Source organism: Lachnospiraceae bacterium JLR.KK008, assembly GCA_037015955.1.
In the GTDB taxonomy this organism is placed as follows: domain Bacteria; phylum Bacillota; class Clostridia; order Lachnospirales; family Lachnospiraceae; genus VSOB01.
Map to the genome: position 1 here is coordinate 463,530 of CP143548.1, position 57,671 is coordinate 521,200.

The 57,671-nt window shown below is 46.1% G+C and carries 54 protein-coding genes and 1 other annotated feature (2 of these 55 cut by a window edge); of the genes, 50 read left to right on the forward strand and 4 right to left on the reverse strand.

What is annotated here, in order from left to right; translation table 11 throughout:
• From V1224_02310 to V1224_02330, 5 genes are all read left to right on the forward strand, one after another.
• Positions 1 to 844 carry the 3' portion of a galactitol-1-phosphate 5-dehydrogenase gene (locus V1224_02310; GenBank protein ID WWR16310.1) on the forward strand. The gene continues 197 nt to the left of window position 1, outside the view, so the window shows 844 of its 1,041 coding nt (coding positions 198-1,041); the start codon falls outside the window, past its left edge; it ends in the stop codon at positions 842 to 844.
• Between the two features lie 17 nt (positions 845 to 861).
• Positions 862 to 2,061: an iron-containing alcohol dehydrogenase gene (locus V1224_02315; GenBank protein ID WWR16311.1), complete on the forward strand. Its 1,200-nt coding sequence runs from the start codon at positions 862 to 864 to the stop codon at positions 2,059 to 2,061.
• Between the two features lie 109 nt (positions 2,062 to 2,170).
• A complete protein-coding gene (locus V1224_02320; GenBank protein ID WWR16312.1) occupies positions 2,171 to 3,361 on the forward strand; it encodes an MFS transporter in 1,191 nt (396 codons plus the stop codon).
• Between the two features lie 4 nt (positions 3,362 to 3,365).
• Complete coding sequence (locus V1224_02325; GenBank protein WWR16313.1) at positions 3,366 to 4,598, forward strand: glycerate kinase; 1,233 nt, start codon at positions 3,366 to 3,368, stop codon at positions 4,596 to 4,598.
• 56 nt (positions 4,599 to 4,654) lie between these two features.
• Entirely contained in the window at positions 4,655 to 5,407 is a 753-nt protein-coding gene (locus tag V1224_02330; protein WWR16314.1) for a cyclase family protein, read from the forward strand.
• 14 nt (positions 5,408 to 5,421) lie between these two features.
• Here the strand turns inward: V1224_02330 and V1224_02335 are convergent, their stop codons facing one another.
• A complete protein-coding gene (locus V1224_02335) occupies positions 5,422 to 6,099 on the reverse strand; it encodes a DUF554 domain-containing protein (protein ID WWR16315.1) in 678 nt (225 codons plus the stop codon).
• A 193-nt stretch (positions 6,100 to 6,292) separates the two neighbouring features.
• On the opposite strand from V1224_02335, the gene V1224_02340 reads away from it, so the two are divergent.
• From V1224_02340 to V1224_02400, 13 genes are all read left to right on the forward strand, one after another.
• Entirely contained in the window at positions 6,293 to 6,625 is a 333-nt protein-coding gene (locus tag V1224_02340) for a cupin domain-containing protein (GenBank protein ID WWR16316.1), read from the forward strand.
• 130 nt (positions 6,626 to 6,755) lie between these two features.
• Positions 6,756 to 7,031, forward strand: a complete 276-nt coding sequence (locus V1224_02345) for a flagellar biosynthesis anti-sigma factor FlgM (protein WWR16317.1) — start codon at positions 6,756 to 6,758, stop codon at positions 7,029 to 7,031.
• A 5-nt stretch (positions 7,032 to 7,036) separates the two neighbouring features.
• Positions 7,037 to 7,555, forward strand: coding sequence for a flagellar protein FlgN (locus V1224_02350; GenBank protein WWR16318.1), 519 nt, complete (start codon positions 7,037 to 7,039; stop codon positions 7,553 to 7,555).
• A gap of 22 nt (positions 7,556 to 7,577) precedes the next feature.
• Complete coding sequence (flgK, locus tag V1224_02355) at positions 7,578 to 9,257, forward strand: flagellar hook-associated protein FlgK (GenBank protein WWR16319.1); 1,680 nt, start codon at positions 7,578 to 7,580, stop codon at positions 9,255 to 9,257.
• A gap of 25 nt (positions 9,258 to 9,282) precedes the next feature.
• Complete coding sequence (flgK, locus tag V1224_02360; protein ID WWR16320.1) at positions 9,283 to 11,199, forward strand: flagellar hook-associated protein FlgK; 1,917 nt, start codon at positions 9,283 to 9,285, stop codon at positions 11,197 to 11,199.
• 18 nt (positions 11,200 to 11,217) lie between these two features.
• Positions 11,218 to 12,978, forward strand: coding sequence for a hypothetical protein (locus V1224_02365; GenBank protein WWR16321.1), 1,761 nt, complete (start codon positions 11,218 to 11,220; stop codon positions 12,976 to 12,978).
• Between the two features lie 12 nt (positions 12,979 to 12,990).
• Positions 12,991 to 13,452 carry a flagellar assembly protein FliW gene (locus V1224_02370; GenBank protein ID WWR16322.1) on the forward strand — a complete coding sequence of 154 codons (462 nt, stop codon included), beginning with the start codon at positions 12,991 to 12,993 and terminating at the stop codon, positions 13,450 to 13,452.
• Between the two features lies 1 nt (position 13,453).
• Positions 13,454 to 13,672: a carbon storage regulator CsrA gene (gene csrA / locus V1224_02375; GenBank protein WWR16323.1), complete on the forward strand. Its 219-nt coding sequence runs from the start codon at positions 13,454 to 13,456 to the stop codon at positions 13,670 to 13,672.
• Positions 13,673 to 13,816: 144 nt separating this feature from the next.
• Positions 13,817 to 14,230, forward strand: coding sequence for a flagellar protein FlaG (locus V1224_02380; GenBank protein ID WWR16324.1), 414 nt, complete (start codon positions 13,817 to 13,819; stop codon positions 14,228 to 14,230).
• Positions 14,231 to 14,242: 12 nt separating this feature from the next.
• Positions 14,243 to 16,351, forward strand: a complete 2,109-nt coding sequence (gene fliD / locus V1224_02385; protein ID WWR16325.1) for a flagellar filament capping protein FliD — start codon at positions 14,243 to 14,245, stop codon at positions 16,349 to 16,351.
• Positions 16,352 to 16,387: 36 nt separating this feature from the next.
• Positions 16,388 to 16,774 (forward strand): flagellar export chaperone FliS, encoded by a 387-nt coding sequence (fliS, locus tag V1224_02390; protein ID WWR16326.1) that lies wholly within the window; start codon positions 16,388 to 16,390, stop codon positions 16,772 to 16,774.
• A gap of 13 nt (positions 16,775 to 16,787) precedes the next feature.
• The gene (locus V1224_02395) at positions 16,788 to 17,267 is read left to right on the forward strand and encodes a flagellar protein FliT (protein ID WWR16327.1); all 480 of its coding nucleotides are present in this window, start codon (positions 16,788 to 16,790) and stop codon (positions 17,265 to 17,267) included.
• Between the two features lie 170 nt (positions 17,268 to 17,437).
• Entirely contained in the window at positions 17,438 to 19,063 is a 1,626-nt protein-coding gene (locus V1224_02400; protein ID WWR16328.1) for an acyl-CoA carboxylase subunit beta, read from the forward strand.
• Positions 19,064 to 19,213: 150 nt separating this feature from the next.
• Here the strand turns inward: V1224_02400 and V1224_02405 are convergent, their stop codons facing one another.
• Entirely contained in the window at positions 19,214 to 20,524 is a 1,311-nt protein-coding gene (locus tag V1224_02405; GenBank protein WWR16329.1) for a flagellar capping protein, read from the reverse strand.
• A gap of 359 nt (positions 20,525 to 20,883) precedes the next feature.
• Here V1224_02405 and rpmG point away from each other — a divergent pair, with 359 nt between their 5' ends.
• The 17 genes from rpmG (at position 20,884) to tuf (ending at position 40,931) form a co-directional block, all read left to right on the forward strand.
• Positions 20,884 to 21,033, forward strand: coding sequence for a 50S ribosomal protein L33 (gene rpmG, locus V1224_02410; protein WWR16330.1), 150 nt, complete (start codon positions 20,884 to 20,886; stop codon positions 21,031 to 21,033).
• A gap of 28 nt (positions 21,034 to 21,061) precedes the next feature.
• Positions 21,062 to 21,259, forward strand: coding sequence for a preprotein translocase subunit SecE (secE, locus tag V1224_02415; protein ID WWR16331.1), 198 nt, complete (start codon positions 21,062 to 21,064; stop codon positions 21,257 to 21,259).
• A gap of 15 nt (positions 21,260 to 21,274) precedes the next feature.
• Positions 21,275 to 21,790 (forward strand): transcription termination/antitermination protein NusG, encoded by a 516-nt coding sequence (gene nusG, locus V1224_02420; protein ID WWR16332.1) that lies wholly within the window; start codon positions 21,275 to 21,277, stop codon positions 21,788 to 21,790.
• 167 nt (positions 21,791 to 21,957) lie between these two features.
• On the forward strand, positions 21,958 to 22,383 hold the full coding sequence (rplK, locus tag V1224_02425) for a 50S ribosomal protein L11 (protein WWR16333.1): 426 nt from the start codon (positions 21,958 to 21,960) through the stop codon (positions 22,381 to 22,383).
• 57 nt (positions 22,384 to 22,440) lie between these two features.
• Positions 22,441 to 23,130 (forward strand): 50S ribosomal protein L1, encoded by a 690-nt coding sequence (gene rplA / locus V1224_02430; protein WWR16334.1) that lies wholly within the window; start codon positions 22,441 to 22,443, stop codon positions 23,128 to 23,130.
• A 188-nt stretch (positions 23,131 to 23,318) separates the two neighbouring features.
• The gene (locus V1224_02435) at positions 23,319 to 24,671 is read left to right on the forward strand and encodes an MBOAT family O-acyltransferase (GenBank protein ID WWR16335.1); all 1,353 of its coding nucleotides are present in this window, start codon (positions 23,319 to 23,321) and stop codon (positions 24,669 to 24,671) included.
• 87 nt (positions 24,672 to 24,758) lie between these two features.
• Positions 24,759 to 25,814 (forward strand): hypothetical protein, encoded by a 1,056-nt coding sequence (locus tag V1224_02440; protein ID WWR16336.1) that lies wholly within the window; start codon positions 24,759 to 24,761, stop codon positions 25,812 to 25,814.
• Complete coding sequence (locus V1224_02445) at positions 25,795 to 27,123, forward strand: CapA family protein (GenBank protein ID WWR16337.1); 1,329 nt, start codon at positions 25,795 to 25,797, stop codon at positions 27,121 to 27,123. The genes V1224_02440 and V1224_02445 overlap by 20 nt, the downstream gene beginning before the upstream one ends.
• A 56-nt stretch (positions 27,124 to 27,179) precedes the next feature.
• A complete protein-coding gene (locus V1224_02450; GenBank protein WWR16338.1) occupies positions 27,180 to 27,320 on the forward strand; it encodes a hypothetical protein in 141 nt (46 codons plus the stop codon).
• Positions 27,188 to 27,324, forward strand: a sequence feature (ribosomal protein L10 leader region). Its footprint overlaps the gene before it by 133 nt.
• A 38-nt stretch (positions 27,325 to 27,362) precedes the next feature.
• On the forward strand, positions 27,363 to 27,902 hold the full coding sequence (gene rplJ / locus V1224_02455) for a 50S ribosomal protein L10 (protein WWR16339.1): 540 nt from the start codon (positions 27,363 to 27,365) through the stop codon (positions 27,900 to 27,902).
• A 50-nt stretch (positions 27,903 to 27,952) separates the two neighbouring features.
• Positions 27,953 to 28,330, forward strand: coding sequence for a 50S ribosomal protein L7/L12 (gene rplL / locus V1224_02460; protein WWR17408.1), 378 nt, complete (start codon positions 27,953 to 27,955; stop codon positions 28,328 to 28,330).
• Between the two features lie 243 nt (positions 28,331 to 28,573).
• The gene (locus tag V1224_02465; GenBank protein ID WWR16340.1) at positions 28,574 to 32,440 is read left to right on the forward strand and encodes a DNA-directed RNA polymerase subunit beta; all 3,867 of its coding nucleotides are present in this window, start codon (positions 28,574 to 28,576) and stop codon (positions 32,438 to 32,440) included.
• Between the two features lie 80 nt (positions 32,441 to 32,520).
• A complete protein-coding gene (rpoC, locus tag V1224_02470; GenBank protein WWR16341.1) occupies positions 32,521 to 36,306 on the forward strand; it encodes a DNA-directed RNA polymerase subunit beta' in 3,786 nt (1,261 codons plus the stop codon).
• A 170-nt stretch (positions 36,307 to 36,476) separates the two neighbouring features.
• Positions 36,477 to 36,896 (forward strand): 30S ribosomal protein S12, encoded by a 420-nt coding sequence (gene rpsL, locus V1224_02475; GenBank protein ID WWR16342.1) that lies wholly within the window; start codon positions 36,477 to 36,479, stop codon positions 36,894 to 36,896.
• A gap of 116 nt (positions 36,897 to 37,012) precedes the next feature.
• On the forward strand, positions 37,013 to 37,504 hold the full coding sequence (gene rpsG / locus V1224_02480; GenBank protein ID WWR17409.1) for a 30S ribosomal protein S7: 492 nt from the start codon (positions 37,013 to 37,015) through the stop codon (positions 37,502 to 37,504).
• A gap of 14 nt (positions 37,505 to 37,518) precedes the next feature.
• Entirely contained in the window at positions 37,519 to 39,636 is a 2,118-nt protein-coding gene (gene fusA, locus V1224_02485; protein WWR16343.1) for an elongation factor G, read from the forward strand.
• A gap of 107 nt (positions 39,637 to 39,743) precedes the next feature.
• Complete coding sequence (gene tuf, locus V1224_02490) at positions 39,744 to 40,931, forward strand: elongation factor Tu (GenBank protein ID WWR16344.1); 1,188 nt, start codon at positions 39,744 to 39,746, stop codon at positions 40,929 to 40,931.
• 127 nt (positions 40,932 to 41,058) lie between these two features.
• On the opposite strand, the gene V1224_02495 is transcribed toward tuf, so the two are convergent.
• Both V1224_02495 and V1224_02500 read right to left on the reverse strand, forming a co-directional pair.
• Positions 41,059 to 41,523: a helix-turn-helix transcriptional regulator gene (locus V1224_02495; protein ID WWR16345.1), complete on the reverse strand. Its 465-nt coding sequence runs from the start codon at positions 41,521 to 41,523 to the stop codon at positions 41,059 to 41,061.
• 148 nt (positions 41,524 to 41,671) lie between these two features.
• Positions 41,672 to 42,097, reverse strand: a complete 426-nt coding sequence (locus tag V1224_02500) for a hypothetical protein (protein ID WWR16346.1) — start codon at positions 42,095 to 42,097, stop codon at positions 41,672 to 41,674.
• A 191-nt stretch (positions 42,098 to 42,288) separates the two neighbouring features.
• On the opposite strand from V1224_02500, the gene V1224_02505 reads away from it, so the two are divergent.
• From V1224_02505 to pglX, 15 genes are all read left to right on the forward strand, one after another.
• Positions 42,289 to 42,483 (forward strand): DNA-binding protein, encoded by a 195-nt coding sequence (locus V1224_02505; GenBank protein ID WWR16347.1) that lies wholly within the window; start codon positions 42,289 to 42,291, stop codon positions 42,481 to 42,483.
• Positions 42,484 to 42,502: 19 nt separating this feature from the next.
• Positions 42,503 to 43,606 (forward strand): site-specific integrase, encoded by a 1,104-nt coding sequence (locus V1224_02510; protein WWR16348.1) that lies wholly within the window; start codon positions 42,503 to 42,505, stop codon positions 43,604 to 43,606.
• A gap of 92 nt (positions 43,607 to 43,698) precedes the next feature.
• Positions 43,699 to 44,727, forward strand: a complete 1,029-nt coding sequence (locus tag V1224_02515; protein WWR16349.1) for a DUF6017 domain-containing protein — start codon at positions 43,699 to 43,701, stop codon at positions 44,725 to 44,727.
• A 53-nt stretch (positions 44,728 to 44,780) separates the two neighbouring features.
• Positions 44,781 to 45,713 carry a ParM/StbA family protein gene (locus V1224_02520; GenBank protein WWR16350.1) on the forward strand — a complete coding sequence of 311 codons (933 nt, stop codon included), beginning with the start codon at positions 44,781 to 44,783 and terminating at the stop codon, positions 45,711 to 45,713.
• Positions 45,710 to 46,042: a hypothetical protein gene (locus V1224_02525; protein WWR16351.1), complete on the forward strand. Its 333-nt coding sequence runs from the start codon at positions 45,710 to 45,712 to the stop codon at positions 46,040 to 46,042. Before V1224_02520 ends, V1224_02525 begins: the two co-directional genes overlap by 4 nt.
• 329 nt (positions 46,043 to 46,371) lie before the next feature.
• Positions 46,372 to 46,713 (forward strand): plasmid mobilization relaxosome protein MobC, encoded by a 342-nt coding sequence (locus V1224_02530; protein ID WWR16352.1) that lies wholly within the window; start codon positions 46,372 to 46,374, stop codon positions 46,711 to 46,713.
• The gene (locus tag V1224_02535) at positions 46,662 to 48,056 is read left to right on the forward strand and encodes a relaxase/mobilization nuclease domain-containing protein (protein WWR16353.1); all 1,395 of its coding nucleotides are present in this window, start codon (positions 46,662 to 46,664) and stop codon (positions 48,054 to 48,056) included. The genes V1224_02530 and V1224_02535 overlap by 52 nt, the downstream gene beginning before the upstream one ends.
• Positions 48,057 to 48,074: 18 nt before the next feature.
• Positions 48,075 to 48,428 carry a TnpV protein gene (locus V1224_02540; protein ID WWR16354.1) on the forward strand — a complete coding sequence of 118 codons (354 nt, stop codon included), beginning with the start codon at positions 48,075 to 48,077 and terminating at the stop codon, positions 48,426 to 48,428.
• 204 nt (positions 48,429 to 48,632) lie between these two features.
• The gene (locus V1224_02545; protein WWR16355.1) at positions 48,633 to 48,857 is read left to right on the forward strand and encodes a helix-turn-helix transcriptional regulator; all 225 of its coding nucleotides are present in this window, start codon (positions 48,633 to 48,635) and stop codon (positions 48,855 to 48,857) included.
• Positions 48,858 to 48,899: 42 nt separating this feature from the next.
• Positions 48,900 to 49,520 carry a DUF1819 family protein gene (locus V1224_02550; GenBank protein WWR16356.1) on the forward strand — a complete coding sequence of 207 codons (621 nt, stop codon included), beginning with the start codon at positions 48,900 to 48,902 and terminating at the stop codon, positions 49,518 to 49,520.
• A gap of 60 nt (positions 49,521 to 49,580) precedes the next feature.
• Positions 49,581 to 50,138 (forward strand): DUF1788 domain-containing protein, encoded by a 558-nt coding sequence (locus tag V1224_02555; GenBank protein WWR16357.1) that lies wholly within the window; start codon positions 49,581 to 49,583, stop codon positions 50,136 to 50,138.
• Positions 50,139 to 50,152: 14 nt separating this feature from the next.
• Positions 50,153 to 53,680, forward strand: a complete 3,528-nt coding sequence (gene brxC / locus V1224_02560; GenBank protein WWR16358.1) for a BREX system P-loop protein BrxC — start codon at positions 50,153 to 50,155, stop codon at positions 53,678 to 53,680.
• Between the two features lie 35 nt (positions 53,681 to 53,715).
• A complete protein-coding gene (locus V1224_02565) occupies positions 53,716 to 54,225 on the forward strand; it encodes a DUF4365 domain-containing protein (GenBank protein ID WWR16359.1) in 510 nt (169 codons plus the stop codon).
• Positions 54,222 to 55,439 carry a hypothetical protein gene (locus V1224_02570; GenBank protein WWR16360.1) on the forward strand — a complete coding sequence of 406 codons (1,218 nt, stop codon included), beginning with the start codon at positions 54,222 to 54,224 and terminating at the stop codon, positions 55,437 to 55,439. Before V1224_02565 ends, V1224_02570 begins: the two co-directional genes overlap by 4 nt.
• Before the next feature lie 14 nt (positions 55,440 to 55,453).
• On the forward strand, positions 55,454 to 57,671 hold the 5' portion of the coding sequence (gene pglX, locus V1224_02575; GenBank protein WWR16361.1) for a BREX-1 system adenine-specific DNA-methyltransferase PglX. 1,370 nt of this gene lie beyond the right edge of the window; 2,218 of the gene's 3,588 nt are visible here — the first part of the coding sequence; its start codon is at positions 55,454 to 55,456; the stop codon falls past the right edge of the window.

A 57,671-nucleotide genomic window follows, 5' to 3' on the forward strand; every position in this document is an offset into this window, starting at 1 on the left:
GCTGGGGGAGGGCACAGACCCGGCTTGGCTGGGGCGAAGGACCGGACTCTTTCCATTAATTCCCTGTGGGCGTTGTAAGCCCTGTCTGCATAAGCAGTATGAGATGTGCCGCAGCTACGGTTATATCGGTTCGCGCACGGACGGAGGCTTTGCGCAGTATGTAACAGCGCCGCAGTGGAATCTGGCAGCGCTGCCGGACAATGTCTCCTATGAGCAGGGAGCGATGCTGGAGCCGATGGCGGTGGCAGTACATGCCATGCGGCGCGCCAATCCGAAACAGGGGGAGCGGGTCGTAATCTGCGGTCTGGGGACGATCGGCCTGTTCCTGCTGATGTTCCTGCGGGAGCGGGGGCTGGAAAATATCTATGCTGTCGGCAATAAGGACATACAGAGAGAAAAAGTACTGGGTCTTGGCCTTTCTGCCGATCACTGGTTTGATACGCGGTCAGGCAGTGTGGAAGCGTGGCTTTCAGAGGAAGGGCATGAGGCAGACCTGTTTTTTGACTGTGTGGGAACGAACGAAGTGCTGGCGCAGGGGATCAGACATACGGCCTGCGGCGGCAGGGTAGTGACAGTGGGCAATCCGGCCTCGGATATGACGCTCGACCGGCAGACATACTGGAAGATACTGCGCAATCAGTTGACAGTGATCGGTACATGGAATTCCTCATATACCGGAGAGGAAGAGGATGACTGGCATTATGTAATGAGCCGGCTTGCGGCCGGGACGATCCGGCCGGAGCGGATGATCACACACAGACTGGACTTTGCGCATTTGATACAGGGATTTGAGCTTATGCGGGATAAGAGGGAAGAGTATGTGAAGGTGATGGGAGTCTTTTGAGAAAGGGGCGGGTTATTATGAATGATTTTAATTTCTACACGCCGACGCAGGTCGTATTCGGAAAGGAAGCGGAATTGCGGACAGGGGCACTGGTAAGGGAACAGGGCGGCAGCAAGGTGCTGCTCCACTATGGCAGCGGCAGCGCCAGGAGGTCGGGACTGCTGGAGCGGATTGAGAAGAGTCTTGCGGAAGCGGGGCTGGCCTTTACGGAGCTTGGCGGCGTCGTTCCCAATCCGCGTCTGTCGCTTGTCTATGAGGGAATCGCACTCTGTAAGAGAGAGTGTGTGGACTTTATCGTGGCAGTGGGCGGCGGCAGTGTGATCGATTCTGCCAAGGCGATCGGTTACGGCGTGGCTAACGAGGGTGATGTGTGGGACTTTTATGACAGGAAGAGGCAGGCAGTGGCCTGTCTGCCCGTAGGCGTTGTATTGACGATCGCTGCCGCAGGCAGTGAGATGAGCAATTCCACTGTGATCACGAAGGAAGAAGGCGGTATCAAGAGGGGCTACAGGAATGATCTGAGCCGGCCGAAATTCGCGGTCATGAATCCGGAGCTGACAATGAGCCTGCCTGATTACCAGACGGCTTCAGGCTGTACGGATATTCTGATGCACACGATGGAGCGATACTTTACGAACGGCGGCCATATGGAGCTGACGGACAGTATCGCGGAAGGACTGATGCGCACCGTTTTGAAACAGGCGCTGATCCTGCGGGATGATCCGCAAAATTTTTCAGCCCGGGCGGAAGTTATGTGGGCGGGAAGCCTTTCTCACAATGGACTGACCGGCTGCGGCGGCATTGCGGGCGGAGCAGGTGATTTCGCCGCGCACGCGCTGGAACATGAGCTTGGCGGAATGTTCGATGTGGCGCACGGGGCAGGCCTTGCGGCCATATGGGGCAGCTGGGCCAGATATGTATACCGGGACTGTCTGCCGCGGTTTGAGCAGTTCGCGCGCCGTGTGATGGGCGTGGAAGACGGAAAGGACGCGGAGGATACTGCGCTGAAGGGAATCCGTGCCATGGAGGACTTTTTCCGCAATATCGGTATGCCGACTTCCTTAAAGGAACTGGGCCTTACACCGTCGGAGGAACAGCTTGTGGAACTGGCAGCAAAATGTGCGGTCTCCAGCGGCGGCAAAAAGGGTTCCGCTAAAGTGCTGCGGGAAGAAGATATGCTGGCCATTTACAGAGACAGTCTGGAATCAGAGTCCTGACGGTTTTGTACTAGTATTTGGCGGATTTTATGCTATCAGATCATCTTTATGGATGATATTATGATATATGCCGGCAGAGAACCGGTAAACATCATAAGGAGGGTCTGAGATGCTGCAGTCAATCAGAAAAAATTACACACATACAATCTACGCCGGTTATATCGGCTATATCACACAGGCGATTGTTAATAATTTCGCACCGCTGCTTTTCCTCACATTTGCCAGGGATTACGGTCTGACGCTTGATAAGATCACACTGATCACCACAGTCAACTTTTTTGTCCAGCTTTTGGTCGACCTGGTGTCGGCAAAAGTGATGGACCGGATCGGCTACCGAAGGGGAGTCGTCGGCGCGCATCTGTTTGCGGCGCTTGGTCTGATCAGTATGGCGTTCCTGCCCGATGTGACAGGCAATGCGTATCTTGGTCTGATGACAGCGGTCGTGCTCTATGCGATCGGCGGCGGAGCGGTGGAGGTGTTGATCTCCCCGATTATCGAATCGTGCCCGACAGAGAAAAAGGAGGCGGCTATGAGTCTGCTGCATTCTTTTTACTGTTGGGGGCATGTGTTTGTCGTACTGGTATCTACCGCCTTTTTCAAAGTGTTTGGCATTGGGAGCTGGAAAATACTGGCCTGTATCTGGGCAATCATACCCATCTGTAATCTGTTTTATTTTTGCCTTGTGCCGCTCTACCCGGTCACGGGAGAGCAGGAGGCGTTATCTGTTGGCGGCTTGCTGCGGCAGAAGATCTTCTGGTTGTTCCTGGTCATTATGGTATGCGCCGGAGCATCGGAACAGGCGATGAGCCAGTGGGCTTCCGCGTTTGCCGAGTCCGGGCTGCAGGTGAGCAAGACGGTGGGAGACTTGGCGGGTCCCTGTGCGTTCGCTCTGCTGATGGGCAGCTCAAGAGCAATTTATGCCAGATACAGTGAAAAACTGCCGCTGAAGAAATACATGAAAATCAGTGCGGTGCTCTGCGTTTTCTGTTATGTGACGGCGGCCTTTTCCGGACAGGCGGTACTTGGACTGATCGGATGTGCGCTCTGCGGATTTGCAGTGGGCATCTTCTGGCCGGGCACGTTCAGCATAGCCGCCGGACGTCTGCAGGGCGGCGGCACAGCGATGTATGCCTTTATGGCGCTGGCCGGGGATGTGGGCTGCTCCGGCGGACCGACACTGGTGGGAATGGTGGCAAACTTATTTGACGGGAATATCAGAGCGGGTCTGACGGCGGCAATGATCTTCCCAATACTGATTCTGGCCGGTATCAGCCTGTTGAGAGAGGGAAAAAAGGAGTAAACAGATGGGGCTGCGTGAAGATGCGGACAGGATTATAAACGCTTCCATCCGGGCAGTGCTGCCCGACGAGGCGGTGCGCAGGGCTCTGCAGGGCAGAGAGTTTGGAAATGGCAGAATATATATGGTAGCGGTGGGAAAGGCCGCATGGCAGATGGCAGACACAGCGGCGGCCGTACTGGGCCATCGCCTGGAGGCGGGAATCGTTGTCACTAAATACGGACATGGAAACGGAGAGATCCCGAAGACGGTATGTATCGAGGCAGGGCATCCGGTGCCGGATGAGAATTCATTTCGCGGGACAAAGGCGGCGCTCGATCTGGTGCAGGGATTGTCGGCGGAAGATACCGTGTTGTTTCTGCTCTCGGGCGGCGGTTCCGCACTATTTGAAATGCCGCTGATTCCGGCGGCGGAGCTGCGTGACATTACGGAGCAGCTTCTTGCCTGCGGTGCGGACATCGTGGAGATGAACACGATACGCAAACGCCTGTCGGCCGTAAAGGGAGGACGGTTTGCCCTTGCGTGCAGGCCGGCGGGAGTTTACAGTATCGTACTCAGCGATATACTGGGTGATCCGCTTGATATGATCGCCTCCGGACCGGCCTGCGCGGACACCTCCACCTGCAGGGAGGCGCTGGCGGTCGCAGACAAATACAGGCTGGGACTGAGTGCGCAGGCGATGGCTCTGTTAAGACAGGAGACGCCAAAGAAACTGGACAACGTGGAGACACAGATCACCGGTAGTGTGTCGTCTCTGTGCCGGGCGGCGGCATCAGCCTGTGAAGCACTTGGATATAAACCGATGATCCTGACAGACCGTCTCGCCTGTGAAGCGCGGGAGGCGGGTGCGTTTCTGGCCGCTGTCGCCAGGACCTGGCAGAGCACGGAAGAGAGCCTGGCTTTTCTTGCAGGGGGTGAGACTGTCGTTCACCTGACCGGAACAGGAAAGGGCGGGCGTAATCAGGAGCTGGCTCTCTCGGCGGCGGAAGGGATTGCAGGACTGCGGGAGACGGCCGTTTTCAGTGTGGGCAGTGACGGGACGGACGGCCCCACGGATGCGGCGGGCGGCTATTGTGACGGCGGGACAAAGGCGGCGCTTCTTGCGCAGGGGATTTCTGTTTATGAGACGCTGCAAAACAACGATGCCTATCACGCACTGGAGAAAACCGGAGGATTGATTCGGACCGGTCCTACCGGGACGAATGTCAACGATGTGGCGGCGCTGCTGATCAGGAGATAAACGGAAGACTATTTTGTATAGTACAGGAAGCAAACGAAAACAATTAGGAGGATGCAATGTATAAACTGTGGGAAGCGTTAAAGGAAGCAAAGAATTATCGATGGGTGGAGCTCTCTCATTCCCTGAATAACGAAAGTCCTTACTGGGCCGGTATTCCGGAAGGAGCAGTAGAGCTGGGAACGACCTGCTATGACTGGGGTAACGAAATGCTTGACTGTCTGATTCAGACATTCAAGTTTCCGGGACAGTTTGGTACGCATATCGACTTTCCGGGACATTTTATCAAAGAGCGGGAATTGTCTGAAAAATATGGAGTAAAGGATCTTGTCTTTCCTCTCTGCGTTATCGATGTGACAGAGAAAGTGAAAGAGGATGTTCATTATGCGGTGACGGCGGATGACATCAGAGCGTATGAGCAGAAATACGGCGCGATCCCGGACGGTGCGTTTGTGGCGCTCTACACCGGATGGGCAGAGAAGTGGCCCGATATGGATGCGATGTCGGGCACGGATGCAGACGGCGGAGAGCATTTCCCGGGCTGGTCTCTGGAGGCATTAAAATATATTTATGAAGAGAGAAACGCGGCTGCCAACGGGCATGAGACACTCGATACGGACGCCTCGGAGGTGGCGGCGGCAGCCGGTGATCTGGCCTGCGAGCGCTATGTACTCGATCAGGGAAAACTGCAGGTGGAAGTGCTCTGCAATCTGGATCAGGTAGCGCCTGCCGGTGCAGTGGTGATCGTGTCTTATCCCCGGATCGAAGGGGCCACAGGACTGCCGGCCAGGGTATGGGCAATTACGGAATAACGGATCTGCAACTGTCAAATAAAAGACCGAATGAGAAAAAATGCTGCCGGTACAAGAAGTGCCGGCAGCATATTCATTGTCTTGAACTCCTTGATTTTCAATATGTTAATGCCGGAGGCGGCGATCAGGAAACCACCGACGATGGACAATTCGGTCATAAACTCAGGAGAGATAAATCCCTGCAGAAAGCCGGCGCACAGGTAGATAGAGCCCTGCCACAGAAAGAGAACAACAGCGGCGGCAGCGATACCGATGCCATAGGTGGAAGCCAGCACCATGGAGGTGACAAGATCAAGGGTGCCGTTTGTATACAGATAGGTATTGTCCCCTCTGAGAGCGCTTTCGATCGGTCCGAGAATCGAGAGTGTGCCGATACAGAAGAGTAAGATAGCGGTGGAAAGCCCCTGTCCGAGTCCGGCGTCTCCCGTGCGGCTGACCAGCTTTTGGAACTTGCTGTCAAAGTCAAATGCGTTTCCGAGCAGGCTGCCGATGGCCAGACTGGCAATGAACAGTACCGGATATTTGCTGTCCGGCATATTGTTGACAATCGCATTGATGCCGATGCCGGCGGCAGCAAGTCCCATGGCATCAAACAGTACTTTCTGCTGTTTCTCGCTGATGCTCTTTCGCAGCAGACTGCCGGCAATGCTGCCGATGAGAATAGTCATAGTATTGAAGATCGTTCCTGACATAATCGTCCTCCTCTTTGTCATGATTTCGTTTCTTAATTATATTGGCTCTTTCATAAAAAGTCTATGGCTGTCGCCATGTTTGAGGGAATTTTGTCGATTTCCGTACAGAGTGTATATTTACGGCAAAGAGGCGCCGCGTTATACTGAATGGAAAGCAGGGCCGTGCGAAGCGGCGGAGAGGAGAAAATAAAGGATGGAAACAAAAACGGAAACGATTGAAAAAATGAGAGGCGGATTGGGGCATACTGTTATCAGACATATTCTGGGGAAAGAGAATTTGAATGATAAATGCCGGATGTATGCCGAGGTGACGCTCCGGCCCGGATGCAGCATCGGTTATCACGAACATCATGGGGAGAGTGAGACCTATTATATTCTTTCCGGAACCGGAGTCTATGATGATAACGGTGACAGGCAGGTGGTAAGGCCGGGTGACGTGACCTTTACATCGGACGGAAAGGGTCACAGTATGACCAATGAAGGCGGCGAAGACCTCGTATTTATGGCGTTGATTCTGCTGGACTGATCCCTGCGTCTGCCTTGCGTGCGCAGCGAAAGCAAATTTAATTTCCCTGAAAACCTAAAGTATAAGGCAAATTATCCGATACACATTGTAAGAAAACACTTACGCAAAGTCCATGGAAGGAGGAGTTCACATGCGTATTGAAGCATATACACAGGTACAGCAGATCTATCAGACCAAGAAGGCTGTAAAAGCAGGGAACACAGCAAAGAGCAACGCTTCTGATCAGTTGCAGATCTCCGGAATCGGGAAGGATATACAGACGGCGAAACAGGCGATCACAAATGCGTCCGACATCAGGGAAGATATGACAGCACCGCTGAAGAGTTCGATTCAGAGCGGCAATTATCAGGTAAGCGAGGAGAGCTTTGCAGCAAAGCTTTTAGAAAAATATAATGAAATGAGGTAATTCCAGTGGCAAGTCTGATTGAGAATTTAATTTCGGTTTTGGAACAGGAAAATTCAGAATACGAGATCTTGCTGGAGTTATCAAGAAAAAAAACACCTGTGATCGTGAGAGGAGATATTCCACGGCTGCAGGAAATCACGGACGAGGAACAGAACGTTATCGACAGGATTCATCATCTCGAAGTCAAACGGGAAGAGCATATCCGGGATATCGCCAATGTTATCAACAGGGATGTTGGAGAGTTAAAACTGGAAAACCTGATTCAGCTTCTTGGAAAGAGCCCCGAAGATCAGAAGAAGCTTTCGGAGATCCATGAAAAGCTCCGTGTCACACTCTCTCAGATGCAGAATATCAATGCACAGAACAGGGAGCTGCTGACCGGAGCGCTGGAGATGGTAGAGTTTGACCTGAATTTGCTTCAGTCTCTGCGCAGGGCGCCGGAGACAGCCAATTACAATAAGGGCGCTTACAGCGCAGGCAGTGTGATTGGCACTTATGCAGGCGGGTTTGACGCCAAACAATAAGTTGATGAAGAGGTGAGAGTATATGTCGTTAATGAGTAGCTTATATGTGGGACAGTCCGGATTACAGACAAGTCAGAATGCATTAAATTCAACAGCTCATAATATGTCCAATCTGGACACGACAGGCTTTACGCGGCAGCAGGTACTTCAGGGAAACAAGGAGTACAATACGATCGCGAACGCCGCTGTCTCAAAACAGCAGGTAGGTCTGGGCGTTACTTATTCCAAAGTAAGACAGGTAAGAGATGTATTTTTAGATCAGGCATATCGGAGAGAGTCCGGCAGAAGTATGTTCTATACGACTTCGTATCAGTGTATGTCAGAGGTAGAGACGATACTGGGCGAACTGTATGGAGCTACGTTTGATAATTCCATGGAAGATTTCCAGCGGGCAATTGATGAGCTGGCCAAGACGCCGACGGACTCTGTTGTGCAGGGGCTTGTGATCCAGCGTGCCGCTTCTTTTCTGGAGAGTGCACAGGCGGTGTATAAAGGCCTTAGCGATTATCAGAACAATCTGAATCTGCAGATCAAAAACAACATCGGCAAGATCAATGACTACGGTAAAAAACTAAGTGAGCTGAACCGCCAGATCGTCAAGATTGAGGCCGGCGGTGTTGAGAAAGCCAACGACTTGCGCGATGCCAGAAACCAGATCCTTGATGAGCTGGGCGGTATGGCGAGCATTAAATATAAAGAAGATATGTACGGCAATGTGAGCGTGCAGATCGAAGGACATGATTTTGTCAACAGAGATATTGTGTTTGAGATTGGGCTGGATGAAGATGCCCAGACCGGTTTTGTCACACCGTTCTGGATCTCGGACGCAACTTATACAGTCGGAAGTAACGGAAAGAAAATATATAATATTGAAGCTGCAAAAGTGTTTAACCTTCAGCAGACGATTTCCTCACAGTTTAATACGGACGTCGGAGGCGTCAAGGCAATGCTTTATGCGAGGGGAGATAAGCGTGCCAACTATACTGATTTGCAGGATGCGAAGACGTATAACAGAGACATCTCCCAGTCTATTGTCATGAATATTCAGGCAGAGTTCGACCAGCTGATTCACACGGTGGCGACAGAGCTTAACCGGATTCTGGCAGATGCGGCAGACACGAATACCGGCTATCTGTGTGAGAAGGTGATGGTAAACGGGGAAGAGACATGGCAGCCCATACAGCTGTTTGAGAAAAAGGTGACGGACGGCTACCGTTATGATTCTGACAGCAAAGAGTGGGTATACAATGAGGAAGATCCAAAGAGGACGGAAACACTGTATTCGGCGATGAATCTGGTTATCAATCCGAGTCTGGTAAAAGAGCCGACGAAGCTGAATCTGATGCGTCCTGACAAGAAAGAAGATTATGAGACGGCTGCCAAGCTGGCGGAAGCATTTCAGACAGAGGAAGGGCGGCCCTATCTGAATCCGAATGTGCGGACAAAAGCCAATTTTATGGATTATTATTCGGATCTGGTTTCACAGATCGCTAACAGCGGTTCGGTTTTTCACGATATTGCCACGAGCCAGTCTGACACACTGGAGGCTACCTGTGCGGCGAGAGAACAGATCGTAGGTGTTTCCTCCGATGAGGAACTGACGAATATGATCAAATTTCAGAACGCATACAATGCGTCCAGCCGCTATATCAATGTCATCAGCGAGATGTTGGAACATCTGATCAGCAGTCTTGCCAGATAAATAAAAGGCAGAGAGGGGAAAATATATGCCATCTACATTTTTTGGATTGAATACAGCTTATCTTGGACTGACAGCAGCCAATGCCTCCCTGAATACGACGAGTAATAATATTTCCAACGTAGATACGGAAGGGTACAGCAGGCAGCATACGGTGCAGCAGGCGACAGACGCACTCCGCACTTTCACAACATACGGATGTGCGGGCGCCGGCGTGGATGTGCTTGCCATTGAGCGTTACCGGGATCAGTTTTATGATGTGAAATATTGGGAGAATAACTCCAGCCTGGGTGAGTATAAGACAAAGCAGTATTATATGAAACAGATTGAGAACTATTTTATGGATGACGGCGACGAGGAAGAGGGTGGACTGAAAGGGTTCAGTACGATCTTTGACAATATGTATGATGCGCTCGCTGAGATCAAGAAACAGTCGGGTACGGACGAGGTGAGAAGAGATTTCCTCGGAAAAGCGGAGGAGCTGACGGAGTACTTTAACTCGATGGCGGCAAATCTGCAGAAGATGCAGAAAGACGTCAACTCCGAGATCAAGATCAGCGTAGATCAGATCAATTCTCTCGCACAGAAGATCGTCACGATCAACAAACAGATCAATGTTATCGAGATGGCCGGTGGTAATGCAAATGAACTGCGGGATCAGCGTGCACTGATGATCGATGAGCTCTCCGAGATCGTGGATGTGGAGACGGAGGAGCAGCTTGTCGAGGATCCTAACAATCCGGGCAGATATACGGGCGCAACCCGCTTTATCGTCAGGATTGCCGGTCGGCAGACACTGGTTGACGACCAGTTTTCCAATACGCTCAACTGTGTTGCCAGAAGCCGCTATGAGAAAGTAAATCAGTCTGATGCGGACGGTCTCTATGACATCGTCTGGTCGAACGGCAATAAATTCAGTCTGCGTAACGCCAGCATGGGCGGCAAGCTCAAAGGCCTGGCAGATCTGCGGGACGGTAACAACGGAGAATACTTCCACGGCACGGTATCCAACGCGGATGTGCGCACCGATCCGGTGACAGGGACGAAAAACACGGTTGTCACGGTGGATGTGGATGCCGCTTATTTAAAAGATATTAACAAGTGTACCCTGCCGGATAACGGCGGCAAGATCATGCTCGGAAGCCAGGAATATTATTTTGATTCGTGGACGATGAAGTACAATGAGGCAACAGATTCGTATTCTTATGAGTTTGTTCTCAGCGATAAGTCAAAAAATGAGAATACGAGTGTGAGCGGTCTGCGCGGCAAGGATGCGTCAGTCGGAACGAGAGTCGACTATCAGGGGATTCCTTATTATATGGAGCAGATGAACGAGTGGGTTCGCTGCTATGCCAAGGCATTCAACGATATTATGACACAGGAAGGTGCTATCGACAATTATGGAAATAAGGCCGATCGTCTGTTCCTGGCAAATATGCCTACCGATGCCAAACAGTTTACGTTTGGAAAATGGGGAGAGGACAGCTACAAGAACAGCTATACGCTGAGCTGCAACGAAGACAGCTACTACCGTCTGACGGCGTTTAACTTTGCCGTATCGGACAAAATGCTGGATGATCCGAATCTGATTGCCACCCACAGAGGCAACGCAGATGAAGAAAGTAAATACGACATTGTCGACGATCTGATTGATCTGAAGACGAATGTGGATCGGATGAAATTCCGGGGCAGCTCTTCCGGCCAGTTCCTGCAGTGTATTTTGTCTGATATTTCGCTCAATGCCAAACGTGCGAATGATTTTAACGATAACTATACTTATATTTCCAAAAGTATCCAGACGCAGAGACTCTCGATCTCCGGTGTGGATGAGGACGAAGAGGCGGTTAGTCTTGTCAAATATCAGAATGCTTATACACTGGCATCGAAGATGATCCAGACGCTGACAGAAGTGTATGACAGACTTATACTTGAGACCGGCGTATAAAACGGGGGAGGACGGAATATGAGAATCACAAATAAAATCATGCAGGACAACGCCCTGTCAAATATCAATCAGAACAAAATATTGCAGGATAAGCTGAGTACGCAGATGGCGTCCGGCAAAAAGATACAGAGACCGTCCGACGATCCGGTCGTGGCGATCCGTGCACTGCGTCTGCGCACTACGCTCTCTGACATTACACAGTACCGTGATAAAAATGTGGAGGATGCAAAGAGCTGGCTGAAGGTGACGGAAGATGCTATCGTGAGTATCGGTGAAGCGTTGACGGATATGATCGAGCAGTGCAACAGCGGTGCGAACGAAGATCTGAAGACAGAGGACCGGGAAGCGATATTGGCAGCCCTGAAAGAGTTCAGGACAGAGATCTATGCGACGGGCGATGCGGACTATGCGGGCAGAGGCGTTTTCACCGGGTATCGCACCGGAACGAAGCTGCGTTTCGAGGAAGATTCCAAGCTGACGTATTCTATTACGGAGCGGCTGGACAAAGCCATTATGGATGACATCACCTATGTGAAGATGGATAATGGCAAGAACACGATCGGCGCGATCAATTCCGGTAATTTTACGGATGGTGATTTCGCCATGGAAGATACGGCGGTCAGCCAGGAAACTGTCCACAGGTTGAGACTGTCCTACAACAATCTCGATTCGGATGTCGTGCCGAAGGTGACGTATTATGATAAACTGGGTAATCTGAAACAGATTCCGATCGTGACGATTTCCAAATATGAGTATGAAGACGTGCTCGATGAAAACGGCAATAAGATACAGGAGACGGATGCGGCCGGTAATCCGGTGTTTGACCCGGTTACAGGCGATCCGGTCTATGTAAAAGCGGATGCTTATCAGTACGCAAGCACGATGAAAAAGTCGGAAGTGCCGGTACTGGATGCCGACGGCAATCCGATGATGGACAATACGCAGAATCCGCCGGTACCGCTTACGGAACAGGTGACAACGGGAGCGGTGTTTATTCCGGAAACGGGAGAGCTGATCTTAAACGATGACGCATACCAGGCATTGTCAAGTGTCAGCGATCTGTATCAGACAGACGGCGTGGACGAGAGCAAGATCTCCGTTACGTATTGTAAGACAGACTGGCAGAAAGGGGAACTGAGGCCGGAACATTATTTTGAGTGCGTGGAAGACCCCTATGATGCGCTTCATCCCAATGGGAAAAAGAATATCCAGCACAATATGGATAAACCGAAAAACGCGGATGACCAAATTATCTCCTACGATGTGGGATTCAATCAGAAGGTAAGAGTCAATACGCTGGCAAGCGAGTGTTATACCCATGACATCGGCAGAGATGTGGATGACATGATTGCGATCCTGCAGCAGGTCGGCGATGTGGAGGAAGTTGTTAATACGCTGGACGGTATCATCAAAGATTCGAAGACGACCGAGGCAGACCGGTTAATCGCGGAAAAGAGTCTGACAGCCGCCAACAAGGCGCTGACATTTTTGAAAGAGAAACTGCAGGTTACTTTTGAAAATGGTATTTCTGGAATGCAGAAATACCTGGATAAGACAACGCTGGCGCTGACAGCCGTAGGTACGAGAGGAAGCAAGCTCGACCTTGTACAGACAAGGCTGGATTCCCAGAAGACGAATTTCAAAGATCTGGTAGCGGACAATGAGCAGGCGAATACGGCGGAAGTGGCGACCGATCTGGCCAGTGCGAAGCTCGCATATGATGCGTCACTGATGGCTACCGGCAAGATAACACAGAGCACTTTGATGAATTTCATCTAAAAGGAGCAGTATATGAGAATAAATACGAAGATCTTTGGAGAAGTTGAAATCGACGATGATAAAATCATCCGTTTCGTCAATGGGATCGTAGGATTTCCGGAGCTGAAGGAGTTCGCTCTGATGCACGATGCGGAAAAACCGGGCGGCAGCTCCGTCAGATGGCTGCAGTCATTGCAGGAGCCCGCGTTCGCCATGCCGGTTATGGACCCTTTGCTCGTGATGCCGGACTATAATCCGGAGGTCGAGGATGAGATCTTAAAGCCGATCGGTGAGCTGGACGGGGAGCAGATGCTTGTGCTTGTAACACTGACTGTACCTTCCGACATTAAAAAGATGAGTGTGAACCTGAAAGCGCCTATCGTCGTACATACGGAATCGAGAAAAGCATGTCAGGTGATCGTGGACGACGAGAAATATTCCGTAAAATATCCAATCTACGAAATATTGCAGGCAGCGAAGAAGGCAGGTGAATGATATGCTGGCATTATCGAGAAAAAAGAATGAGGCATTGGTCGTAAACAACAATATAGAGATCACGGTTCTGGAGATCAAAGGCGAGCAGGTAAAGCTGGGGATTTCCGCACCGAGAGAAGTGCCGGTATATAGAAAAGAAGTGTATATGCAGATCCAGGAGGCCAATAAAGAGGCGATGGACACGGAAGGACTGGAAAATCTGAAAAATCTGCTTGGATAGAGGAAATGCGCAGGAATGGCAGTAACCGGGAAGAAAATGTTTATACGTTCTATAAACATTTTCTTTTTTTTGCCGATATTTTTAATAGAGTAGTGGGTGTAACTAGTTATATATTATCCAATCTATCACATGGAGGTGATGAGCATGAACATTGAACCAGTAAACAGTGCAATGACGTTTCAGGCGCAGACAAAACCAGTAGAAAAGGCAGCCCCGGTAAACATGGATGTGGCCGTGGCTAGTATTGACAAGCCGGTAGATGCTACGACAATGGTTGTGAAAAGTGCGGGAGAGGCAGACGGACAGGGTAATCAGGGGGCAGGCGGTAAAGAGCAGCAGCCTCAGGATTCCATGAAAAAAATGGTAGATCAGCTCAACAAACAGATGAGCAATTCTGAAGCTGTTTTCGGTATTCATGAAGGTACGAATCGGGTCACGATTAAGATCGTGGATAAAAAGACAAAAGAAGTGCTGAAAGAGTACCCACCGGAAAAAACGCTTGATATCATCGCGAAAGTATGGGAAATGGCAGGCATTCTCGTAGACGAGAAGCTATAGGAGGATTTAATTATGGCAATGAGAATTTCCGGAATTGCATCCGGCTTGGATACAGACAGTATGGTTCAGGAGCTTGTAAAGGCTTCCAGTAAGAAGAAGGAAGACCTTGAAAAAGCGCAAACCAAGCTGGGCTGGCAGCAGGAAGTATGGAAAGAGTTTAATACCAAAGTATATAATTTCTATAATAATCAGCTGACGAACATGATGCTGGAGAGTTCGTTCAACAAAAAGAAGACGACAGTATCGGATTCCAATATTGCCAGCGTAATCGCAGGCACTGATACAGCTAACGGCACACAGACGCTGGCTGTCAAGCAGCTTGCCAAAACCGGCTCTCTGACCGGCGGTAAACTGAGCGATGACAAGAGTGTGACAGGAAGCACGACGCTGGCGGAACTGATTAAGAAAAATGGCGGTACGCTGAGCGATACGGCAGAGATTTCATTCCGGGTCATGAACGGCGGAAAAGAGACAACGATCAGTCTGAGTGGAAAGTCCACGATCAATGATGTGATGGAAGCGCTGCGGGGTACAGGTCTTACCGCAAACTTTGATGAGACGAATCAGCGTATCTTCATCAACGCCGGCGGCAGTGGAGCTGAAAACGACTTTACGATCACCGGAAGCAATGTGGAAGGTCTTACGGCGCTGTCCAGTATGGGACTCCTGAACAAGAGTGATTTTGAGCCGGGAAGCGCTGCCTATGAAAACTATCAATACTGGGGCGAGGCATTTGACAACGTTGGCGGTACTTATCAGCTCAATGAAGCCAAATTCCAGGAGAAATTAAAAGAGACGACGGCAAAAGAAGCAGCCGATATGCTCAAAGAGCTTGACACTTACAAGTCCGAGGTTCAGCGTCTGCGGGAAGAGCGGACGAAACTGACCAGCGAAAAAGACAAGGTTCAAAACCTTAAGGATTCCGAGGAAGCGCAGAAGAAACTGGCGGATGCAGCCAATGTACTGCGGGATTACTATCAGTCCGTTATCGACGATTACGATACGAACGGTGCGGCCAGCGGCGTTTCCGCGGAAGAACTGCAAGCGGCAAGAGATGGCCGGATGAAAGCGGTAGAGGCTTACACGGTGGCTGAGTCCGCAGCAAAGAGTATGGGACTTGTAGTGCCGCCTACGACAGCATCTTACGATCTTGCGTCTAAAGTAGAACAGGAGAGCAGAGCATATGCGGCGGCAGCGAATATGGCGCTTCATGACCCGGCTCTGCTTAGCGGTGCAAGTAGCAATTCTGTTCGTGTACAGGGGCAGGATGCGATTATTTCGCTGAATGGTGCGGATTTTACTTCCGACAGCAATCATTTTACAATCAATGGCCTGAACATCACGGCCAATGCCGTGAGCGCGATTACCGGGAAGGATGCGGACGGCAATAATGTTTATGCTGAAAGCACGATCAGTACGTCGGACGATGTGGACGGCATCTATGATATGGTCAAGAATTTCTTCAAAGAATATAATGCTCTGATCAAAGAGATGGATACTCTGTATAATGCCAAGACTGCCAAAGGGTATGAACCGCTGACAGACGATGAAAAAGACGCCATGTCTGATACGGAGGTTGAAAAGTGGGAGACAAAGATTAAAGATTCGCTCCTTCGCCGGGATTCCGACCTTGGTACATTGATCCAGACATTCAAGACGGCAATGCTTGGCAGTGTCACAATCGACGGCAAGAAATACAGTCTCTCGAATTTCGGAATCAATACGCTGGGTTATTTTAAGTCGGGCGACAATGAAAAAGGTGTCTTCCATATTGATGGAGATAAAGATGACACGAATACTTCCGGTGAGGAAGATAAACTGAAAGCCGCCATTGCAAGCGATCCGGAGACTGTGAAGAAGTTTTTCACAGAGCTGATCGGAGGTTTGCAGAAACAGGTAAACGGCATCATGCAGCGTACCGACTACCGCAGCATTTATAATGTGTATGATAATAAGCGGATGCAGGTAGAGTATGATGAGTATACAGAGAAGATCAAGAAACAGGAGAAGAAGCTGCAGGCTCTCGAAGACAGATATTATAAGCAGTTTACGACGATGGAGACTGCAATGTCGAAGCTGAACTCTCAGCAGAGCTATATCAGCAGCCTGTTCGGCAATTAATAAATAAAGATGAGCATGGAACAAGGAGGTACCATAATGCCATTACCCAACGCATACGCAGCCTATAACAAAAACAAAGTTCTGACGGCATCCCCTGCGGAACTGACGCTTATGCTGTATGAGGGGGCGATCAAGTTCTGCAACATTGCGATCGCTGGGATCGAAAACAAGGACATTGAGAAAGCGCATGTGAATATTGTAAAGACGGAGAAAATCATACAGGAGTTTCTTCGCACACTGGATGAAAAATATCCGGTATACAAAGATTTTGAAAACGTGTATAATTATCTGATGAGGAGGCTGCAGGAGGCGAATATCCATAAGGATAAAGAGATTCTGGAAGAAGTGCTGACTCATCTGAGAAGTATGAGAGATACATGGAAAGAGGTAATGCAACAGGGCCGTGCTCATGAGCCCCAATAAGGTGAGGGTAGAAATGTCAGAGATCAGACAATATGTGGAAATTCTGTTGGAAAGCCTGGAGAAGAAGCTGGGGCTGTTACAGAAGATAATGGCAGAAAACAAAAAACAGGAAGATGTCTTAAAAAATAACCGTGACATAGAGATTTTTGACAGCACTGTCACCGCGAAAGAGCAGTTGATCCATGATCTGGAAAGTCTGGACAGTGGATTCGAGAAAGTGTATGACAGGATCAAAGAGGAACTGCAGGAATCAAAAGAGACTTACCGTACGCAGATTATCCGTATGCAGGAGCTTATTTCCGAGATCACGGACTTGAGTGTACAGATACAGACATCGGAGCAGAGAAACAAAAATCTGGTGGACAATTATTTTTCCTATGCGAGGGGCAAGATCAGACAGGCAAAGAAAAGTGTCCGCGCGGCCAATGATTATTATAAAAGTATGAGCCGTACCAATTATACGGATTCTTATCTGATGGATCGAAAGAAATAACATGGCGGGAACGCAGATGCGTTCCCGTCTCAATTTTTGCGAATTTCTCTTGCACATTTCCAAAAGCATGATATAATATATATTAATTTGATATTCAAAGTATTTGAAATGCAAAATATTTACCGGCAATGTGGACAGGAAGCATGAACGGAAGGGAAAGGACTGCTATTATGAATTGGGATGAAGCGATCAAAGATTTAGAGCAGAGGAGAGAAAAAGCGCGTCTGGGCGGCGGACAGTCAAAGATTGATAAACAGCATAAATCAGGGAAGCTGACGGCGAGAGAAAGAATAGATATTTTGTTAGATAAAGGCACTTTTGTAGAGATCGACGGTATGATGGAGTCGAGGATCGATGATTTTGATCTGGACAAGAGAAGGGTGCCGGGAGACGGTGTTGTGACCGGTTATGGCGAGATTGACGGCAGGCTGGTATTTGTTGCCAGTGAAGACTTTACGGTGATCGGCGGTACGCTTGGAGAGTATCATTCGTTCAAGATCTGCCGGATTCAGGATATGGCGATGGAAATGGGGGCGCCTCTTGTCTGCATCAACGACAGCGGCGGAGCGAGGATCGAGGAAGGAATCTCCTCCCTCAGCGGCTACAGCGGCATGTTCCTGCGCCATACAAAGGCGTCCGGTGTGATTCCGCAGATCGCGGTCATCCTGGGCCCCTGTTCCGGAGGCGCCTGCTATGCGCCTGCGATCTGCGACTATATTTTCATGGTAAAGGATATTTCCAAAATGTTCATTACCGGGCCGAATGTCGTCAAGACAGTTATCAATGAAGAAGTGTCAGTGGAAGAGCTGGGCGGTGCGGAAGTACATGCGAAGAAGAGCGGCGTCGCACATTTCACATATGATACGGAAGGCGAATGCCTGATGGGTGTGCGCAAGCTCCTGTCCTATCTGCCGAGCAATAATGAACAGAAACCGCCGGTGATCAAGCCGATCAGCGAGAAACAGTCGCTGCTCTTTGCGGTCAATAAAATGTTGAATAAAGTGGGAAATCTGGGTAAGACCTATCTGGAGAAGAGCGATGACCAGTGTGCGAAGCTGCGTGACATCGTACCGGATAATTCCAGACATCCCTACGATGTGAAAGAAGTTATCGCCTGCATTGTGGACAACGACAGTTTCTTTGAGGTTCACAAAGACTTTGCCATGAATGTGGTTGTGGGCTGGGGAAGGATGGAAGGAAAGACGGTGGGCTTTGTTGCCAACCAGGCGAACTGTAAGGCAGGGTCTCTTGACTACCATGCTTCCGACAAGGTGGCAAGATTTATCCGTTTCTGTGATTGCTTTAATATTCCGGTTGTGACGCTTGTGGATGTACCTGCTTTCCTGCCGGGAACAGAGCAGGAACACAACGGCATTATCCGCCACGGGGCGAAGGTCCTGTATGCGTACTCGGAAGCAACTGTGCCGAAGATCACGCTGATCATGCGCAAGGCTTACGGAGGCGCGTATATCGCGATGAACTCCAAGGAAATGGGCGCAGACCTCGTGTATGCATGGCCGATCGCGGAAATCGCAGTTATGGGAGCAGACGGGGCCGTCAACATTGCCTTTAAGAGAAAAATAAAGGCAGCTCAGGACCCGGAGGCGATGCGGGCGCAGTGCAAGAAAGAGTATGAGGACAGATTCCTCAATCCGTATGTGGCTGCGGCAAGAGGGTATGTGAACGAAGTGATCAAGCCGGAGGAGACACGGCTTTGCATCTTAAAAGGTCTGCGGGGACTGGAAAACAAGAAAGTCGAGCCGCCGAAAAAAAAGCATGGAAACATTCCGCTGTAAGCAGGGAAGCAGCGCGGCGACAGAAGGAATCGAAAAGAAAAACCAAACGGGCATCCCGGAAGTCAGTCAATGACAAAAGGGATGCCCGCTTTTATGAGATGACAGGCAGTTTGGTTTTGCCTGCGCAGTTCGTATTCCAAAGGAATCGCGTCAACAGTAACTGTTGAACATCATACCGCTGTATGCGCTTGTTACATAAGGGGTAGCGTAATTTCTGCCCTGTCTGGCCGGATTTTTGTAGGCAACCATTGTCCGGTCCACATACTGCATCGGATCAAGGGAGATCTGGCTTGTCTTTCGAAGCAGAGAGTCCGCAAAATTTCTGATCATGGATATGGTCTGCTTGGCATCTCCGGTCTCGAGAGACTGGGAATAGGCGTCTTCGTTCAATTTGAGGGAACCATCGTCGCCAATATCCATGCCGACATTGAGCAGGCCGTTTTTATAGACCGAAGTAATCCCTCTCATCTCCCGCAGCAGATTGTCTTTTTTGATCTGTCTGCTGGAACTGTGCGCCGCAAGCCGCAGGAAAGAATTGTAACCGCCGATGAGTCTGTTGATATTCTCGCCGAGAGATTCCATATCATTTTTCACGCTGACAGTGACGGACTGCCCTTCCACAGGGCTGACACCGTTTAATTTCAATTCATATGTTTTCTCGAGGGTGAAATGATTGGAGGACACGCTTTTTTCCACACCATTGACGATTACCTGTGCATTGGATGCAGGACGAGTCACCTCTGCGATGCCAAAGTAATCAACCGAACCGGGAGTCTTACTGGAATGAGTGTCCGATACTGAGAAAAGAGCATCTTTTCCAATCGGAACGCCGGTGGCAGAAGAGACGAGCCGGAGTGCGGAGAGGTCGCCGTCTGTCTCGACCGTAGCATTGATGCCGATATTAGCACCGGAGATCAGCCGCGCCAGCTTATCCTGAATTGTTTTGTTCGTATCTTCTTCCGTGATATTGTATTGAAACTCGTAGTTCATATTGTGAATATTGACATCAAAAGAATAGGTGCCTGCGGGAAGATTCATGCTGTCTGATGGCAGATAGTTTCCAAGGTTGACCTGAGGAGAAGCCAGGGAACGGACTTCTATCTCGTAAGAAGGAATGTTATCGATGTTCGTCTGGTCATTGATATACTGAGCGCTGACAATATTCTCATCGGTTGAGGAAGCCACTTTTTTGTTCAAAAGCTGGTCTTCACTCATACCTCCGAGAGATACGATCGTATTGTGCAGTTCCGTAGCCCCCTCTTTGATACCAACGGCAAAAGCATGAGTATTTTTATTTGTCTTCAACAGGTAGAGGGGAGACTCTTTATTCAGCTTTATAATGGAATTGTAAATATTGCGCAGCTCGCTTCTCTTATGCGCATCATATTTTGATGCAGAGCTGCGGGAGTACGTAGTAAGATAATGATTATATACAGTATTGAGCGCTATCATATTTGACATGACTGCCCCTCCTTTCGTCCATGAAATAGAAATACGTATATCTTATATATCGGAAATATTCGACCATTATTTAACGATCAGAGGAGTCCGTTCCGCATGTTTCCGAATATATTTGCATAATAACCCACTGTTATGTTATTATTCTATCATAAAAGAAGCCGCAGTACAATAAAAAAGAGGCGAAATACGCCGATTTCTGCGTTGTTACGCGAAAAAAATAATTGACGCAGAGCGGTCTTTATGCTATAGTAAAGAAACGAGATGGGATTTAGGTCCTTTTTTTATGCACAAATTTTCAGGTGATTAAGAAAGGGCCAAAGAAGAATAAGCGCAGGAAAAGCACGTGGAGGTAGAATGATATGCGGACAAGAATCACATTGGCATGTACAGAATGCAAACAGCGTAATTATAATACGACAAAAGATAAAAAGGCACATCCGGACAGAATGGAGACAAAGAAATATTGTAAATTCTGCAAATCTCATACATTACACAAAGAGACGAAATAATCTGTAATCGTGAAAGGAAAGTGAGTAGATGGGAGATTCAAACAAGAAGGAAAAGCCCAGCTTTTCAAAAGGCGTTCAGACTGAGTTCAAAAAGATCTCATGGCCTGACAGAACATCACTTTTAAAACAGTCGGTTGCGGTCGTTTGTGTTTCGGTCGTTCTCGGAGTCATTATCGCCGTACTTGATATGATTCTTCAATATGGCGTGAATTTCCTGACGATGTAAGAATGAGGGTGGATTATGGCAGAGGCAAACTGGTATGTAGTGCATACTTATTCAGGCTACGAAAATAAGGTGAAAGCCAATATTGAGAAGACGATCGAGAACCGGCATCTGGAAGAAGAGATTCTGGAAGTCAGGGTGCCGATGCAGGATGTCGTAGAGATGAAAAACGGCGCCAGGAAGAACGTCCAGAAAAAGATGTTCCCGGGCTATGTACTGATCAATATGATCATGAATGATGATACCTGGTATGTAGTGAGAAACACCAGGGGTGTGACCGGCTTTGTCGGGCCGGGAAGTAAGCCTGTTCCGCTGACAGAAGTGGAGATGCGTCCTCTTGGCATTAAGACAGAAAATATTTCCGTCGATTTCAGGGAAGGCGATATGATCGCTGTCATTGCGGGTGTCTGGAAAGACACGGTAGGCGCTGTCCAGAGAATGGATTACGGCAAGCAGACAGCGACGATCAATGTGGAACTGTTCGGCAGAGAGACGCCGGTAGAGATCAGTTTTGCAGAGATCAAGAAGATGTGATCAGAGATTTACGGTTAAGAGAAATTTGAGATAACGGAGAAGTTTATTACAGAGATGTTCATAGGAGAAATCCTGCTCATAAATAAGGATCATATGAACCGTGGGAGGGAGATGCGCAGGTTCCGGCATAAGCCCGCCACTACCACAAAATTTTAGGAGGTGCCAAAATGGCAAAAAAGGTAGAAGGATATATTAAGTTACAGATCCCTGCTGGTAAAGCAACACCAGCACCGCCGGTTGGTCCGGCTTTGGGTCAGCATGGCGTCAACATCGTTGAATTTACGAAACAGTTCAATGCAAGGACGGCGGACAAGGGAGATCTGATCATCCCTGTTGTGATCACCGTGTACGCAGACAGAAGTTTCAGTTTTGTAACAAAGACTCCGCCTGCAGCAGTTTTGTTGAAGAAAGCAGCGAACATCAAATCCGGTTCCGGCGCACCGAACAAGACAAAGGTTGCCACGATCTCCAAGGATAAAGTAAGAGAGATCGCAGAAACGAAGATGCCCGATCTGAATGCTGCAAGCATAGAAGCTGCTATGAGCATGATCACCGGTACTGCAAAGAGTATGGGAATCGTTGTGGAAGACTAAGAAATGATCGTGGGAGGAGCTTTCTGGCCCCGCCACTACCACTAGGAGGAAAACAAAATGAAGCATGGTAAGAAATATAATGAGGCTGCAAAGCAGGTTGACCGCACTTCTGCATATGAACCTGCCGAGGCGATCGCTCTTGTGAAGAAGCTGGCGACCGCAAAGTTTGATGAGACCGTTGAGCTGCATATCAGAACCGGCTGTGACGGACGTCATGCAGAGCAGCAAATCCGTGGAGCAGTTGTTCTGCCGAACGGTACAGGTAAGGCAGTAAAAGTTCTCGTATTTGCCAAAGGCGATAAGCTGAGCGAGGCGGAAGCAGCAGGCGCTGATTATGTCGGAGGCGACGAGCTCATTCCGAAGATTCAGAACGAGGGCTGGCTGGATTTCGATGTCGTTGTGGCGACACCGGATATGATGGGTATCGTGGGCCGTCTTGGTAAAGTGCTCGGTCCGAAAGGATTGATGCCGAACCCGAAAGCCGGCACAGTTACGATGGATGTGACAAAGGCGATCAATGACATCAAAGCCGGTAAGATCGAGTACAGACTCGATAAGACCAATATCGTTCATGTACCGGTAGGAAAGGCTTCCTTTACGGAAGAAAAACTTCAGCAGAACTTTGATGCGGTTATGGATGCTATTATGAAGGCAAAGCCGAGTGCACTGAAAGGCCAGTATCTGAGAAGCGTGACTCTGACCTCCACAATGGGGCCGGGCGTAAAGGTGAATGTTGCCAAATTATAATCATAAATACGCGGAAATCAAGAAGCAGTGCAGTTTACTGCTTCTTTTTCGCATTCATGTATGGAGCTGTCAGTATGCTTTTTAATTCTTACATTTTTATTTTTCTCTTTCTGCCTCTGTGCGTGACCATATATTTTGTCCTCCACCGCCTCCGCTTTGGAAGGGCTGCGAGGGTATGGCTTCTGGGGATGTCGCTGTGGTTTTATGGATATTTCAACCCGTCTTATGTACTGATCATATGCGGGAGTATTCTGGTCAACTTTGGCGTTTCCCGGTATTTGCTGCGCCTGAGAAGAGCAGGCAGGCAGCGCGGCGCGAAAGTACTGATGCTATTGGGAGTGTCTGCCAATGTGGCGCTTCTTTTTTATTTTAAATATGTCGACTTCTTTCTGGCAAATGTCAACAGAGCTTTCCGCACGGACTTTGCGATGCGCAATATCGTGCTGCCGCTTGGCATCAGCTTTTTTACCTTCCAGCAGATTTCCTATGTCGTCGATTCCTGGCGGGGAGAGACGGAAGGCTACAGTCTGCTCGACTATGCGGTGTTTGTCTCATTTTTCCCACAGCTTGTGGCGGGGCCGATCGTACTCCACAATGAATTGATTCCCCAGTTGCGCACCGAGGATAATCACAGACCGGACGCTGCCAATCTGGCGAAGGGCTTATACCTGTTCTCGACAGGGCTGTTCAAGAAAGTGATGGTTGCCGATACACTTGGCAATCTGGTGAATGCCGGGTTTGGCGGCGTGGAAATACTGACAACGACAGATGTGCTGCTCATTATTGTCTGCTATGCCCTGCAATTATACTTTGATTTCAGCGGTTACAGTGATATGGCGACGGGTATCGGTCTGATGTTCAATATTCGTCTGCCGATCAATTTCAACTCTCCTTATAAAGCGCGGTCGATTCTCGAGTTTTGGGACAGATGGCATATGACGCTGACAAGGTTTCTGCGTCAGTATATTTACTTCCCGCTGGGAGGGAGCAAGAAGGGCAGGGTACGGACTTATGTGAATATTATGATCGTGTTTTTTGTCAGCGGCCTCTGGCATGGCGCCAGTTGGACATTTGTCGCATGGGGATTGCTGCACGGAGCCGCAGAGGTGCTGACAAGACGGTTTCGCAATCAGTGGGACAAGATTCCGGGAGTGATCCGGTGGTTTGTAACGTTCGGTTTTGTCAGCTTTGCCTTTCTGATCTTCCGTGCCGGCTCTTTATCGCAGGCTTATATTATGTTCCGCAAGGTGGCGACGCTGGAATCCATGGCGATTACTCCGGCGCTGTTAGAGGCGCTGACGCTGCCGGAGGTCTTCCATATCGAAGAGCTGCTGCATATTGACGGCCTGCTGGGCGGGAAATATGGTATTCATCTATGGGCGACACTTGCCGTCGTGCTCTATGGCGCGCTGGGCCTGGAGAACTGTCAGAAGAAAGAGTTTCAGTGCAATGGGAAAACGATGCTGCAGACAGTGGGGATGCTGACATGGACGATCATGTCACTGTCCGGAATATCGACGTTCCTGTATTTTAACTTTTAACAGTCCTCTTGTCCACTGAGGGTATGCTTTGCAGATTTTAATATTCCGGTGTATGGCTTTTGGGAGAAAGGATGGGACGATGCGAACATGAAAGCGAAGGTATGGTTTGGTGGTACATTGGCGGCAACGTTTGGCGTACTGGCGGTATTTGCGGGATATATTATCACAATCGATCCGTTTTTTCATTACCATGGTCCGCTGAAGTCGCTTGCATATACAATAGATAACAGTCGTTATCAAAATGACGGCATTGTGAAACATTTCCGGTACGACACGCTGATCACCGGGTCGTCCATGACTTCTAATTTTAAGACGACAGAGTGTGACGCCATATTCGGAGGAAGTTCTGTCAAAACACCGTTTCATGGCGGAACATTGAAAGAGATCAACGATCATCTGCAGGCAGCGATCCGTGCGAATCCGGACCTGCATACGGTCATCCGCTGTCTGGATGAGAGCAATTTCGCACAGGATAAAGACTTTGTAAATTATGAGGGAATCCCATATTATCTGTATGACAAAAATCCCTTTAACGATACGGAATATATCTTTAATAAAAATGTCTTTATGTTGTCAGACACGGTACTAGTAGATACAGCGGAAGGCGGTCAGACGACTTCCTTTGATGAATATCTGCGATGGGCGGAGCAGTATGAATACGGCAAAGAAGCCGTGCTTGCGTTTTACGGAAGGCCGGGGCAGGGTACGTATGAGAAAAAACTGTCGGATGAAGAGCGGGAGACGGTACTTGGAAATATCAGACAGAATGTGACGGATACGGCGAGAGAAAATCCGGATATTACATTTTACTATTATTTCTCACCGTACAGCATTTGTTACTGGGATGTGGAGGTCGTGCGTCCCGGCAAACTGGAGTGGTACATGGATTTGCAGCGGACTGTGATCGAAGAGATACTGAGCTGTGAGAATATCAGGCTGTTTGCTTTTGATGATAATACGGAGCTGACCTGTGATCTTGACAATTATAAAGATCCGTCGCATTACAGCAGTGAGATCAATACGCGGATTCTCCAGTGGATGAAGGAAGGCAGAGGGCGGCTGACCGAGGATAACTATCTGGCATATTTGCAGCGTCTGTATGAGTTTTATGGAGCATATGATTATGAGAGCATCTACACATAAAAAGAAGAGCGGGAAGTCAAAAAAGAAACAGAAAAAATATAAAAAAAATAAACTTGTCGTGTTTATCACGGCTTTGTGTAGTGTTCTGGCGGCCGGGACATTGGGTCTTGCCCTCCTGGCGATTCAGTCATCGGCGGAAAATCCCGCACAAAGTGCGGAAGGGACGCAAAGGGAAGAGGCAGAGCCGGAGACAATCCTGGCAAGTATCTCGGAGCAGGAGGAGGCGCTGACGGCAGAAGCCGGGGAAGAGGCAGCAGAGACAACAGAGGCAGATGAGAGCCGGTATGGCAGTCTGCTTGCTGACCCGGAGCTGATGAAGGAACATAGAATTTACGCCAAAGAAGCAGCTTCAACGCAGCAGATCGTAATGGCGTTTGCCGGAGATATTCTGTTTGATCCTCATTATGCGGTGATGGCCAAACTAAGGCAGCGCGGCGGTAATATCGAGGAAGCGTTCTCTGCGGACCTTCTTGCGCAGATGCGGGGTGCCGATATTTTCATGGTCAATAATGAGTTTCCCTATACGGACCGGGGGACACCTACGGAGGGGAAGCAGTTTACATTCCGCGCGGAGCCGGAGAGTGCCGTATATCTGAAGGATATGGGAGCGGATATTGTCTCTCTGGCCAACAATCATGCCTATGATTATGGGGAGGTATCGCTGCTGGACAGTCTCGATACTCTGGAGGCTATGGAGATGCCCTATGTCGGCGCCGGGAGAAATCTGGAGGAAGCGGCGGCGCCTGTCAGCTTTATCGTCAACGATAAAAAGATTACGATTGTATCTGCGACGCAGATTGAGCGCAATGACAATCCGGATACCCGGGGCGCGGGGGAAGATACGCCCGGTACTTTCCGCTGCTGGAATCCGGAGCGGCTTTTACAGGAGACGGCGGCTGCCAAAGCGGACAGTGATTTTGTGATCGTCTATATTCACTGGGGAACGGAGAGTCAGGCGGAGATCGACTGGGCCCAGCGGGAGCAGGCGGTAAAGATCGCAGAAGCGGGGGCGGATGTGATCATCGGCGATCATCCGCATTGTCTGCAGCCGGTCGGCTATGTGTCCGGCATCCCTGTTGTCTACAGCCTTGGCAATTTCTGGTTTAATTCCAAAGCGCAGGATACCTGTCTCGTGCAGGTGATCATTCCTGAGGAGGGAGAACTGTCCGTGCGGGTGCTTCCGGCCAGACAGTCAGACTGTCGGACGACGCTCCTGAGCGGTGGAGAGAAGGAACGGGTTCTTTCTTATATTAATTCCATTTCTGACAGCGGCGTTTTGGATGAGGACGGGTATCTGTCTCCGAGATAGGGAGACAGCCTGATAAATGCCGGGAAAATGCTTGACATGCGGGAGTGCATTGTGCTATGATAAGCAAGGTCGTCAGACCATGCCGAAGACAGCAGGTGCCGGTAGAGAACCGGCATAAGCAGATGCGCCTGCCGAGGAAAGAGTTTTCAGATTGTATTTTGAGCCTTTCTGTCTTTGACAGGGAGGTTTTTTATTAGATGGACTCCTTTCGGCGAAAAAATCTATAAGGAGGTAGAGAAATGGCAAAAATCGAGTTAAAAAAGCCTGTAGTAGAAGAGATTTCTGCAAGCATTAAAGATGCACAGTCTGTTGTGCTTGTTGATTACCGCGGACTTACGGTTGAACAGGACACACAGCTGCGCAGACAGCTTCGTGAGGCCGGTGTTACTTACAAAGTGTATAAAAACACGATGATGAACTTTGCATTCAAGGGAACGGACTGTGAAGCGCTCGTTCCGTATCTGGAAGGCCCCAGTGCAATGGCGCTGTCAACGACAGACGCAACGGCACCGGCGAGAATCATCAACAATTTTGCAAAGACGGCTCCGGCGCTTGAGATCAAGGGTGGTATCGTGGAAGGTATCGCTTATGATGCAAAGGGAATCGGCGAGATCGCAAATATTCCTTCCAGAGAAGTACTGCTCTCCAAGCTGCTTGGAAGCATTCAGTCTCCGATCACCAACTTTGCGCGTGTGATCAAACAGATCGCAGAAAAAGATGGCGGGCAGGCAGCAGACGAAGCTCCGGCTGCAGATGTGGCAGAGGCGCCTGCTGAATAAGGGAAACGAAACGGAAAAAGAACAGAAAATGAAGTATGGAGGTAAATAAAATGGCAAAATTATCCACACAGGAAATGATCGATGCAATCAAAGAGCTGACCGTATTAGAGTTAAATGACCTGGTTAAGGCTTGTGAAGAAGAGTTTGGCGTATCCGCAGCAGCAGGCGTTGTTGTTGCAGCAGCAGGTGCAGGTGCGGCAGCAGAGGAAGAAGAAAAGACAGAGTTCGATGTAGAGCTGACAGAAGTTGGCCCGAACAAAGTTAAGGTAATCAAGGTTGTCCGTGAAGTGACAGGACTTGGTCTGAAGGAAGCAAAAGACCTCGTGGATTCCGCACCGAAGACAGTAAAAGAGGGCGTATCCAAAGAGGAAGCAGAAGATGTAAAGACAAAGCTCGAAGGCGAAGGCGCAAAGGTAACGCTGAAATAAATTTCTTTTGCGACAACAAAAGACAAAGAATCGGGAAAGCATTGTATTCAAAAGAGGACAAATGCTTTCCCGGTTTTTTGTTATTGTGGAATGCGGTGACTTCAGATTTTGGGAAATATTTCTTGACTGTATTTTATCATTGTAGTACAATGGATAATACACTATTGTGGTGTGGTATGCTCTTTTCTATTAGAAAATACCGAGAAACAGGCTAAGATCATAGAAGAACGGGGTGAAATGTCAATGGAAAAAAACAGAATACGTCCTACTGCCGCAGGCAAAAACGTACGTATGAGTTATTCACGACAAAAAGAAGTGTTAGAGATGCCAAACCTGATAGAAGTCCAAAAGGATTCCTATCACTGGTTTTTAAGCGAAGGCTTGAAAGAAGTATTCGAAGATATTTCTCCGATTGCAGATTATAGCGGCCATTTGAGTCTTGAATTTGTAGGCTTCGAGCTGTGCAGAGACGAGATGCCGGTCAACAAAAATACGATTGAGAAATGTAAGGAGCGGGATGCTACCTATGCGGCCCCTCTGAAAGTAAAAGTCCGTCTGTATAATAAGGAAAAGGAAGAAATCAGTGAGCATGAGATATTCATGGGTGATCTTCCGCTTATGACAGAGACAGGTACTTTCGTCATCAATGGCGCGGAACGTGTTATCGTCAGCCAGCTTGTCCGTTCTCCTGGTATCTACTATGCCATTGATCATGATAAGATCGGTAAACGGCTGTTTTCCTCTACAGTTATCCCCAACCGCGGTGCATGGCTGGAGTATGAGACAGATTCCAATGACATTTTCTATGTTCGTGTGGACAGGACAAGAAAGGTGCCGATCACGGTGCTGATCCGTGCACTCGGCGTGGGTACGAACGACGAGATCCGGGAACTCTTCGGTGAGGAACCGAAGATCGAGGCCAGCTTTGCGAAGGACGTTGCTGAGAACTATCAGGAAGGTCTGCTGGAATTATATAAAAAGATTCGTCCCGGGGAACCGCTTTCCGTGGAGAGTGCGGAGAGTCTGATCAATGCCATGTTCTTTGACCCGAGAAGATATGATCTTGCGAAAGTCGGAAGGTATAAATTTAACAAAAAGTTGGCGCTGCGCAATCGCATCCGGCATCAGGTATTGTCGGAGGATGTGGTTGATACGCTGACAGGAGAAGTGCTGGCGCAGGCGGGTACAAAAGTGACGGCGGAACTGGCCGATCAGATTCAGAATGCGGCGGTGCCTTTTGTATATATTCAGACAGAGGAAAAGAACGTCAAAGTTCTTTCCAATATGATGGTAGATATTACGAACTTCGTGGACTGTGATCCGAAAGAACTGGGCGTGACAGAGCTTGTCTATTATCCTGTTCTGGCGCAGATTCTCGAAGAGTACAGCGACCAGCCGGGCGAGCTGGCAGCCGCGATTAAAAGAAATATCCATGAACTGATTCCGAAGCATATTACGAAGGAAGATATACTCGCTTCCATCAATTATAATATTCATCTGGAATATGGAATTGGAAACGACGACGATATTGATCATCTTGGCAACAGACGAATCCGTGCGGTAGGGGAACTTCTGCAAAACCAGTACCGGATCGGATTATCCAGACTGGAGAGAGTTGTCAGAGAGAGAATGACGACCCATGACGCTGAGGAGATCTCGCCGCAGGTGTTGATCAACATTAAGCCGGTACAGGCGGCTGTGAAAGAATTTTTCGGTTCTTCCCAGTTATCGCAGTTTATGGATCAGAACAATCCGCTTGGTGAGCTGACCCACAAGAGACGTCTCTCCGCACTGGGCCCGGGTGGTCTGTCCAGAGACAGAGCCGGATTTGAGGTCCGTGACGTGCACTATTCTCACTATGGAAGAATGTGCCCGATCGAGACGCCGGAAGGTCCGAACATCGGTCTGATCAATTCGCTTGCAAGTTATGCACGGATCAACGAGTATGGTTTTGTGGAAGCACCGTATCGTAAAATAGATAAGACGGACCCGAAAAATCCGCGGGTTACAGATGAAGTTGTCTATATGACAGCGGATGAGGAAGACAATTATCATGTGGCGCAGGCGAACGAAGCGCTTGATGCCAATGGATATTTCGTGAGAAACAGCGTGTCCGGCCGTTACCGCGAAGAGACGCAGGAGTATCCGAAAGCAATGTTTGACTATATGGATGTGTCGCCGAAGATGGTGTTCTCCGTGGCAACGGCGCTCATTCCTTTCCTGGAAAATGACGATGCCAACCGTGCGCTGATGGGTTCTAACATGCAGCGTCAGGCGGTGCCCCTTCTGATGACGGAGGCGCCGGCAGTGGGAACTGGTATGGAGCCGAAGGCGGCTGTGGACTCCGGTGTCTGCATACTGGCGAAAAGGTCGGGTACGGTCACTTATGTATCGGCGAATATGATCCGGATGACTTATGATGACGGAGAAAAAGAAGAGATCCGTCTGACAAAGTTTTCACGCAGCAATCAGTCTAACTGCTATAATCAGAAGCCGATCGTATTTAAGGGAGATCATGTGGAGGCCGGTCAGGTGATTGCCGATGGTCCTTCCACTTCCGAGGGAGAGCTTGCGCTCGGTAAGAATCCGCTCATCGGCTTTATGACATGGGAAGGCTATAACTATGAGGATGCCGTACTGCTCAGTGAAAAGCTCGTGCGCGATGATGTTTATACATCGGTGCACATTGAAGAGTATGAGGCGGAGGCTCGGGATACGAAGCTGGGAGCAGAGGAAATTACCTGTGACGTACCGGGGGTAGGCGATGATGCTCTGAAAGATCTGGATGAGAGAGGAATTATCCGTATCGGTGCGGAAGTGCGGGCCGGAGATATTCTCGTCGGCAAGGTAACGCCCAAGGGCGAGACAGAGCTGACGGCGGAGGAGAGACTTCTTCGTGCAATCTTCGGAGAAAAAGCGCGTGAAGTAAGAGACACTTCCCTGAAGGTGCCCCATGGAGAATATGGTATTGTTGTGGATGCCAAAGTATTTACGAGGGAGAACGGCGATGAGCTTCCTCCGGGAGTGAATCAGGCAGTCCGTATTTATATCGCACAGAAGAGAAAGATCTCCGTCGGTGACAAGATGGCGGGCCGTCATGGAAACAAGGGCGTTGTCTCCCGTGTGCTTCCGGTGGAGGATATGCCATATCTGCCGAATGGGCGTCCGCTTGACATCGTGCTCAATCCATTGGGCGTGCCGTCCCGTATGAACATTGGACAGGTACTGGAAATCCATCTTTCTCTGGCGGCAAAGGCCCTTGGCTTTAATGTGGCCACACCGGTGTTTGATGGCGCCAACGAGATCGACATTATGGATACGCTCGATCTGGCGAACGATTATGTCAACCTGGAATGGGAAGAATTTGAAAGGAAACATAAGGAAGAACTCCTTCCTGAAGTTTTGGAATATTTATCGGAACACAGAGAAAACCGTAATCTCTGGAAAGGTGTGCCGATCTCCAGAGACGGAAAAGTACGTCTGCGTGATGGACGTACCGGAGAATATTTTGACAGTCCGGTAACGATCGGACATATGCACTATCTGAAACTCCATCATCTTGTGGATGATAAGATCCATGCGCGTTCCACCGGTCCGTATGCGCTTGTCACACAGCAGCCTTTGGGCGGCAAGGCGCAGTTCGGCGGACAGCGGTTTGGAGAGATGGAAGTATGGGCACTGGAGGCATATGGTGCCGCTTATACACTGCAGGAGATTCTCACGGTGAAGTCGGATGACGTCGTAGGACGTGTGAAAACTTATGAGGCGATCATCAAAGGCGACAATATTCCAGCGCCGGGCATTCCGGAGTCATTCAAGGTATTGCTCAAGGAACTGCAGTCGCTTGGCCTTGACGTAAAAGTACTCCGCGAAGATCAGACCGAGGTGGAGATTATGGAGAGCATCGACTACGGAGAAACGGATTATCGTTATGAGATCGAAGGTGACTCCGGCTCCTATAACCGCGAAGAAGATTCTCTAGGCTCCATGGGCTATCAGAAGCAGGAGTTTGACGAAGACGGAGAGCTAGTGAGTGCGGAGGAAGAAGAGGATGACGAAGCATTTGAGGATGACTTCAGTGCTGAGTATGTGGATTCTCTCGATGAGTAACAGCTGCATTGCCTTTTAGTGGGAGAGGCAGCGACAGCCACCTCTTCATTCCTATCAAAAATATGGAAGGAGTGCCATATATGCCAGAAACAACAAATGAAACCTATCAGCCGATGACATTCGATGCGATCAAGATCGGATTGGCGTCGCCCGATAAAATTCTCGAGTGGTCCCGGGGGGAAGTGCTCAAACCGGAGACGATCAACTACAGGACTTTGAAGCCGGAAAAGGACGGTCTCTACTGTGAGAGAATTTTTGGGCCGAGCAAAGACTGGGAATGTCATTGTGGTAAATATAAGAAAATCAGATATAAGGGCGTGATCTGCGACCGCTGTGGTGTGGAAGTGACAAAGTCTAATGTGCGCCGGGAGCGAATGGGACATATTGCGCTGGCGGCTCCGGTATCCCACATCTGGTATTTCAAGGGAATTCCCAGCCGCATGGGTCTGATTCTCGATCTGTCACCGAGAGTATTGGAGAAGGTGCTCTATTTCGCCTCTTATATCGTACTCGACCAGGGAGATACCGATCTGCTGAGAAAGCAGGTCTTGACGGAAAAAGAGTATCAGGATGCCCGGGAGACGTGGGGCAATAAATTCCGCGTAGGTATGGGAGCGGAAGCAATCAAGGAACTGCTGCAGGCAATCGATCTGGAAGAGGATGCCACAGAACTGAAAGAGGCGCTGAAAGATTCGACCGGACAGAAACGTGCCAGGATCGTCAAGAGACTGGAAGTCGTGGAGGCATTCCGTGAATCCGGCAACAGACCGGAGTGGATGATTATGGATGTGATCCCGGTCATTCCGCCGGACTTGCGTCCGATGGTACAGCTTGACGGCGGGCGTTTTGCGACATCCGATCTGAACGACCTGTATCGAAGAATCATCAACAGAAACAACCGTCTGAAGAGGCTGTTGGAGCTGGGTGCACCTGACATTATTGTCAGAAATGAGAAGAGAATGCTGCAGGAGGCAGTGGATGCGCTGATTGACAATGGCAGAAGAGGCAGACCTGTCACCGGCCCGGGAAACAGAGCGCTGAAATCGCTTTCTGATATGTTGAAAGGTAAATCAGGACGTTTCCGTCAGAACCTTCTCGGAAAACGTGTGGACTATTCGGGGCGTTCTGTTATTGTCGTAGGACCGGAACTGAAGATCTATCAGTGCGGTCTGCCGAAAGAGATGGCCATTGAGCTGTTCAAACCTTTCGTTATGAAAGAGCTGGTAGCCAAGGGAATCTCGCAGAATATTAAAAATGCCAAAAAGCTGGTCGAGAGACTGGACACTCAGGTGTGGGACGTACTGGAGGAAGTGATCAAAGAACACCCTGTCATGCTGAACCGTGCACCTACACTGCACAGGCTGGGCATTCAGGCGTTCGAACCGATTCTGGTGGAAGGCAAGGCGATCAAGCTGCATCCCCTTGTATGTACCGCGTTCAATGCCGACTTTGACGGTGACCAGATGGCAGTCCATCTGCCGCTTTCCGTGGAAGCGCAGGCAGAGTGCCGTTTCCTTCTGCTTTCGCCCAATAATCTGTTAAAACCGTCGGACGGCGGTCCGGTTGCGGTGCCTTCTCAGGATATGGTGCTTGGTATTTATTATCTGACGCAGGAGAGGCCGGGTGCAAAAGGGGAAGGCAAATTCTTCAAGAGTGTAAACGAGGCGATCCTCGCCTATGAGAATAAAGTAATCACGTTGCATTCGCGGATCAAAGTCAGAGTGAGCAAGAAGAATGCAGACGGCGAGAAGATCAGCGATAATGTGGAATCCACGCTTGGCCGGTTTATCTTTAATGAGATCTTGCCACAGGATTTGGGGTTTGTAGACCGCAGCGATCCGGAAAATTTCCTGAAGCTGGAAGTCGATTTCCATGTGGGTAAAAAAGGCCTGAAACAGATTCTGGAAAAGGTCATTAATACGCATGGTGCGTCGCGGACAGCGGAAGTGCTGGATGACATCAAATCCACAGGGTATAAATATTCCACGAGAGCGGCCATGACCGTGTCCATTTCCGATATGACGGTTCCGGAGCAGAAACAGCAGATGCTGGAAGATGCCCAGTTGACGGTTGACCGGATCTCGCAGAATTTCCGGCGTGGTCTGATCACGGAGGAAGAGAGATACCGGGCCGTTGTAGAGACGTGGAACGAGACCGATAAAGAACTGACAGACGTGCTGCTTGCAGGTCTGGATAAATATAATAACATTTTCATGATGGCTGATTCCGGCGCCCGTGGTTCCAATCAGCAGATCAAGCAGCTCGCTGGTATGCGTGGGTTGATGGCAGATACGACCGGAAGGACGATCGAACTTCCGATCAAGTCGAACTTCCGTGAGGGTCTTGACGTACTGGAATACTTCATGTCGGCACATGGCGCCCGCAAAGGTTTGTCTGATACGGCGCTGCGTACGGCGGACTCCGGCTACCTGACAAGACGTATGGTGGACGTATCTCAGGAGCTGATCATCCGCGAGGTTGACTGCTGTGAAGGCAGAGAAGAGATTCCGGGGATGACGGTAAAAGCTTTCATGGATGGGAAAGAGACGATCGAAGGGCTGAAGGACAGAATCACGGGCAGATTTTCCTGTGAGGAGATCAAAGACAGGGACGGTAATGTGATCGTTAAGAAAAATCATATGATTACCCCGAGCCGTGCGGCCCGCATTCTGAATACAGGCGTGGACGCAGATGGTGAGCCGGTTGAAGCGGTAAAGATCCGTACAATACTCGGATGCCGTTCTCATAACGGGATCTGTGCAAAATGTTACGGCGCCAATATGGCGACCGGTGAACCGGTGCAGGTCGGAGAGGCTGTCGGCATCATTGCGGCACAGTCGATTGGTGAGCCGGGCACACAGCTGACAATGCGTACTTTCCATACAGGCGGTGTGGCGGGTGACGACATCACGCAGGGTCTTCCCCGTGTCGAGGAGCTTTTTGAAGCCAGGAAGCCGAAGGGACTGGCAATCATCGCAGAATTTGGCGGTGTGGCTGAGATCAGAGATACCAAGAAAAAAAGAGAGATCGTGATCACAAACGATGAGACGGGAGAGAGTAAGACCTATCTGATTCCGTATGGTTCCCGTATCAAGATTATGGACGGCGCTGTTCTGGAAGCCGGCGACGAGCTGACGGAAGGCAGTGTCAATCCGCATGATCTGCTTAAGATCAAAGGCATTCGTGCCGTACAGGATTATATGCTTCGCGAGGTACAGCGTGTATATCGTCTGCAAGGTGTTGACATCAGCGACAAGCATATCGAAGTTATCGTGCGTCAGATGTTGAAAAAGACGCGGATTGAGGACAGCGGCGATACGGAGTTCCTGCCGGGTACGCTGGTAGATGTGCTTGACTATGAGGAGATCAATGAGAAACTGTTTGCCGAAGGAAAGGAACCGGCAGTCGGTAAGCAGGTGATGCTTGGAATTACGAAAGCAGCGCTTGCCACGAATTCTTTCCTGTCAGCGGCTTCTTTCCAGGAGACGACGAAAGTATTGACAGAAGCAGCGATCAAGGGTAAGGTCGATAACCTGATCGGTCTGAAGGAAAACATCATCATCGGTAAGCTGATTCCGGCCGGTACGGGCATGAAGCGATACCGCAACGTAAAACTCAGTACGGATACAGAGCCGGATGATACGATCTATTTTGAAGATGATCTGGAAGAAGATGATCTGGATGTCCGGGACGGATTTACCGATGAACCGGAAATGGAGGAAGATCTTGATCTGGATGATGACATCGATCTGGAAGAGGATGATTTCGATGATGAGGAATCAGAGACCGAAGCGTTTGACGATGACCTGGATGAACAAGATGAGACTGCGGAAGCAGACATGGCAGGTGTGATTGAAGAGGTGTAAAAACTGATACGGCAAGTTGCTGAGCAGACAATTTAAAAAAATGATTGACAACGCATTTGCGGGCGATTATACTAATTTAGTGTGCACGCAGATGCGTTTTCTATTGATGATTTTTCGCACTGTGGCAACATGGAAACAATATATTATATTTATGAAAGAGGTGAAACAGAATGCCAACATTTAACCAGTTAGTAAGAAAAGGTCGTGAGACATCTGTAAAGAAGTCTACAGCACCGGCATTGCAGAGAGGATATAATTCTCTTCGCAAGAAAGCGATTGACACATCGTCTCCGCAGAAGAGAGGTGTATGTACCGCTGTCAAGACTGCTACTCCTAAGAAGCCGAACTCCGCACTGAGAAAGATTGCCAGAGTTCGTCTCTCCAACGGAATCGAGGTTACAAGCTATATTCCGGGCGAGGGCCACAATCTTCAGGAGCACAGTGTTGTTCTTGTAAGGGGCGGAAGAGTCAAGGATTTACCTGGTACGAGATATCATGTGATCAGAGGTACTCTTGATACAGCCGGAGTTGCTAACAGGAAGCAGGCGCGTTCCAAATACGGCGCTAAGAGACCGAAGGCTTCGAAATAAGCGGAACGAGCAAAATGATACCACAAACAGGCTAATTTTAGAAGTGTTGGAATTCTGATCAAGATACCGCACGAACACAAATTAGAAAATGTGAGTACCGATGAATTAAGTCTTTGATGATTAAGGAGGGAAGAACCGTGCCACGTAAAGGACATATTCAGAAAAGAGACGTATTGGCAGATCCTTTATACAATAACAAAGTGGTGACAAAGCTCATCAACAACATTATGTTGGATGGTAAGCGCGGCGTTGCGCAGCGTATTGTATATGGTGCATTTGCAAAAGTTGAGGAAAAGGCCGGAAAGCCGGCAATCGATGTATTTGAAGAAGCAATGAATAATATCATGCCAGTTCTTGAAGTAAAGGCGAGACGTATCGGCGGCGCTACTTATCAGGTGCCGATCGAAGTGAGAGCAGACAGACGCCAGGCTTTGGGACTTCGCTGGCTTACTATGTTTTCCCGTAAAAGAGGCGAAAAGACAATGGTAGACAGGCTGGCAAATGAAATCCTGGACGCAGCAAACAATACGGGAGCTGCAGTCAAAAGGAAAGAAGATATGCATAAAATGGCAGAGGCCAACAAGGCGTTTGCACATTACAGATTCTAAAGGAGGAAGAACCCTTGGCTGGAAGAGAATATCCATTAGAGAGAACCAGAAACATTGGTATTATGGCTCATATCGATGCGGGTAAGACAACTCTTACAGAGCGTATCCTGTACTATACGGGTGTAAATTACAAGATTGGTGATACCCATGAAGGTACTGCCACGATGGACTGGATGGAACAGGAGCAGGAAAGAGGAATCACGATCACATCAGCCGCTACCACATGCCACTGGACTCTGGAAGAAAATTGTAAACCGAAGCCGGGAGCTCCGGAACATCGTATCAATATCATTGATACGCCAGGCCACGTTGACTTTACGGTAGAAGTCGAGCGTTCACTCCGCGTATTGGATGGCGCAGTCGGTGTATTTTGTGCCAAAGGCGGTGTAGAGCCTCAGTCTGAGAATGTATGGCGTCAGGCTGACACCTACAACGTACCGAGAATGGCGTTCATCAACAAGATGGACATTTTAGGCGCTAATTTTTATGGCGCAGTCGACCAGATCAAAACCAGATTGGGAAAAAATGCAGTTATACTTCAGCTTCCGATCGGTAAGGAAGACGATTTCAAGGGAATCATCGATCTGTTTGAAATGAAAGCCTACATCTATAATGACGATAAGGGCGACGACATTTCAATCACAGATATTCCGGATGATATGAAGGACGAGGCAGAGCTGTATCGTTCAGAGCTTGTGGAAAAAATCTGTGAGTTAGACGATGACCTGATGATGGCTTATCTGGAAGGGGAAGAGCCTTCGGTAGAGGATTTGAAGGCGGTTCTGAGGAAAGGAACCTGCGAGTGTACCGCGATTCCGGTATGCTGTGGTTCTGCCTACAGAAACAAAGGCGTACAGAAACTTCTGGATGCGATCCTGGAGTTTATGCCGGCACCGACAGATATTGCTGCTATTAAGGGAACCGATCTGGATGGCAATGAAGTGGAGAGACATTCCTCTGATGATGAACCGTTCTCCGCGCTTGCATTCAAGATCATGGCAGACCCGTTCGTAGGAAAACTTGCATTTTTCCGTGTGTATTCCGGTACGATGAACTCCGGTTCCTACGTACTGAATGCGACAAAAGATAAAAAAGAACGTGTGGGACGTATCCTGCAGATGCACGCAAACAAGAGGGCGGAGCTTGACAGAGTGTACGCCGGTGATATTGCGGCAGCCGTAGGTTTTAAGTTTACGACGACAGGCGATACAATCTGTGACGATCAGCATCCGGTAATCCTGGAGTCGATGGAATTCCCGGAACCTGTTATCGAGCTTGCGATCGAGCCGAAGACAAAGGCAGGTCAGGGTAAGATGGGCGAAGCGCTTGCAAAATTGGCAGAAGAAGATCCCACATTCCGCGCACATACGAATGCGGAGACAGGTCAGACGATCATCGCCGGTATGGGAGAGCTGCATCTTGAAATCATTGTGGACAGACTTCTGCGTGAATTCAAGGTGGAGGCAAACGTAGGTGCTCCTCAGGTTGCTTATAAAGAGGCGATCACAAAGGCAGTCGAAGTTGACAGCAAGTATGCGAAACAGTCCGGTGGACGTGGACAGTATGGACATTGTAAAGTCAAATTCGAGCCGATGGATGCCAACGGAGAAGAACTGTTCAAGTTTGAATCCACTGTTGTCGGCGGCGCAATTCCAAAGGAATATATCCCGGCTGTCGGCGAAGGTATCGAAGAGGCGACAAAAGCGGGTATCCTGGGCGGTTTCCCTGTCGTAGGCGTACACGCGAACGTATATGACGGTTCCTATCATGAAGTGGACTCTTCCGAGATGGCATTCCACATCGCCGGTTCACTGGCATTCAAAGAGGCAATGCAGAAAGCGGCTCCAGTGCTGCTTGAGCCGATCATGAAAGTGGAAGTGACGATGCCGGAAGAATATATGGGAGATGTTATCGGTGACATCAACTCCCGCCGGGGACGTATCGAAGGCATGGATGACATCGGCGGCGGCAAGATGGTGAGAGCGTTTGTTCCTCTTGCCGAGATGTTCGGTTATTCTACGGACCTGCGTTCCAAGACACAGGGACGAGGAAACTACTCGATGTTCTTTGAAAAATATGAGCAGGTACCGAAGAACGTACAGGAAAAAGTACTGGCAGCAAAAGCGAAATAATACTTGAAATATCCGGCTATCTTTACTATAATCAAAGGTAGTCGGGTAGAAATCTGAAACTTATTAGTCTTTTTTAAGAAAAGCAAAATCAAGGAGGAATATCAAAAATGGCTAAAGCTAAATTTGAAAGAAACAAGCCACATTGTAACATTGGTACCATCGGACACGTTGACCATGGTAAAACAACTTTAACAGCCGCAATCACAAAAGTTTTGTCTGAAAGAGTTGCTGGTAATACAGCTACAGATTTCGAGAACATTGATAAAGCTCCGGAAGAAAGAGAGCGTGGTATCACGATCTCCACAGCACACGTTGAGTATGAGACAGACAAGAGACATTATGCACACGTTGACTGCCCGGGTCATGCTGACTATGTAAAGAACATGATCACTGGTGCTGCTCAGATGGATGGTGCAATCCTGGTAGTAGCTGCAACTGACGGTGTGATGGCTCAGACAAAAGAGCACATTCTTCTTTCTCGTCAGGTAGGTGTACCTTATATTGTAGTATTCCTGAACAAATGCGATATGGTAGATGATCCTGAGCTGATCGAGCTGGTTGAGATGGAAGTAACAGAGCAGCTTGAAGAGTATGGATTTACAGATTGCCCGATTATCAAGGGTTCTGCTCTGAAAGCACTTGAAGAGCCGACCGGCGAGTGGGGCGACAAGATCATGGAACTCATGAGCACAGTTGATGATTATATTCCGGATCCTCAGCGTGATACAGATAAGCCGTTCCTGATGCCTGTAGAGGATGTATTCTCTATCACAGGCCGTGGTACTGTTGCTACAGGTAGAGTAGAGCGTGGACAGCTTCACATGTCCGACGAAGTAGAGATCATCGGTATCAAGGAAGAGACACAGAAATCCGTTGTAACGGGTATCGAGATGTTCCGTAAACTGCTTGATGAGGCAGAGGCTGGTGATAACATCGGTGTACTTCTTCGTGGTATCCAGAGAACAGACATCGAAAGAGGTCAGGTTCTTGCAAAACCGGGTACTGTAACCTGCCATACAAAATTTACGGCACAGGTTTATGTTCTGACAAAAGACGAGGGTGGACGTCATACACCTTTCTTCAATAACTACAGACCGCAGTTCTACTTCAGAACAACAGACGTGACAGGCGTTTGTAACCTTCCGGAAGGCACAGAGATGTGTATGCCTGGCGACAACGTAGAGATGACCATCGAGCTGATCCATCCGATCGCTATGGAGCAGGGTCTTACGTTTGCTATCCGTGAGGGTGGTAGAACTGTTGGTTCAGGTAGGGTTGCTACAATCATCGAGTAATTGTAATATATTCAGTAAAATCAAGGCTTTCGGGGATTTCTCCGAAAGCCTTTTTATGTGAAAAGCCACTTTAGAGAACTAAAGTGGCTACATAATGGCTACGATATTTTATTCCTGCGTTGTTTTTCTACCTTATATCTTTCAGATCAGCGGCTCTTTCTGGAGAGGTATGATTTTTCTTCAGCATTTTTGCATATTCAAACAGATCACGTCTGGTTATATCGTCCAGTACATATAAATCTGCAATCAATTCATCTACCATAGGCAGTTCTGTGTAATCAAATTTTTTCAATATGCGGGCGGTACGATCTGATATATAGGCGTTCTTATGGCTGTTAATATTCCACTTTTCATTGTCAGATGGAAGTGCCGGTAAGGTTTCGATATCGTCATAGGGATTATCTTTACAGATAGAACTAATGGGGATATCCAATATATTAGAAATTCTAAGTGCGGTGTCAAAACGGATAGCAGTGTCCCGCTGGATAATCGAATAAAGTGTTGTCGGTGCTATCTTTGCTTTTAACGCAAGCTCTTTTACTGTCATGCCCTTGCTGTCCAAAATATCTTTTAGATTTTGACCATAACCCATGTAATTACATTCCTTTCTGTTAAATGTTTTTTATTTAATTTTTATAAATGTGTTCTTACAATAAACTGGAGGTTTTTGAATTCACTTTTTGTGATTATGTTTCTTTTCAACACTTTTACGCAGTTTTTCAATCTTTTGTTATATTCACTTAATCCTTATAGTAACTTAGCATATGTTCATAAATGTTTCTGGTTTGTTTTTCGTCTCCCCATGATAAAGGGTCATCGGCATAGCATAGAGTCCAAAATGGTTCTATGTCCTGAATATTTCCGGGAAGACTTTCCCATAAGCTATACATTCGATTTGCAAAATATTCAATATCCGAGCAGTTTGCATAAATCGTCTCTAATTTGCTCATTAAAATTCTGCCAAACCGTTCAAGGTCAAGCTTTTTGTAATCAATATGTGTCCTTATATAAATAAAAGCTTTTTTAATGTCTGTTTCCCATTCCAAATAAAGAAAATCATCGTTTTCGGGGTTGTTGAGAAATAATTCATCAAGCCGTTTATTGTAGTCGGTTTCTGTTACTAATTCCTCATAAAGCAAAATAGCATATACTAACAATTCCTCCATGATAATGCCCCCAATTCCTAATCTGTCTTATAAACAGTATTATACCATCGCACAATGTATTATGCAATTCGTAAATATCAAAAAATAATTTTAAAATAGTATTGACAAAATAAACAACAAGTAATAATATTAGATTAATCCTAATACGAAATGCGTAATTAGAGAAAATATAATGCGAAAGGAGAATTGATATGGAAAAGACAAACTATATGATGACTGTTGATGATGTCGCTCAGGAGTTGGGCGTGTCAAAACAGAAAGGGTATCGCATTATCCGTCAGCTTAACGAAGAGTTGGCGGCTGCCGGATATATGACGGTACAGGCAAAAGTACCCCGTACATATTGGAGTGAAAGATTTTACTTCGGCAAAAGAAATATCGGATAAAGAAGGGAGTGATTATAGAATGGCAGTATCCAAAGATACGGAAAAAGGCACATGGACTTCACAGATATGGGTGGAGGACTGGCAGGGTAAGAAAAAGCATAAGAAGAAACGGGGATTTGTGAGTAAAAAAGAAGCCTTGGAATGGGAGCGCAATACGCTTTTGGCATCAAAAACGGATATGAACATGAAGCTGGTGGATTTTGTAGAGGTATATTTCAGGGATAAAGAAGGCGAATTGAAGCAGCGCACGATTCGGAATAAGCGTTATATGATTGAACATCACATTATTCCTCTGTTGGGTAATAAGGCTATGGATGGCATTACACCAGCGGATATTATTCAGTGGCAGAATGAGATCCGATCCAAAGGATTTAAGGAAACCTATCAGCGCATGCTTCAAAATCAGATGACGGCACTATTTACCCACGCCACAAAGATTTACAACTTAAAAGATAATCCTTGCACGAAAGTAAAGCGCATGGGCAGGGCAGATGCAGATAAAAAGCAGTTGCAATTCTGGACGTTAGACGAATTTAATTGTTTTATCGAAACTTTTGATTTGGGGAGTAAGTATCACGTTTTGTTTGATCTGCTGTTTTACAGCGGATGCAGGATTGGTGAAGCCCTAGCGCTCACTGCATCGGACATTAACACGGTAAACAGGAGGATATCTATTACTAAGACATATTTCCGGCATAAGGGAAAAGACGAGATTACGGAACCTAAAACAAGGGAATCTGTGCGGACGGTAATCATTCCTGAATTTCTGGCGGAAGAACTGAAAACATATATGGCGTCTATGTATAAGCTGCCCGCAGATGAAAGGATTTTTGCAGTTGTGCCGGAGGCAGTACAGCATGTGATGAAACGCCATGTGGATAAAGCGGGAGTCAAATATATCCGTGTCCATGACCTAAGACATTCAAGCTGTGCCTATCTCATACATCTTGGTGTTCAGCCTATGATTATTAAGGAACGTCTTGGACATAAAGATATTCGTATCACATTGAATACTTATGGGCATTTATATCCGTCAGAGCAGGAAAAGGTAGCGGATATGCTGGACAAGATGGCAGAAATAAAAGAAAATGCCCCTGCTGGTAACAAGGGCATTTCGGAGTAAGCAAAGAAGAGCCTTACTATACTCAGATTGCAAATTCAGTATAACAAAGGCTCTCTTTGAAGTAAATATCAAATTGCGAAAAGAGGGAAAGGATGGGATATAAAAAGGCATTTCGGTATTCAACGGGAAATCCTATTGTGGATGAAGTTGGAACCATGAATTTTACAGGAAATGTAATTCCTATGGTGTGGTTTAAGACAATCAGATACCCGAATGGTGCGCCACATAATAATGCGATTCATATTTTAGCAGATATCGTATATTGGTATCGACCAAAAGAAGAACGGGATGAGGAAAGCGGACAGTTAATCGGCATGAAAAAGAAATTCCGTGATGATTACTTACAGCGCAGCTATGACCAAATGGCAGAAACTTTTGGATTATCAAAGAAACAGGCGACAGAGGCAGTAAAGGCTCTTGAAAACATGGGTATTATTAAACGCATTTTCAGGACAATCCAAGTAAGAGGGCAGATTTTGAATAATGTTCTGTTTATCAAATTGGTTCCCAAGAGGCTATATGAAGTAACATTTCCAGAAGAGATTGAGGAAAATACCCTCTCCCCGCCAAAGGAGATACCTTTATCCGTAGAAGGAGGGAGGGGCATCCCTGAAAAGAGGGAGGGTACTACTTCAAAGGCGGCAGGTCTCTCCCTGAAAGGGGAGACTAATACAAAGAATACCATAGAGATTACTAATAAAGATTATCTATCCATCAATCAGGGAGAAGCAGACACGGATCAGATGGATGCGATAGAGATTTATACGCAGATTGTGAAAGAAAATATAGATTATGAGATTCTGAAAGCGGATATGAAATATCAGTATGAATTGCTGGACGAGCTGGTAGAAATCATCGTAGATGTGGTGGCAGTCCAAAGAAAAAGTATTCGTATCGGCGGTGCAGAGTATCCGTATGGATTAGTCAAGGGAAAATTTCTAAAGCTGGATTCGGGACATATTCGCTATGTTTTGGACAGCATGGAAAAGACCACAACCCATATAGCGAATATTAAGGCGTATCTACTGACAGCGCTTTATAATGCACCAAACACAATCAGTAATTATTACAGTGCAGAAGTAAATTATTATGAATACGGGAATGGCAGAAACGAAGTATAGTCAGCAATACCGTATTTCGACCGGAAATATCATAAAGACTGGAGGAATGTATTATGCAGGAATTATATTATAACGGGAAATTGATTTTAGGCGTGGATCATGGATATGGCAACATGAAAACGGCACACAGAATTTTTGCCGCCAGCGTTGAAAAAGAGGTGCAGCTGGGAGCGACAGCGTTAGAATACAAAGGAAAAGAATACGGAATTGGCGGCGGTCATAAGGAGTTTCATGTACAGAAAATCCATGACGGGGATTATTGGATATTAACGTTTGCGGCTGTTGCGGAAGAACTCAAATTCAGAGGAAAGAATGAGGCAGTTATCCATTTAGCCGCAGGAGTGCCATTATTCTGGGTAAAGGAGCAGAAAGAAAGTTTTCGGGAATATCTGCTGTGTGAGAAGGATGTACGCTTCAAATATAACGGAGAATCCTATCATGTGGTTATTGCGGATGCTTCCATTCATCCACAGGGATATGCCGCATTTATCAATTATGATGGAGATATCAGAGGGAATACCGTGCTGGCGGATATCGGCAATGGAACGATGAATGTGGCATTTATGCAGAATGGAAAGCCTTTAGCGGGCAAAATCTTTACAGAGCAGTTTGGCGTGTACCAGTGTATGAAAAAGGCAAGAAACGAGGTTATGCGAAACTGCCAGTGCGAGGTTCCGGATCATATTATTGAGGAAGTATTCCTCAAAGGAACTGCTGATATTCCTGAACGGTACATACAGGCGGTTTCAGAAGTGGCAAAGGATTATGTAATGCGGGTATTCAGTAAGCTTCGGGAGTATGGCTATAATCCCGATCTGATGAAGCTGTATGTAATAGGCGGCGGTGGCTGTTTGATAAAGAATTTTGCAGAATATGATGCGGACAGAGTAGTGATTATTCAGGATATCTGTGCAACGGCAAAGGGGTATGAGGTATTGGCATTACAGACCTTGAAACGGACACAGAGCAGAGGAAAGGCATCATGATAAAAAATATCAATATCCGCTTCAATCTCGATAAAGAGGAACATAGGAAAGCATGGGATTATATGCAGACAATGGACAAGTCGGTGGAGAAGACTTATTCAAAAGTCATAATCAAGTCGCTTGTCCGCTACTTTGAAAATGCGAATGCAGAGAATAAAGCGGAGATATCTGAAAACTATTGGGAGCGTTTCAGAAGCGAGATGGAGAATCTGCTACGAGGGCAAACTGCATTGCCTATGGTAGAAATGGAGAAATTGGCAGAAAAAGAGGACAATCATCTGCCAAAAATCAGTGAAGATGTGTTAGATGTACTGGAGGATTTGTTTTGAGGAAAAAATAGCAGAAATAAGAGCAGTTTTAGCAGACGGGGCAATAAGTTGGGGAAATGGCTGATTTTAGGAACTGTACAAATAAATCGGGAAATATGTTTCTGGACTTGTTACTCTCTTTGTTTAAGGTTTTTGGTAGAATATCAAGCACTGGATTCGGATATCCAAATGACGATTTTGCACCGTTTACACGTTTGCAAAATGGATATCCAATCCGCTTGTAGGGGAAAATCCCCTAACCCCTTTGAAATGCATATAGAACAGAGTGTAGAGCAAGAAAACAGTAACATCAATATTTTAGACAATCTATGAAACAATGGAGGTTGAGAATGGAAAAACGAAATCGAAAAAATCAGCTTATTTTACGCCTGAGTGATGATGAGAAGTATATTTTAGATGCCAAATGTAAAAATGCAGAATACAAGAATAGAAATGATTATCTTCGGCATTTGATCTTGTACGGATATACTTATTTTGTAGATTACTCGGAACTGCATGACTACAATGTCAATCTAAGCAGAATCAGCAAAAGCCTGAATCAGATAGCGACAAGGATAAGTTCTACGGGTAACACTTATCAGGATGATATTGAAGAAGTTAAGGAGCTGATGAAACAGGTATGGTGTACACACGAATCCATGCTGTCAAAGCAACCGTACAGAAAGCATTAAAATATATCTGCAATCCGGAGAAAACTGACGGACAGATTTTGATAGATTCATTTGCCTGCGGAATAGAGACAGCGCATTATGATTTTATGGATGCGTTGTCAAAATCTTCTGGCGTTGGGAATAAGCAGGCATTCCACCTGATTCAGTCATTTGCGCCGGGAGAAGTGGATTTTGATACGGCTCATCAGGTGGGAATAGAGCTTGCGGACAAGCTGTTAGAAAATAAATACAGTTATGTCATTGCAACGCATATCGACAAGGAACACTGTCATAATCATATCATTTTCTGTGCGGTTGATAATGTGGAACATAAAAAATACAATGACTGTAAGCGCACATACAGGCAGATACGGAATTTGTCAGACGAACTGTGCAGGGAACATGGATTGTCGGTCATTATTCCATCAGGACAAAAAGGAAAGACACATTATGAGTGGCAGATGGCAAAGGTGGGAACTTCATGGAAAGCGCGGATGAAATCTGATATGGATGATGCCATTCATGAAGCGCATAGCTATGAAGATTTTATCAGCCGGATGCAGACAAAAGGATATAAGGTAAAAGGGGAAAGCTTTGGAGACAATGTGCTGAAATATCTGTCATTTTCCGCATCGGGACAGAGCAGATTTACACGTGTCAGTGAAAAGAATTTTGGTGTGGGATATACGAAAGAATTAATCAGAGAGAGAATTGAAAAACGTGTAAAGGCACAGGAAAATTTTCCTGTAAAAAGGAAATTTCCCTTTCCAAAGCGACCGGATGCAAAGCGGACTCTGATTAACACAGATAAAGAGAAATTTCAAGAGAATGGCGCGCTAAAGCATTGGGCGGATATACAGAATTTAAAGATTGCTGCGGCGAGTTATGCAGAGGGCGGTTCTGTAGAGGAACTGGAACGGAAAATTGCAGAGAAAAATGCCACAGCCAAAACGGCACGGAGTGCGGTTGTGGATTTGGAGCATGAGATGAAAGCAAAAGCGGAAATCCTAAAATACGCAAAACAGTATATGGCAAACAGGAAATACCAGAGAGGATATGAGAAAGCGACGGATCGGGATGCTTATTTTCGAAGCCATGAAACACAGATTATTCTGTTTGGCGGCGCTGAAAATATGCTGAAACGGTATGGGATAAAGACTGCTTCACTAGATGTGGAAAAGATGCAGGCGGAATATGATGCAATGACAGTGCAAAAGGCAAAACTGAAGAAAACATATCAGACAGCAGAAAAGGAGGCGACGGAAGCGGATAAACAGTTGAAGAACATAAGACAGTATTTAGGGATTGAGAAAGAAAATCAGGAAAGAAAAAAGCCTGATCGGAAACAAGAAATGAGTCTATAAGAAAGTGAGGAAATTGCTATGAACATAACATATGAAAAATGTGGAGATTATTTGATACCGAACTTAATTCCTGATCCGGAGCCGGAGGGAGAGTTAAGGAAATTTGGATTGATGAGAAAATCCTATTTGGAAAACCACAGGAGAGGTATTTATTCGGGATTACTGTTATCTGGAGAATTAAAGAATCATCTGTTGATGATACAGGAACAGTCAGAGGAAAGATTTGATTTACTTGTGGAGCAGATGGCAGAGCGGGAGGGAGTGACGGAACAGTTAAAGGCGCAGAATCAGATGCTTTGGGTAAAGCGAATGAACAATATTCGGGAAAGGGCAGAGGAGATTGTGAGGGAAGAAATTGTATATTGTTTATAAAAATGTGGGACAGAGAAATCTGCCCCACATTTATAATATTGCAAATATAAATAGCGAAATGGTTTCTTGCTAGAATATTTATGTAGAATTAAAAGTTAATTCCTGCGATAGTAAAGATATTTCCTTGTGAGATAACAACCATTGTGCTATAATTATTCTTGGTGATTTATACTTTGATTCATGTGAAGAACAAGGAGACAAAGGATGGTTGTAAGCTATAAAAAATTATGGAAGTTACTAATTGATAATGACATGATGAAGAAAGACTTGCAGAAGTCGGCTGGCATAAGCTGGGCGACTGTAACGAAGATGTCAAAAGGCGAAATTGTAAGTACCGAGGTGCTTATGAAAATATGTAAAGTGTTTCATTGCAATGTTGGAGATATTGTAGACTTTGTGGAAACAGTGGATGACACAGAGTCAAAATAAACATATTTGGAATGAAAAGGAAATATGGCATGGAGGTATCAGATGTCAGAAACACAAAACACAAGTCCCTACAAAGGCTCTGGACAATTAACCAGAGAACAATTTTTATTTTATGAAATGCGGACAACTGCAAAGTTAATGGCAGAAGGACTGGATGATGGTGAAGTGATTAAACGAATTGTGGATGATAATCTGTTTCAGTATCCTACGGAAAAATCACTCGCATCTATCTCGAAAGCCTGCATTGCAAGATTATATGCGTTAAATGATAGAAATTTGATTACAGCGATAACAACACAGCCAATGGAAACAGCAAAGCAAATTTGCTTATATGCGATGATGAAGAGGTATCGCTTGGTATGGGATTTTATGCTGACGGTTATCGGGGAGAAGTATCGTTTGCAGGAGTTTTCCTTTGGAAAAAAGGATATAAATATATTTTTCATGCAGATACAGGAGCAGGATGATTTTGTATCTGCATGGAGTGATAGTACAATTAAGAAAATTCGACAGGTACTTATTAAAATTCTAGTTGAAAATGGCTATTTAGATCATATTAAATCAGAACATCTTAACCCGGTATTGCTTAGTTCCGTGCTGGAAAATGGAATACGAAATAACAATGATGAAAGAGCGCTTCCGGCATTTAATTGTTTTATGTAGGGAGAATAAGGTTGAAAATTGAAATTTTCAACCTGCTGTGAAAGGAACAGGGTTATATAAGTGAGTGAATTAAATGAAAGACTGGACAATCTGAAACAGGAAATTCAACAGGAAGAGTTTCTTGAGGGAAAGGGATTAAGCAATGAGGTGAATATCCGTATTTTTTGTTATGATCCCAAAGAAGAGATGACCGTTCGTCACTTTATAGAGCAGTTAATGGTTGATCAATCATTAGAATGTCATTTGATACAATGCAATTTGTATCAGTTATTTCTCAAAATATGTGATGAAAAGCGCATTACAAGCGGTGCGCCTGCTATGGAAGAAAAAAAGGGAAAGGATTACCTGTTGCAGCAGATACAGCGTTTTGCAAATAACAAGGCTTTTGTGGAACAGATACAATACGGACCACATAACGCGGGAGATGTGCTGATGCTCACTGGAATAGGAGAAGTATTTCCATTTATGAGAATCCATTCATTATTGGAAGCATTACAGCCAGAGTTTTCGGATATACCGATACTGGTATTTTATCCAGGGAAATATGATGGAAGATTTGTGAGGCTGTTTGATCAGTTAGAACCGAATCCGTATTACAGAGCGTTTAACATTGTTTAGAAGGAGAGCTGCCAATGATAATTCAAAATATGTTCTATGATGATATCAATCGTAAAATCAATGGAGTGGTTAAAGTAGACCAAAACACAGACGAGGTTTTGAAACAGGAAGTAAAGGAATATGTCATAACCAAAGACATTCGCAAACATTTGATTGACTTTTTTAATCATTATGGCAGTTCTTTAGAAGAACCGACAGCGGATGTGGGGGTGTGGATATCGGGCTTTTTTGGAAGTGGTAAATCCCATTTTTTGAAAATGCTTTCGTATTTATTAGAGAATAAAGAGATAGATGGAAGAACTGTAGAGGACTATTTCCGCGAGAAATTTGATGATGAAGCAACCTTTATGTCTATAGCAAGGGCGATTGGCGGTAAAAATCAGACAATATTGTTTAATATAGATATTGAGGGTTCTATCAATAAGGATAAAACGGCAGTTCTTCGCGTGTTTGCCAAAATGTTCTATAACTACCTTGGATTTTATGGCGAAAATCTGAAGGTAGCGAAGCTGGAACAGTTTGTTGAAAGACAAGGTAAAACAGCAGAATTTCGCAGAGTATTTGAGGAGAAAAATGGTGCATCATGGCTAGAATCACGCGATGCATTTGCGTTTTTTGAGGACGATGTTGTTGATACTTTGATGGAAGTATTGGGAATGAGCGAGACAGCGGCACATAACTGGTTTGATGGGACAGAGACGGTGGAAACCAGCATAGCACAGCTTGTCTTGGAAATAAAAGAATATATTGATACACAGCCAAAGGATTTTCGCCTTTTATTTATGGTAGACGAGGTGGGGCAGTATGTGGGAGACAGTATTGATTTATTGATGAATCTGCAATCTTTTGTGGAAAAAATCGGAAGTGAATGTGGCGGCAGGGTATGGGTGGTATGCACCGGACAAGAAGCCATTGATGAGATTATCAAGACAAGACAGGATCAATTTTCACGTATTCAGGCCAGATTCAGCACCAGATTATCTCTGACATCGTCTTCTGCGGATGAAGTGATTCAAAAACGTATCCTGCGTAAGAAAGAAGATGCGTTTATTTCTCTGGAAAAAGTATATAACGAGAATGATTCAGTGCTTCGGAATCTCTTTACTTTTACAGATTCTGTTTTGGATATGAAAGGGTATGGGAGTTCTGTAGAGTTTGCGAAGAATTTTCCGTTTGTACCATATCAGTTTATTATTATGCAGAAAGTTTTCTCTGAAATCCGCAAGCATGGTAATTCGGGCAAGCATCTTTCTGGTGGAGAGCGGTCTATGCTGTCAGGATTTCAGGAGGCGGCACAGAAGATAGAAGATAAGAGTGAGTATGCGTTAGCTCCATTTTATCTGTTTTATGATACAGTACATACGTTTCTTGACAGTTCTATTCGCCGTGTCATTGAGCGTTGTCAAAAGGCGGCTGACAATAAAGATGGAATTGAGCAGCAGGATGTGTCGGTGTTAAAACTCCTGTATTTAATCCGTTACATAGATGATATAAAGGCAAATCTGGATAATATTGTCATTTTAATGGCAGATGATATCCGGGTAGATAAAATCATTATGCGCGCTCAGGTAAGCGGATCGTTAGATCGTCTGTTGAGCCAGAACTATATTGGAAGAAGTGGTGATACTTATAATTTCCTTACCGACGAAGAACAGGACATTCAGAAAGAAATCACGAATACGATGGTTGATACTTCAACAATTGTTGGTAAAATTGCGCATATCATATTTGGTGAAATATATTATACGAAGAAGTATCGTTATGAAAAATATGATTTTGCCTTTGACCAGATGGTAGATTATACTGCGGTAGGCGCTTTGACAGGCGGTATGCGTCTTAGGATTATGACTGTGGCGACAGAGTGGGCGGAGAAGACGGAACTTCGTATGCTGGCAGAATCAGCAAAGCAGGCAATTGTGGTACTTGCGGAAACGCCATATTATGAATATCTGGAAAGCGCCGAGAAGGTGTGGAAATATAAGAAACAAAGAAATATAGCACAGTTGCCGGAATCTGTGAAGAATATTATCAAAAATCATCAAAATGAGGCGGAAAGATACGAATCAAGTGCAAAGGAACAATTAGAAAAGGCAATTGAGGGTGCAGCTTTTTATGTAGATGGGGAACATATTGAGATAAACAGCGGGAATGCCAAGAGCAAACTGGATCAGGCATTGGAATATCTGGTGACACATGTATATAGCGAATTGGGTTTGATTTCAAAAAATGCAGAGTCGGATGCAGATATTATTGCGATTCTTACAGGTGCAGTAAATATGCTTCCTGGTACTGAACCGAACCGTGACGCGGCAGCTAAAGTAGAAGAATATTTAGAAATGCAGGAAAGAAAACATCTTCCCACCTCTATGGCTGATGTGCAGAGTCGCTATCAGTCTATTCCTTATGGGTGGAAAGAGATTGATATTGCGGCAGTATGTGCAATGCTGATTGTGGAGCAGAAAGTGACAATTAAGTATGCAGGTTCTACAGTACAGCCCAACAATCCAAAACTACCCGATATGCTTCGCAAAAAGAGTGAGATTGGAAAAACGCAAATATCCAAACGACAGGTAGTATCAGCAGCCAGAATGAAGGCAGTAAAAGATTTATTACGGGATTATTTTAGTCAAATGGATGTTCCGTCAGACGAGGATGGATTGATTGCCTTTATGATTGAAAAATTTGAGGGGTTGCGTACTCACTATGAGGAATTGCTCAGAAGATATGAAGGGCATAACTATCCGGATAAACCAGTGGTTAATACTGCACTTGCCATCGTGAAGGATGTATTGTCACAACAGAAGGATAATTTGGCGTTCATTGAACGTGTGCTTCAAAAGGAAGACAGCCTTTATGATACACAGGAGGCAATGCAAAGTGTGGAGGCTTTCTTTAAAACACAGGTTAGTATATTTGATGCAGCAGTGAAATTTGAAACAGAGCTGCGAAATGATTTGGATTATATTCGTAAGGATGAGGAAGCGAATACTGCTTTAAGTACAATACGTCTTATTACGATGCTGCCAACAAGCGGGAAATATCAGTATGGCAGAATTCCGCAGTTGAATGATTTAATTGCAAAAGTAAAAACTTCTCATGACAAAATGTTAATTGAGAAACGAAAAGAACTTTTGGATATTGTTCAGCAGTGTATGGGAGAGATTCATCAGGCAGGCAACGGAGATGCAAAAGTAAAGACGATCATTGAAAGGTCGGATATCTATTATACACAGCAGAAAGAGAAGATTGCAGAAACGATGAGCCTTGCATTGATGGAGGGGTATCCGATACCAATGTGGAATTATCGGGATGATGCTGTGTCTAAGATAGAGGGCGCATTGGAGCCGCCAAAACCTAAAGAACCGCCAAAGCCTATGAACACAAATCCAACATCGAAGAAAACATATAAGCCTATTTTTCGCCAGTCCTTACTGAAGGCAGCAAGGCTTGAAAGCGAGGACGAGATTGATATCTATGTGGATAAGCTCAGAGAACAGTTAAAGACATTGTTAAAAGGTTCGGATGGGATTGAATTAAAATAGAACAAATAGGAATGATTCTATAACGGAGGCAGGGTATGGATATTGAAAAAATAAAAGAGGATTTAAGCATATGCTATCTTAAAACAATAGCTGCCGTTAGAGGAATTGCAGTTGAGCGAATAGAACATGATGAGGATAGTGTTGATGTCGTTATAAAAAAGGTTTTAAATATAGATAAAAATGTGTCATTCAATTCGCAGATTAGTGTACAACTGAAAGCAACATCTTCCAAATCACAATATAGAATAGGCAAACAGGAAATCTCGTATAAGTTAAAGGTGAAAAATTATAACGATTTATGTATGCCTGCTACGATGCCCAGTATGTTGGCATTGCTGATCCTGCCGGAAGAGATGGAAGAGTGGACGAAATGGACGCCAGATGAATTGATGATTAAAGGAAAAATGTTTTGGCTATCATTACAGAATCAAGAAGTGTCTGATAATAAAGATAATGTTACAGTTAAAATTCCTAAGGAAAACATTTTAAATGCGGACACCATTGAAAATCTGATCAAAAAAGCGGCTGAGGAGGGGATTTTATGATATATTCTGTAAATTTTGTGGATATGACATTGAAATTAAATCCTCTGGCTGTGACAAAATATCTATCAGAAACAAATTGGGAGCTATACCCAATCAAAAGAAATGATATTAAAATTTTTCAATACAAAAAAGAGGATTTGTTTGAACAGGTTACAATACCACTTGATAAAAAGTTGAGGGATTATAAGAATGCGATGTATGATGCAGTCTGTAAGATCGCTTATGTTGAAAAAAAATCTGTTGAGCAGCTTATGCTGTATTTATTGAATCCAAATACAGATATTTTAAAAATAAGGTTGGATAAAAAAGAGGTAGAGTCAGGAAATATCATGTTTGATGATGCCATTCAATTATTTGTCAATGCAAAGAAATTGATAGCGGCTACGGCGCTTGATGTAATTAATCCGAAAAAAATGCATTATGGAAGAATTAACGAACCTGTTCGGAACTTTCTTTCACAGTGCAGATTTGGACAAACGGAAATTGGAAGCTATGTTGTATCGGTTATATGTCCGTTTGTCGATTTTACGGGGACAGTAGGGTATAAAAAAATCAACGTTCTTTCAGATGAGGAACAATGTGCAAATTCACTCACTAGAAAAGTTATCAATCGGTTATTGACAAATATTGCTACAATCAAACAGGAGATTGATGCTGGCAATTTGGAATCTTTAGCGAATTATGATAGTCCTATAAGTTCTAATTTTTATGAAGCTCTGAGTGGACTAAGTATGGATACAGAAGATACAACCGTCGAATTTATGGCGGAATGGTCGCCGACTGTAAGAAGTAATCAATGTAAATATAACAGAATATTGATAACAAATGACTATTACGAGCCAATCAGGACTATTATTTCTAAGATAACAGAATATACGAATGAAAGAATAGAAACTGTTGATAAAATTGAAAGATTAGAAGTGGCACCAATTATTGATAGCAGAGAGTATGGCACCATCGAAAGAACAGAAATTGTCGGTAAAATTATAGAATTAAAAGCGGCACCGGTTATTGATAGCAGAGAGTATGGCACCATTGTTATTTATGTTGGTGATAATGCAAGAGTGAAATCTGTCACTGTGAAATTGGATAGAGAGGACTATGATAAGGCAGTCGCTGCTCATCAACATGGAAAGGCAGTTAAAGTGGTTGGTGATTTAAAAGGTCAGGTAAAGTCAGTTATGGAGAATGTGATCTTTAGCGTAGTGGAGTAATGGAGACGAATGCGATGGATAAAAATGTGTTAAAGAAATATGCAGTATGGGCGAGAAGAGAACTGATTGTCCGCGTTGGTCAGAGGGCAACCTTTTATGGCGTTACGGCAGAAGATTATGGTGATGTATCCGCAGAGAGCATAAATGGGAGAATTTTATCGGACATTGAAAAGAAACAAAGGAAGGCTTTGATTGCGCAGATTCGGAAAAAAGGTTATGAGGAAGTGATAGAGGAGGTTGCCTATACGTGGTTTAACCGTTTCTTGGCATTGCGATTTATGGAAGTAAACGGATATTTACCTGACCGTGTGAAAATATTTACCGATTGTGATAACCGTTTTCAGCCCCAAATTTTGAACGAGGCAATTGACTTAGAGATAGATGGACTGGATATGGAGAAAGTCTATGCCTATAAAGATGCCAATCAGACCGAGGAATTATACAAATATTTGCTGGTGGTACAGTGTAATGCTTTGAACGCTGTACTGCCCGGAATGTTTCAGAAAATAGAAGATTATACGGAACTTTTATTGCCGGATAAACTGCTGCTTGAAGGAAGTGTTATTGAGCGGATGATAGCGCTTATTCCGGAGGAAGACTGGAAAGATGCGGTACAGATCATAGGGTGGATGTACCAATATTATAACAGCGAAAAAAAGGACGAAGTATTTGCTGCGTTGAAAAAGAATGTGAAAATAACAAAAGAAAATATCCCGGCGGCTACCCAGCTTTTTACACCGGATTGGATCGTGCGCTATATGGTGGAGAACTCTTTGGGGCGCTTGTGGCTGGAGGGACATCCGAATGAGGAACTAAAAGCGGATTGGATATATTATTTGGAGGAGGCGGAGCAGGAGCCGGAGGTAGAGGCTGAACTTGTCAAGATTCGCGCAGAGTATGCGCAGCTTACACCGGAGGATATCCGTTGTATTGATCCCTGTCAGGGAAGTGGGCATATCCTTGTTTACATGTTTGATGTATTGATGCAGATCTATGAATCATATGGCTATACCACACAGGAAGCAGTTGCCAGTATTGTAAAGAATAATATCTATGGTCTGGATATTGATGAGCGGGCGGCACAGCTTTCTTATTTTGCTGTTATGATGAAAGCGTGTCAGTATGATAAGCGTTTTTTGAAAAGAAAAGATGAAGACGGAAAACCTAAAGTGCCACAGCCAAGGGTGTATGCAATTCAGGAAAGTAATGATGTGGATAGTCATGTGTTGGAATATTTTTGTAATGGGAATGCTGAATTAAAAGAGGTTATGGGAACCATTATGGAAGAAATGCATGATGCGAAAGAGTATGGTTCTATTATTACTGTTACAGAGCAGAATTGGAATGTGATTTATGCGAGATTTGAGGAAATTAAAGAGGATATTTCCATACATAAGGAAGGGGCGCTAGAATTACTGCCATTAGTACAGGTGGCACAGAGTTTGGCGCAGAAGTATGATGTGGTGGTAACGAACCCACCGTATATGGGTGGTTCAGGGATGTCAAATATATTGTCTACTTTTGTAAAGAGAAAATTTCCAAATACCAAATCCGATATGAGCACTATTATGATGGAACATATTCTGGATATGTGTTCAAAGTTTGGATATATGTCTATGATAAATATCCCTGTATGGATGTTTTTATCAAGCTATGAAAAAATGCGGAATAATATTCTACGGAATAACATGATTATTAATATGGTACATCCAGGACGAGGTATTTTTGGCTCAGATTTTGGTACTACATCATTTGTAATTTCAAAACAACGTATAAAAAAATATATAGGTCGTTATTATCGATTGTTTGATAGCCAAGGTGAAGTGCATAGTATTGAAGAACGCAGAAGAGCATTTTTGGATGGTAGAGGTTTACACCTTGTTCAACAAGATAACTTTGAAAAAATTCCTGGAATGCCAATAGCATATTGGCTTCAACGTCAAATATATGAAATGTATGGCAGTTATAAGACTATGGCAGAAATTGCCGAGCCAAAAGTTGGTATGCAAACTTCAAATAATGACAAATATTTACGATTTTGGCATGAAATTAGATTTGATGAGTTTCGTGGTTCTAGTTTTGGACTAAAATGGATCAAATACCTAAAGGGAGGAGCATATAGAAAATGGTATGGTAATTTAGAATATCTTTTATTTTACAACAAAACACCAGATTATATTTTATCACAAAAAAATGCAAGAGTATTGGATTTGGAGTTTTTGAAAAAGAAAA

Coding starts and splice junctions, on each gene's coding strand:
- V1224_02510 (WWR16348.1), top strand. CDS start 42,503: ATGGCAGTATCCAAAGATACGGAAAAAGGCACATGGACTTCACAGATA.
- csrA (WWR16323.1), top strand. CDS start 13,454: ATGCTGGCATTATCGAGAAAAAAGAATGAGGCATTGGTCGTAAACAAC.
- V1224_02365 (WWR16321.1), top strand. CDS start 11,218: ATGAGAATCACAAATAAAATCATGCAGGACAACGCCCTGTCAAATATC.
- V1224_02445 (WWR16337.1), top strand. CDS start 25,795: ATGAGAGCATCTACACATAAAAAGAAGAGCGGGAAGTCAAAAAAGAAA.
- fliD (WWR16325.1), top strand. CDS start 14,243: ATGGCAATGAGAATTTCCGGAATTGCATCCGGCTTGGATACAGACAGT.
- flgK (WWR16319.1), top strand. CDS start 7,578: ATGTCGTTAATGAGTAGCTTATATGTGGGACAGTCCGGATTACAGACA.
- V1224_02400 (WWR16328.1), top strand. CDS start 17,438: ATGAATTGGGATGAAGCGATCAAAGATTTAGAGCAGAGGAGAGAAAAA.
- V1224_02535 (WWR16353.1), top strand. CDS start 46,662: ATGGTGTACACACGAATCCATGCTGTCAAAGCAACCGTACAGAAAGCA.
- rplK (WWR16333.1), top strand. CDS start 21,958: ATGGCAAAAAAGGTAGAAGGATATATTAAGTTACAGATCCCTGCTGGT.
- V1224_02505 (WWR16347.1), top strand. CDS start 42,289: ATGGAAAAGACAAACTATATGATGACTGTTGATGATGTCGCTCAGGAG.
- V1224_02335 (WWR16315.1), bottom strand. CDS start 6,099: ATGTCAGGAACGATCTTCAATACTATGACTATTCTCATCGGCAGCATT.
- V1224_02450 (WWR16338.1), top strand. CDS start 27,180: ATGATAAGCAAGGTCGTCAGACCATGCCGAAGACAGCAGGTGCCGGTA.
- V1224_02500 (WWR16346.1), bottom strand. CDS start 42,097: ATGGAGGAATTGTTAGTATATGCTATTTTGCTTTATGAGGAATTAGTA.
- tuf (WWR16344.1), top strand. CDS start 39,744: ATGGCTAAAGCTAAATTTGAAAGAAACAAGCCACATTGTAACATTGGT.
- V1224_02570 (WWR16360.1), top strand. CDS start 54,222: ATGATATATTCTGTAAATTTTGTGGATATGACATTGAAATTAAATCCT.
- V1224_02440 (WWR16336.1), top strand. CDS start 24,759: ATGAAAGCGAAGGTATGGTTTGGTGGTACATTGGCGGCAACGTTTGGC.
- V1224_02540 (WWR16354.1), top strand. CDS start 48,075: ATGAACATAACATATGAAAAATGTGGAGATTATTTGATACCGAACTTA.
- V1224_02545 (WWR16355.1), top strand. CDS start 48,633: ATGGTTGTAAGCTATAAAAAATTATGGAAGTTACTAATTGATAATGAC.
- V1224_02340 (WWR16316.1), top strand. CDS start 6,293: ATGGAAACAAAAACGGAAACGATTGAAAAAATGAGAGGCGGATTGGGG.
- fliS (WWR16326.1), top strand. CDS start 16,388: ATGCCATTACCCAACGCATACGCAGCCTATAACAAAAACAAAGTTCTG.
- secE (WWR16331.1), top strand. CDS start 21,062: ATGGGAGATTCAAACAAGAAGGAAAAGCCCAGCTTTTCAAAAGGCGTT.
- V1224_02395 (WWR16327.1), top strand. CDS start 16,788: ATGTCAGAGATCAGACAATATGTGGAAATTCTGTTGGAAAGCCTGGAG.
- brxC (WWR16358.1), top strand. CDS start 50,153: ATGATAATTCAAAATATGTTCTATGATGATATCAATCGTAAAATCAAT.
- V1224_02380 (WWR16324.1), top strand. CDS start 13,817: ATGAACATTGAACCAGTAAACAGTGCAATGACGTTTCAGGCGCAGACA.
- V1224_02550 (WWR16356.1), top strand. CDS start 48,900: ATGTCAGAAACACAAAACACAAGTCCCTACAAAGGCTCTGGACAATTA.
- V1224_02565 (WWR16359.1), top strand. CDS start 53,716: ATGGATATTGAAAAAATAAAAGAGGATTTAAGCATATGCTATCTTAAA.
- V1224_02515 (WWR16349.1), top strand. CDS start 43,699: ATGGGATATAAAAAGGCATTTCGGTATTCAACGGGAAATCCTATTGTG.
- rplL (WWR17408.1), top strand. CDS start 27,953: ATGGCAAAATTATCCACACAGGAAATGATCGATGCAATCAAAGAGCTG.
- V1224_02345 (WWR16317.1), top strand. CDS start 6,756: ATGCGTATTGAAGCATATACACAGGTACAGCAGATCTATCAGACCAAG.
- V1224_02520 (WWR16350.1), top strand. CDS start 44,781: ATGCAGGAATTATATTATAACGGGAAATTGATTTTAGGCGTGGATCAT.
- flgK (WWR16320.1), top strand. CDS start 9,283: ATGCCATCTACATTTTTTGGATTGAATACAGCTTATCTTGGACTGACA.
- V1224_02435 (WWR16335.1), top strand. CDS start 23,319: ATGTCGCTGTGGTTTTATGGATATTTCAACCCGTCTTATGTACTGATC.
- V1224_02315 (WWR16311.1), top strand. CDS start 862: ATGAATGATTTTAATTTCTACACGCCGACGCAGGTCGTATTCGGAAAG.
- V1224_02320 (WWR16312.1), top strand. CDS start 2,171: ATGCTGCAGTCAATCAGAAAAAATTACACACATACAATCTACGCCGGT.
- rpmG (WWR16330.1), top strand. CDS start 20,884: ATGCGGACAAGAATCACATTGGCATGTACAGAATGCAAACAGCGTAAT.
- rpsL (WWR16342.1), top strand. CDS start 36,477: ATGCCAACATTTAACCAGTTAGTAAGAAAAGGTCGTGAGACATCTGTA.
- V1224_02525 (WWR16351.1), top strand. CDS start 45,710: ATGATAAAAAATATCAATATCCGCTTCAATCTCGATAAAGAGGAACAT.
- V1224_02530 (WWR16352.1), top strand. CDS start 46,372: ATGGAAAAACGAAATCGAAAAAATCAGCTTATTTTACGCCTGAGTGAT.
- V1224_02465 (WWR16340.1), top strand. CDS start 28,574: ATGGAAAAAAACAGAATACGTCCTACTGCCGCAGGCAAAAACGTACGT.
- V1224_02370 (WWR16322.1), top strand. CDS start 12,991: ATGAGAATAAATACGAAGATCTTTGGAGAAGTTGAAATCGACGATGAT.
- rplJ (WWR16339.1), top strand. CDS start 27,363: ATGGCAAAAATCGAGTTAAAAAAGCCTGTAGTAGAAGAGATTTCTGCA.
- rpsG (WWR17409.1), top strand. CDS start 37,013: ATGATTAAGGAGGGAAGAACCGTGCCACGTAAAGGACATATTCAGAAA.
- rplA (WWR16334.1), top strand. CDS start 22,441: ATGAAGCATGGTAAGAAATATAATGAGGCTGCAAAGCAGGTTGACCGC.
- V1224_02405 (WWR16329.1), bottom strand. CDS start 20,524: ATGTCAAATATGATAGCGCTCAATACTGTATATAATCATTATCTTACT.
- V1224_02495 (WWR16345.1), bottom strand. CDS start 41,523: ATGGGTTATGGTCAAAATCTAAAAGATATTTTGGACAGCAAGGGCATG.
- V1224_02330 (WWR16314.1), top strand. CDS start 4,655: ATGTATAAACTGTGGGAAGCGTTAAAGGAAGCAAAGAATTATCGATGG.
- nusG (WWR16332.1), top strand. CDS start 21,275: ATGGCAGAGGCAAACTGGTATGTAGTGCATACTTATTCAGGCTACGAA.
- rpoC (WWR16341.1), top strand. CDS start 32,521: ATGCCAGAAACAACAAATGAAACCTATCAGCCGATGACATTCGATGCG.
- V1224_02325 (WWR16313.1), top strand. CDS start 3,366: ATGGGGCTGCGTGAAGATGCGGACAGGATTATAAACGCTTCCATCCGG.